The organism is Solitalea agri, from assembly GCF_023914155.1.
In the GTDB taxonomy this organism is placed as follows: domain Bacteria; phylum Bacteroidota; class Bacteroidia; order Sphingobacteriales; family Sphingobacteriaceae; genus Solitalea; species Solitalea agri.
In genome coordinates, this window is the sequence record NZ_JAMWYS010000053.1 from 115,344 (window position 1) to 173,014 (window position 57,671).

The window sequence follows — 57,671 nt, forward strand, 5'->3', positions numbered from 1 at the left end:
ATGGTTTACTGTGCGCTCACCCAATTTAAGGAATTCATAAATTTTAGCCCAGTCGGTTGATTCTAAGGCTATGAACTCTTTAAGTGCTTCGGCTTTTTCATTGATCTCACCATTTCCTAAACCACGGTTTTCATTTAGCCAGATAGCTTTTGCTCCCAAGTTTTTGGCAAGTAATACATCTGTGATTCGGTCGCCTAAAACAAATGAATTGGCTAGATCATATTTTTCAGCATCGAAAAACTCGGTTAATAAACCAGTATTGGGTTTGCGAGTAGGGGCGTTGTCTCGGGCAAAGGTTTTATCAATGTAAACTCCATTGAACTTTACACCTTCATTTTCAAATGCTTTTATTATGAAATTTTGAATCGGCCAGAATATTTCTTCGGGTAAGGAAGTAGTACCCAAACCATCCTGATTAGTTACAATTACTAACTCGAAATCGAGTTCACGGGCAATTTTACCCATGTATTCAAATACTTTTGGATAAAACTCGAGTTTCTCAAAACTATCAACCTGTTCATCGGCTGGCTCAGTAACTAAAGTTCCGTCTCTGTCAATAAATAATACTTTTACCCCCCTGCCCCCTGAAGGGGGAGCAGGAATTGCATTGTCTTTTATTTTGTTTTCAGAAGTCATATTCTAAATTTTAAAGGAAAGTCCCCTTTAGGGGATTTAGGGGATTATATAACAAATTCTTTTATGGTATTAATTAGGGCCTCGTTTTCAGAAGGAGTTCCTACAGTAATACGTAAACAATCTTCACATAAAACCACTTTCGAGCGGTTACGAACAATGATTCCACGTTCAACCAAAAAGTCGTATAAGTAATCTGCGTATTTGATTTTAGCCAGAACAAAATTGGCATCGGATGGATAAACTTTTTCAACAATTGAAATCCCCTCTAATGCCTTCGAAAGCTTATTGCGTTCGGTCACTGTTTCTTTAATCCAGACGTTTACCTGTTCAATGTTATTTAGTGCCTCCAGTGCAAGCTCTTGTGTGGCCTGGCTCATATTGTAAGGAGGTTTCACCTTATTGTAAACATCAATGATATCCTGGCAGGCGAAAGCCATTCCAACTCTTAAAGCCGCTAAACCCCATGCTTTTGAAAGAGTTTGCAGCACGACAAGATTAGCGTATTCGGTAAGTTCCTGAATAAAGGTTTTTTGACGAGAGAAGTTGATATACGCCTCGTCAATTACCACTATTCCTTCGAAATTGCTAAGCACTGTTTCAATATCCTGACGATCAATTGAGTTTCCTGTAGGATTATTAGGAGAACAAATGAAGATCATCTTTGTGTTCTTGTCGATTGCTTCGGCAATTCCTTCTAAATCCAATTGAAAGTTCTCCAGCAATTTAACTTTTCGAAGCTCGATGTCGTTTATGTTTGCCGATACTTCATACATGCCGTAGGTTGGAGGAACGATGATCACATTGTCAACTCCAGGGTTACAAAATGCCCGGAACAGCAAATCAATAGCTTCGTCAGAACCGTTTCCGACAAAGATGTTTTGAGGAGGAACACCTTTAATCGTGCTAATTTTCTCTTTCAACTTCCACTGAAGCGGATCTGGGTAACGGTTGTAGGCTGTGGGTAATGGAGAGCCAAAACTGTTTTCGTTGGCATCCAGGTAAACACTTGCCTCGCCGCTAAACTCATCACGAGCCGAAGAATAAGGAACCAGTTTTTTTATGTTTTCTCGCAATAACGAGTTGATGTCTATTGTTGTCATGCTATTTTTTTATGTCCATGGTCCATAGTCGATAGTCCATGGAAACTATGTTTGTTGTACATCACCATGGTCTATTGACCATAGACCATGGTCTTTTTATAATTCTTTCATTCTTACTGTTACAGCGTTCGCATGTGCCTTCAAACCTTCCAGTTCTGCCAATATTTCAACAGTTGGGCCGAGGTTTTTAATGCCAGCTTTGGAAATATGTTGAAAAGTGATCTTCTTTACAAAGCTATCAACAGATACTCCTGAGTAACTGCGTGCATAACCAGAGGTAGGCAAGGTGTGATTGGTGCCCGAGGCATAATCGCCTGCCGATTCGGGGGTTAAATGCCCAAGAAATACTGAGCCTGCATTTATAATTTCCGGTATCAATTGTTCGTAATTATCGGTTTCAATAATTAAATGTTCTGGAGCATACAAATTGCTGAATTGCATGGCTTCGGTTAAATTACCGGTTACAACCGCATAAGAATTCTCAATTGCTTTGGCGGCAATCTCTTTTCGAGGTAACTCATCTAACTGAAGACATAATTGTTTATTCACCTCGTCAATGAGTTGTTGAGAGTCACTTACCAGTACCGCCTGACTATCGGCTCCATGCTCGGCCTGTGCCAATAAATCGGCCGCAACAAAAGTCGGATTAGCAGAAGAATCTGCAATTACCAACACTTCCGAAGGGCCGGCCGGCATATCAATAGCGGTGTTAGTTGTACTTTGAATGATTGTTTTAGCCTTGGTAACGTATTGGTTTCCAGGGCCAAATATCTTATCAACTTTTGGAATGCTTTCGGTACCATAGGCCATTGCAGCTACGGCTTGAGCTCCTCCAATCAGATAAACTTTTTTAATGCCTAAAAGCAATGCACAATAAGCTATATAACTATTAATGGAGCCGTTTTTCTGCGGAGGAGAGCAAACTACAATCTCTTTACATCCGGCAATTTTTGCCGGAATACCCAGCATTAAGAAGGTGCTTGGTAACACTGCTGAACCACCGGGAACATATAAACCTACTCGTTCAATAGGTCGTAATTCCCTCCAACAAGTAACACCTGAAGTAGTTTCAACCTTCGCCTCATCTTTTAACTGCTCCAAATGGAACTTGTGAATATTGTAAAAGGCCTTTTCTAATGCTTTTTGCTCATGTTCTTCAACCTGTGACGCTAGTTCCTGAATCTCTTCAAAACCAATAAATAAGGATGAAAGATTTACCTTATCGAACTTTTGAGCATAATTCAACAGTGCTTTATCCCCATTTGTTCTTACTTCAGCAATAATTTCCTCAACTGCAGTTCCAATTTCGTTGGAAGAGTCAGCGTTACGAGTTATTAACTTTTGAAGCTCCTGACTACCTAATGCTGAGTAGTTATATGATTTTAGCATTTGTGGTTAGATTTTAGATTTGCGATTTGAGACAAGAGATGCACTTAGTTTTAAGGTGAAATTTGAACAGTTAAAATTCTCATATCTCCTATCTCAAATCTCATGTCTCTCCTTACAAAATAATTTTCTCAATTGGTAAAACCACAATTCCTTCAGCGCCTGCAGTTTTAAGTCGGTTAATTTTATCCCAAAAATCCTTCTCCGGTATTACAGTGTGAACAGCCACCCAATCTTCAGTAGCCAGTGGTACTATCGTTGGGCTTTTAATTCCAGGTAACAATTCTAAAATTGCTGGTAAATTTGCTTTAGATGCATTCATTACTACATACTTGGTTTGCTCGGCTCTCAGTACACTTTGTATACGCTGCAATAATTCAAAAACAACAGGATCTTTTGCTATGCCATTTTTGCCAATTAAAACAGCTTCCGATCTCATCACATCAGCAAAAGGTTTTAATCCGTTGCTTTTTAACGTTCCTCCGGTAGAAACGATATCGAAAATAGCATCGCTTAAGCCCAAATTGGTTGAAATCTCAACAGAACCGCTGATCTCACGGATTTCTGCATCAATATTATTTTCTTTTAAAAATTTATCAAGAATAACAGGGTAGGAGGTCGCTATTGATTTGCCATTCAGGCCTGAGAGGTCTTTTATGTCACTATGATTTGCTATTGCCAATTTAAGGCTGCATTTGCCGAAGCCAAGTTTTTGAAGGTAAGTAACATCTACTTGTTTTTCAGCAATTACATTTTCTCCAACAATTCCTAAATCGGCAATACCGTCTTGCACATATTCAGGAATATCATCATCTCTTAAAAAGAGAATTTCCAAAGGGAAATTGTTAACAGGGGAGATTAACGAACTCTTGTAGTTTTCAAAGCTTAAACCGCTTTTTTTAAGCAGATCAACCGATTTTTCGTTTAAACGGCCCGACTTCTGGATAGCAATTTTTATAGTTTTCATATAAATTGTCTAGTGGTTGGAGTATACAAAAAGCCTATTGCTTGTTTGTATTAAGCCAACCGCAGTTTTATGTTAAAATGTGTGATTTATTATTTTGGATTGATACTAAAACTCGCTGCGATTAGGCACAATGGTGATGATGCCCATGATGAAGATGGGTATGATGGTGCAGCGCGATATGTTGTTTAGTTATCATTAACACTTTTGGAAGTGGAAGTACAAAGAAAAGCTATACTTTACAAAAAAGCAACAGTAATTTTGAAAAAATGAAAAATTAATCGTTTTTTTAAAATTGGCATAAGGTTTACAGCTAGAGGAATTATGAACATGTTTAGACGAAATACCCAGCTTTCAAGCGTAAAAGAATTACTTTTGCCGTTACATTTATTTTTAAATCATCTACTTGATAGTTTCTTTCTCTTGAAAATAAATGGGTTTCGTGCTTCTTTGATGCGAAATATTAAGCTTTCCCTCCTTTTAATTTTGGTGTTTGGTTTAGCCGGTTGTGGTAAAAAGCCTTCGGCAACAGGTATTTATCTTTCTGAATTGTTTAAAGATAAAACGTATAAAAAGTTTGATACTGCCGTTTTTAATGCAGCTGTTCAATTTGAATTAAAGCAACAGCGAGGCAAATTGTTTAATCAGAAAGTTCTTAAACGTTTTTTTGAAGAAAAGAGTAAAAGTGACACCGCCTGGTTTATCACTTTAATAAAAGATCATCAAATTGACTCACTGGAATCCTTTTTTAATCAATCCTATAAGCATGGGATAGCTCCCGAATTGTTTAATGCAAAAAAGATTGATTCGTTAAAGCAACGCTTTAACCAGGGTAAATTTGATTCATTGCGGCAGTTGTATACTTTAATGGCCCGTTTTCAGGTGCTTACAGCCAATGCTTATATTTCTTATGCATCTAAAATGCAATATGGGTGTATCGATCCTTCAAAAATATATGCTCGCTACTACATTCCAGTTGAACGGCCAACTGACTCCTCGTTATTCAAGATGTTAAGTAAGCAGAATTGGGTCGATCAGCTTAATGCAATTCAACCTAAACGGGCAGAGTATATCTTTTTGCAAAAAGCCCTTGATACTTGCTCTGATATTGCTTTAAGGGCAAAAATACTGTTGAACATGGAACGATATCGCTGGAAAATTCCTGCGGATTCAGGAAGGTTTGTACGGGTGAATATTCCTTCTTTTAACCTTGTTGTGGTTGATACTGGCAAAGTTCAATTAACGATGAAGGTATGTGTTGGTGAGAAAAGGGAAGATGACTATGCTGCAAAAAAAGAGATCTACCTGAAGTCAAAGCTTGTTGAAGATAAGCCTTTGAATCATGAAACACCAATTATGTTTGGCAAGCTTAATAACATACAGCTTAATCCTAAGTGGAATATTCCTCATTCGATAGCCCAAACCGAAATATTAGCTAAATCTCGTGCAAATCCTTATTATTTAGTAAGCAGTGGAATCAGGGTTTATAACAAAAAAGGTGAAACTGTTGACCCAACAGAAATTGATTGGGACAGTGTTAATCCTAATAACATTCCATATAATTTTAAACAAGATCCGGGCGATGGCAACGCTTTAGGGAAATTTAAGTTCAACTTCCCTAACAAATCAAGCATTTATTTGCATGATACGCCTAATAAATCAGCTTTTAAAAAAGATAACCGGGCTGTTAGTCACGGCTGCATTCGGGTGGCTGACCCATTGACATTTGCCAAAGTATTAATTCAAAGCCCTCGTTTGTTTGATGAAATTAGGATTGAAACAGGACTTCCGCCTTTGGATACTTTAAAAATGGGCAGATATGAACGGAAGTTGGAGCATCAGCAAGCGGTTGGTCGACAAACACGATGGATCACCATTCAAAACTCATGGCCGCTTTTTATCGATTACTATACTTGTGTTCCTGATTCAAACGGTGTAAAGGTTTATAACGACGTGTATGATTACGATAATATGCTGTTAGATTCATTGAAAAGATATTTAGTGAAATCAAATCAAAACTCAGTAAAACAGTAGTTGAGATTTCAGGTAAATTATTAATTTTGTTTTTTGATGAACTTCCTTTATCCATCTTTCCTGTTCGCTCTTTCGGCTATTGCCATTCCCATTGTTATTCACCTGTTTAATTTTCGAAAGTTTAAGCGTGTTCCATTTACAAATGTTCGTTTTCTGAAAGAAATCAAACAGCAAACCGATTCACGATCGAGGTTAAAGCATCTGCTGATTTTGGCTTGTAGGATATTGGCCATCACTTTTCTGGTATTCGCCTTTGCCCAGCCATTTGTGCCTCAGGGTAAATCAGTAAAGGTCGGACAAACTCATAGTTACAGCATTTATATTGATAATTCGTACAGTATGGATGCCCGTAACAACGAAGGAAGTTTGTTGGATGAAGCCAAACGTAAAGCTCGAAGCCTGGCCTCTTCTGCAGGTTTAAATGATCGGTTTCAGTTATTAACGAACGATTTTGAAGGAAAGCATCAACGTTTGGTAGATAAAGAGGAGTTTTTGAAATTGCTTGATGACATTAAAATAAGCCCGAATAAAAGAAGGGTTGATGAAGTAATCGCCAGACAAAAAGACTTGTTATTTTCTTCAGGTGCAGGATTAAAGCAATCGTATTTGATTTCAGATTTTCAACGAAATAATATTGATGAAAGTAAACTTTCGTTAGACACGACGTTAAAAGTAACAGCAATACCGGTTGAAGAAACGAAAACCGTTAATATCTCTGTAGATAGTGTTTGGTTTATATCACCGATTCATAAAGCCGGTGAGTCTGAACAGATGGTAGTAAAAGTTAAGAACTTCACCGATGAAGATGCTTCGAATGTTCCGGTTAAGTTGTTTGTGAACAAGATGCAAAAAGCTATTGGTAGTTTATCTGTTAAGGCAAAATCATCGGCAACAGATACATTAACTTATAAACCCGATGGTGCCGGTTGGCAGCAAGGAGAAGTTTCTATTACAGACTTCCCGGTTACGTTTGATGATCGTTTGTTTTTCTCTTATCTGATCGACCAGAAAGTAAATGTGTTGGTAATTAGTGGCGCTAAGGCTAATAATTACGTACAAACCGTTTATCAAACCGATGATTATTTTCAAACTGTTAAAAATAATGAAAATCAGATTGACTATGAGTTGATTCCTCGCCAACGATTGGTTGTTTTAGACCGAATTAGTACAATTTCAGGAGGCTTAGCTCAACAGCTAACCAAATTTGTTCAGGCGGGAGGTTCAGTTTTAGTTTTCCCTGATTTTTCATCCGATATAAGCAGTTATAACAGTTTTTTAACCGCTGTTAATACCGAACGTTTGGGAGCAACAGATCCGCAGGCCAATAAAACTGAAAAGATCAACCTTCAATCAGATGTCTTTTCAGGCTTGTTTGAAATGGTGCCACAAAGCAATATTGATTTACCGTTTGTTAAACGGTCATTTAATACACAAGACCTAAGTACAAGTCGCCGCGAAGTTTTGTTGACCATGCAGGGTGGAAAATCATTATTAAGTAAAACGCAAACAGGGCTGGGACGGGTTTATTTGTCTTCGGTACCTTTAGATGATAGCGTTACTAACTTACCGCGTCATGCCATATTTGTTCCAATGATGTATAAAATGGCTTTGTTGGGTAACCAGCGTTATCCATTGTATTATACAATCGGTAAAAACACATTACTCGAAACGTCAAAATTGCCTCCTGCAGAGCGTAATGATTATAAACTGAAAAATAAAGACACTGAATTTATACCTGATATCAGAAATGATGAGTCAAAAACAAATCTCTACATCGATGATCAGGTAAAAAAAGATGGAATTTATAATTTTGCAAACGGAAATGAGCTGCTTGCCTGTTTTGCTTTCAATTACGACCGTTCCGAATCTGATCTTAGCTATTTTTCAGTAAGTGAATTAGAAAAGGTATTAGGTACAAAAAATATTTCTGTGCTTAACGCTCCTGCCGATGCGGTGGGAAAGGCGGTTGAGGTTGAAAATTCGGGCCGAAAACTTTGGAAATACTGCATATGGCTTACTTTATTATTCTTAGGGGCCGAAGTTTTATTGATCAGGTATTTCGAAAAGTTGCAAATGAAAGCTGTTTAGTAATTGGTTATGCTGTTACAGATTATTTAAACCAAGATCAGAGATTATCTAGCATTTAATAAAAATAAATAAATGAAGTTTCTTATAAAGTCAGCCACCATTGTCGATCCTAATTCGAGTTTTAACGGACAAGTGAAAGATATTTTGATTGACAAGGGGCAAATCACTCAAATTGATTCAGTAATTGAAGCAAAAGGAGCCGAAGTGTATGATGCAACAGGTCAGTTTGTTTCACCGGGATGGATGGATATGCATGTTAACTTTGGAGACCCAGGATTTGAGACCAAGGAAGACTTAATAAGTGGTTGTGCGGCTGCGGCTGCTGGAGGTTTTACCGCGGTTGCTATTATGCCGAACACTAATCCTCCCATGCATTCAAAGGCTGAAATTGAATATATAAAGAACCGGGCAAAAGGTAATTCTGTAGATGTTTATCCGATCGGAAGCTTAAGTGTTAAACGGGAAGGTGTTGATATTGCCGAGTTGTATGATATGACCCAGTCGGGTGCAGTAGCTTTTTCTGATGGAAACAAACCTGTGCAAAATGCAGGGTTTATGATGCGCTCCCTGCAGTATGCCTTGGCTTTTAATGGGTTAGTAATTTCATATCCTGAAGATGCTTCAATTGCTGAAAAAGCTAAGGTGAATGAAGGTATTACTGCTACTTATTTGGGTATGAAAGGTATCCCGAATATTGCAGAAGAACTGATGATTGCACGCGATATTTTTCTGGCTGAATATACTGGAGGGAAAGTTCATTTTACAACCGTTTCTACTGCAGGTGGTGTTGAGTTGATTCGTGCAGCGCGTAAAAAAGGCTTGCCAATAACTGCCGATGTAGCCGTTCATCATTTATTGCTGGATGATTCAGTGTTAATGGGATTTGATAGCAACTATAAAGTGAAACCACCTTTACGTTCTCAAAACGATATTAAGGCATTAAAAGACGGTCTGAGAGATGGTACTATTGATGCAGTTGTTTCTCAACATACCCCTCATGAAATTGAGTTTAAAGACCAGGAGTTTGAAACATCAGCTTACGGGATTTCAGGTTTAGAAACAGCCTATGCTGTATTTAATATGGCTTGTGAAAAAGTATTAGCCATTGAAGAAATGGTAGATGCCCTGGCAATTAGCCCGAGAGAGATTTTAGGGTTGGAAGTTCCAGTAATTGAATTAAATAAACCGGCTAATATCACCGTTTTCGATCCAGATCATCAATGGATGTTAAGCGCTGAAAACATTCGTTCCAAATCAAAAAACACTCCTTTTATTGGTAAAGACTTAAAAGGCAAGGCAATGGCGATTGTTAATAATGGCCAAATGATAATTAACTAAATTTTGCTTGAATGGATTAGGTTGTAAAGTTTAATGGAAGCTTTATTTCTTAATCTATTTTAAACCGTCATATTTATTAGACATTCATAATTCCTATATAATCATGGATAAAAAAGTTCAACAATCCCTTAAGGCAGCTTTGTCGGGGTATAAAATTGGTCAATCAGGCTCAATTCCTTCATCTTATTCATTAGATGATAAAGACACTGCCTTTTATAATAAGTTGGTAACTATATTTTCTCAAGGGGAAGACTTTAAGCAGAAAATGCAGTTGATGGACGAGGCTTTTGATGATGAGCCGGCTTTTGAAAATCTGCGCGAATTTTTCTTTGATCTTCTGCTGATTAACTTTTTTCAGGCCGATGCAGTTCGATTGGAGGATGATTATCTCGAATCTCCAGAATGGTTGAAAATTGAAGATGATACGATTGACAGGGGAACGGAATTGTTGAATTTGTTCCTTTATCTGCATGAGTGTGATATGGAAAAAATAGAACCTGAACTTTCTGATTACTTAAAAGAGTTTTTATTAATTGAGGAAGAAGAGTTTCAGGAAGAATTGGAAATTTATGAGGATGTAGTGGCCAATCAGATGCTGGTGGAAAGTACTTATGCCGAAATTGCCAAAACAGCCGACAGATTGGAAGAAAGTGCTCCATTGAAAGATCTTTTTTATGTTTTGATGAGCTTTTTCAATGAAACGGATCCTGGAATGACCGATTTAAATGATTATTTAAAGCAGGCTGCCAATAAGCCATTTGATACTGCCGCTCTTTTTGCTATACTTGTTTACAACTATAATCTATCGGAATTACCGGTAAAGATCAACTAAACTTTAAAAACCTTAAAATCTATGAATTCACAGTTTGAAAATGATGCTCAATTAATTAATGGTCCATCTGTTTCTCCTTTAAAAACGGCACTTAAATACGGGCTCTATATGGGCTTGGGAATTATTATTTTCTCATTGATTATGTATACAATGAGCGTTCCTCTGGATTCTAAACTGTATTATATTCAATATGGAGTTTACATTGCTGCAATTTGGTTCGGAATCAAGTATCATCGGGATATTGATCTAGGCGGATACATGAGCTACGGTAGAGGCTTAGGTTGTGGAACTCTAATAGCCCTTGTTGGGGGTATCATTGGTGCAGTTTATTCATTTATTTTATTCAAATACATAGATCCAGATCTTGTTAATCAAATTTTTGCAGTACAAGAAAAATCAATGCTTGAGAGTGGACAATCTCAAGAGCAAGTCGATCAAGCTATTAATATGTCAAAGAAATTCATGACACCAGCTATGATGGGGACAATAGGCGTTGTGGTTTCACTCTTTTCAGGCTTTATAGTATCTCTGGTATTGGCTTTTATTCTTAAAAAAGAGAAGGCCATGTTTGGTGTTCAATAATCAGTTTTTGTTAAGAACTTTTATATTTTTGTCCCGCTCAAAAAGCGGGACATTATTTTTTAAGAAGGTTAGTCATTTATAGATGAAAGATATTTCAATCGTAGTTCCATCGTATAACGAGGATGAATCGTTGCCAGAGTTAGAAGCTTGGATTGCTCGTGTAATGCAGGAAAATAACTTTACCTATGAGGTGATTTTTATCGATGACGGAAGTACCGATAAAACCTGGCAGGTAATTGAAGCGCTGGAAAATAAAAATGATAATGTTCGTGGAATCAAGTTCCGTAGAAATTATGGTAAATCAGCGGCTTTAAATGTGGGTTTTGAAGCATCTAATGGTCGTGTTGTAATTACTATGGATGCCGATTTACAGGATAGTCCGGATGAAATTCCTGCTTTGTACAATAAAATAGTTAATGAAGGGTATGATTTGGTTTCGGGTTGGAAGAAGAAACGCTATGATCCGATCACCAAAACAATTCCTACCAAGTTTTTCAATGCGGCTACACGTAAAATGTCGGGTATTGAACTTAACGACTTCAACTGCGGATTAAAGGCTTACAGTCATGATGTGGTTAAAAGCATAGAAGTTTATGGAGAAATGCATCGCTATGTGCCTGTAATTGCAAAATGGGCAGGCTTTAAGAAAATAGGGGAGCAAGTAGTTGAACACCGCGCACGTAAATATGGCACTACCAAATTTGGCATGAGCCGTTTTATTAATGGTTTTCTTGATTTGCTGTCGATTTTCTTTGTCGGTAAGTTCTCAAAACGTCCAATGCACTTTTTCGGGTCAATGGGAGTGTTGAGTTTCTTTATTGGCTTCTTTGTTACCATTTGGTTAATTGCTGAGAAACTGGTTTCCATTGCTCGTCATGTTCCTTATCGCGATGTAACCAGCAACCCTTTATTCTATATAGCACTAATTGCTATTGTTATAGGTTTTCAATTGTTCCTTACCGGGTTTTTAGCTGAACTGGTTTCAAGAAATGCTCCGGAACGTAACGCATACCATATAGAAAAAGAAGTGTAGTTTCAATTTGAAAATGTGATGATTTGAAAATTTGAAAATGGAATAAGTGCGTTAAATCTGCTTACACATTTTCAAATTTTTATTTTTATAGAAAACAAGAAGTTCTAATTCGAAAGTTTTCAAATTTTCAAATTCCCAAATTTTCAAATTAATGAAAATCATACTTGTTGGTCCTGCTTATCCTTACCGTGGAGGAATCGCCCAAAGTCAGTCTATTTTATTTCAGGAGCTGTTAAAAGACAATGAAGTAAGTATCGTTAACTTCAAGCGACAATATCCGGGTTTTCTGTTTCCAGGGAAAAGTCAATTTGAAGATGGGGGGGATGCCTTTGGTATTCCAGTGGAAAAGAATCAACGATTGATTGATATACTAAATCCAATTTCGTGGATCAGCTCGGGAATAAAAATAGCACGTCGAAAGCCCGACGTAGTGATCTTTTCATATTGGATGCCTTTTTTTGCTCCTTGTTATGCTAAAATAGCCTTCTTTATTAATAGGTTTTGTAAAACAAAGATCTTGCTGATTTGTCACAATATCCTTCCTCATGAAAAGCAGCCCGGTCAAAACCTACTGACCAAAATTTTATTCGCACAAGTCGATGGTTTTATGGTGTTGAGTGAGAGTGTGGAGAATGATCTTAAAAAGTTCAATAAAACCAAGCCTTATCGCAATTCACCTCATCCTATCTACAATACATTTGGGGAAGCAATAACAAAGCAAGAGGCTAAACTTCAACTTAAAAAGTTATATGATGTTCAGGTTGAAGGTGAAAATACAATCCTGTTTTTTGGGTTTATCCGAAAGTATAAAGGACTTCATTATTTATTAGATTCACTTCCAAAAGTATTGAAGCAGCAAAGGGTGAAGCTATTGGTAGTTGGCGAATATTATGAGGACGAGCAACCCTACAAAGATCAAATCGAACAATTAGGCATAGAGGCTGAGGTTATCCAGGTATCTAAATATGTGCCCAATGAGCATATCCGTTATTTCTTTTGTGCCGCCGATTTAGTAGTCCAGCCCTATGTTTCAGCTACCCAAAGCGGTATTTCGCAGATTGCTTATTTCTACAATCGTCCAATGATAAGTACCAGGGTAGGTGCTTTAAGCGAAGTGGTTGTAGATGGTAAAACAGGCTTCATTGTTACCCCTGAAAATAGCCTGGAGCTCGCAGAGGCCATCAATCAGTTTTATTCACAGAATCTAGAGGCAGAGTTTGCTGCTAATATCGATAAGGAGAAAGAAAAATATTCCTGGGAGTATTTTGTGAGCAAACTAAAGGAGCTCTTTTAAAACTGCTTATATTCTACCTAATTTCTTCCTGCTTTTAACAACTACTTTTTATTTTTTCATGGGGTAAAAAGTCGAGGCTGATGGTAATAGTATTGATTGAATACACAATCTATTTAACCATTATGAAGCGACTATTAATCTTTTTATTAATTACTCTGCCTTTTTTAGGCTTTTCACAGCAAACTAATTTTATACCTGGTACTTGGGAAGCCATTGTTGCTAAGGCCAAGGCAGAAAACAAACCCATCTTTGTTGACTGTTATTTTGAGGGTTGCATGCCTTGCAAACAAATGGATTTAACTGTTTATACTAATAAATCTGTAGCAGAGTTCCTGAATGAAAAGTTTATCAGCTATAAGATCGATGTTTTTAAAGAGGCAGACGGTAAAATGTTTTGCAAAAAATACGGATTACGAGGCTTTCCTTCTTTTTTATTTATTGCCCCAAATGGAAAACTGATTGATCAAAGCAGTGGCTTTATAGGAGCCAATCGATTTGCAAACTATTTAAATGAAGTAAACACCTCTTTTAAGGCTGAGAAATTTTTAGCGTATTCGATCAGGATGGATGAAAGTTACCCGATGTTTTACTCTGAAACAATTGAAAAGAGGACCCGGAAAACTACTCCTGAAGAAATAAATGCATTTTTTGATGCTCAAAAGAACCTATTCACAGAACAGGTTTTTAATGTTCTTACTTACTTTGGCACCCCTCAAAACTATATCGACTGGCACTTGACAAATGCAGTGAAATTAAGCAAGCTATTTGGACGTATGCCTGTTAGAAATCAATTATTATCGATCGTGTCAAAAAAAGCAAAAGTGTTTGCTGCTGAAAAGAACACTGATGGATATGAAAAACTGTTGTTGCAAATCAAACCATTATTTATCGATGGAGAATGGTTGAGATTTGAAAAGATCTTTAATGAAGAATATTTCAAAGATTCTAAAGATGTTGTTTGGTATATGAATACCGTTGAGCAGTCATCGAGTTATGATTGGGCTGACAAAACTAAAGTGATCGCTGATGTTCTTCCATTAATAAAAGAAAACTCAGGTCAGCTAAACCAATTGAAAGCCTGGTTTAATGGTAAACTATCTACTAACGTTCCACAATGCGATTTTTACAATGCTGCTGTTATTGAGCTGTATCTGCAGAATTATGACGCAGCGACTGTTTTAGTAAATAAAATGAAAGAAGGAGAGAAGTCTTACTTGCTGAAAACGGATGATATGCTTGCCTTACAGCAGGCAATTGATCAGAAAACCCCTGAGACATTTAAGCCAACTAAAGCATATAATGTAAAACCATTATTAATGGATTAACTGCGCCCCTTGTTTAAATAGAACCAACCGAAAGCCACATGATGGCTGATTAAGGCAGTCGATTGACTGCCTTATTTTTTGCTGCATTTCTGTTCATCTTCCTCATTAACTTATATATTTGCCGCCTATGGGTCTTAAATCACTATTAAGTAAGCCTCTGGCCTGGTATACAGCAACTAAAATCCGTAAATGGAACACGCAAGCTGTTGAATTACAGGAAAAATGGTTGTATAAATTGGTAAATGATGCTAAGGGGACGCTCTATGGTTTGGAACATCAGTTTGGAACTATCAAATCCTATGATGATTTCAAACAGCAAGTTCCGGTAGGTGATTATGAGCAATTAAAGCCATATATAGAAAAGGTTGTTCATGGTGATAGTAACATACTGTGGCCTGGAAAACCCTTATATTTTGCAAAAACTTCCGGAACAACTTCCGGAGTAAAATATATTCCCATTTCTAAGGAATCAATGCCGGAGCATGTGAATGCCGCTCGTAATGCATTATTGCTTTATATAGCCGAAACTGGCAAGGCGGCCTTTGTTGATGGTAAAATGATCTTTTTACAAGGTAGTCCTGAAATGGAAGAAAAGAATGGTATTCAGGTTGGACGTTTATCGGGGATTTCTGCGCACTACGTTCCGGGTTATCTTCAGAAAAACCGTCTTCCTTCATGGGAAACCAATTGTATTGACGATTGGGAACATAAGGTGGATGCAATCGTAGAAGAAACGGTAAATGAGAACATGACGCTGATTTCTGGGATTCCACCCTGGGTTCAAATGTATTTTGATAGACTTACTGCTAAAACAGGGAAGGCAATAAAAGATATTTTTCCAAATTTTGGGCTATTTGTTTACGGAGGGGTAAATTTTGAACCTTACCGTTCTAAACTGGAAAAAAGCATTGGTAAGCGTATCGATTCCATTGAAACTTATCCGGCTTCAGAAGGATTTATTGCTTTTCAGGATTCACAGAAAGAAAAGGGATTGTTACTGAATGTTGATGCAGGTATTTTCTTTGAATTTATTCCTGTTGATGAGTACTTCAATACAAACCCTAAACGTGTTTGGTTGAAAGATGTGGAGTTAGATAAGAATTACGCCATTATTCTGAATACCAATGCAGGATTATGGGGATATAGCATCGGTGATACCGTTAAATTTGTATCAAAAGATCCTTATCGCATCATTGTTACAGGCCGAATTAAGCATTTTATATCGGCATTTGGCGAACACGTAATCGGCGAGGAAGTGGAGTATTCATTAATGAAGGTGGCCAAAGAAGAGGGGGTTGATGTGGTAGAGTTCACCGTAGCGCCTCAGGTAAATGACCCTGAAGGAGGAATGCCGTTTCATGAGTGGTTTGTTGAATTTGGAGAACATAAACCTAAAGATCTGAATGCTTTTCGTTTAAAGGTAGATCAGTTGATGCAGCAAAAAAATGTTTATTACTTTGATTTGATTGAAGGTAATGTGCTGCAGAATTTAAAAATCAGAAATATGAGTAAAGACGCATTTATTAACTATATGCGTTCAAAAGGTAAATTGGGTGGGCAGAATAAAGTGCCTCGCTTAGCTAACGACCGCGCAATTGCAGATGAGTTGAGTGAGTATGTAATGAAATAAATTAAACCACAGGGTTGCACAGAGTGACACGGAATAGTATATTACCTCCACATCTCCAACATAAAACTGTGAATTTAAATACTATTTCAGGTCAGATTTTAAAATCTGCCTTCTCGGTCCATTCTGAATTGGGGCCAGGATTATTGGAATCTTCTTATGAAGCGTGCCTTGCATATGAACTTATTTCAAATGGCTTAAAAGTAGAGGTGCAAAAACCTTTGCCACTCATTTATAAAAATGTTAAGCTTGATTGTGGCTATAGAATTGATATTTTAGTCGAAAATTCTGTAATTGTTGAGCTAAAGACCGTTGATAGCTTTAATGATGTACATTTGGCGCAAATTTTAACATACATGAAATTATCAGGCAAATCATTGGGTTTATTATTGAACTTTAATGTTAATAGCCTGAAAAATGGAATAAAACGAGTTGTTCTTTAAAACTGTGTAACTCAGTGTACACTGTGGTAAGTCAATTCAACAATTTAACAATGAATCAAATAAAGAATATTAAGCGTATCGCTATTTTAGGATCGAGTGGGTCGATTGGTACGCAAGCCTTAGAGGTGATACAGGCAAATCCTGATAAGTTTAAGGCTGAAGTTTTAACCGTTAATGGCAATGCCGAATTGTTGATTCAGCAGGCACTGCAGTTTAATCCCCGTGCAGTAGTTATTGCCGATGAAAGTAAGTACCAACTGGTTAAAGAAGCACTTTCTTCAACATCAATTTTAGTATTTGCTGGAGAAGCCGCATTGTCAGAAGTGGTAACTTTTGATACGGTTGATATGGTGCTGACTGCTTTAGTGGGCTATGCGGGTCTAAAACCTACCATTTCAGCGATTAAATCAAAAAAAGATATTGCTTTAGCCAATAAGGAAACCCTTGTGGTGGCAGGTGATCTGGTAACTGAACTGGCTCGTGCAAACAATGTAAATATTCTTCCGGTTGATTCTGAGCATTCGGCAATTTTTCAATGTTTAGTTGGCGAAGAGCATAACCCTATTGAAAAGATTATTCTTACAGCTTCCGGCGGGCCATTCAGAGGAAAGGGTCTTAACGAACTTCAGCATGTTACCAAACAGCAAGCACTTAAACACCCCAATTGGAGCATGGGTGCCAAGATTACCATCGATTCTGCCAGTTTAATGAATAAGGGTTTAGAGGTAATTGAGGCTAAATGGTTGTTTGATTTGACAATCGATCAGATTGAAGTGGTGGTACATCCACAATCAATTGTTCATTCGTTGGTGCAATTCACAGATGGTTCTATAAAAGCCCAACTAGGTTTGCCCGATATGAAATTGCCTATTCAATACGCAATGGCATATCCGCAGAGAATAAAAAATGTTTTTCCACGTTTTAGCTTTGCTGATTTTGCTAACCTTACATTTGAAGCTCCGGATACAAAAACGTTTCGCAATTTAGCCTTGGCTTTTGATGCCCTGGCAATAGGGGGGAACTGCCCTTGTGTCATAAATGCTGCCAACGAAGTGGTAGTGGAGGCATTTTTGAAGGAGAAGATCGGCTTCTTGCAAATGTCAGATATAATTGAAGAATGCATGCAGACAGTAGCCAAAGTGGCTAAACCTAGTTATGAGGATTACGTTTTTACTGATAAAGAAGCCCGTATAAAAGCTTTTGAACTAATAAGTTAAGTTCATAAGATTATTGTTTAATTTTGACCTGTAATTTTTAACGCTATAATGAGTGGATTAATCATGGCGGCCCAGTTGTTGGCCGGTCTTTCAATTTTGGTAGTATTGCATGAGTTGGGGCATTATTTAGCGGCCCGCGCTTTTGGGATTAAAGTGGAGAAGTTTTACCTTTTTTTTGATGCCTGGGGAGTAAAGCTTTTCAGTTTTAAAAAGGGTGATACAGAGTATGGTATCGGTTGGTTGCCATTGGGTGGTTATGTGAAAATTGCCGGAATGATCGATGAGTCAATGGATGTAGAAGCCATGAAGCAGCCTGCTCAGCCTTGGGAGTTTCGTTCTAAACCAGCCTGGCAGCGTTTGGTAGTAATGTTGGGTGGTGTATTTGTGAATGTGTTGGTTGGTATTTTTATCTTCTGGATGCTGACATTTAAATACGGCGAAACTTATTTACCTAATTCTGAAGCTAAAAATGGGATTGAAGCCTACCCTTTAGCTCAGGAAATCGGCTTAAAAACTGGTGATAAAATAAAAGCTATTGATGGTAAACCATTTAAACGCTTTAATGATTTGATAAGTCCTAAAGTGTTATTTGGAAATGTTGATCTGCAAGTTGATCGTAATGGTAAGGACACTACCGTACATATTCCTGCTAATTTCATTGAAAAAGTATCAGATGTAGAAGGTGGCAAAAATGCATTTATTGTTCCACGTTCGGCCTTTGTTGTTGAACAGGTTGAGTTAGGAAGTAATGCAGATAAAGCCGGACTGAAAAGTGGTGACAAGATCTTGTACATAGACTCAACCAAGATCACCTATTTTGATGAAGTTAAAACTGCCCTGGCAGCACGAAAAGATAAAAATGCCAAACTAGTTGTTGAGCGGGGAGGAAAAGATGTACAGTTGGATGTTAAGGTTACTAATGAAGGCAAAATTGGGTTCGGTCCAAGACTTACAGGCTTGAACTTTAAAGTGGATAAATTTAGTTTGGTAGCAGCATTGCCTGTTGGCGCAGAGAAAGCTAAACAAACATTGGTTGATCAGACTAAAGGCTTTGGTAAGATTATTCGTGGCGAAGTAAAAGCAACCAAAGCAGTACAAGGACCGATTGGTATGGCACAGTTATATGGAAGCACCTTCGATTGGATTAACTTCTGGACATTAACCGGCTTGATCTCGCTTGTCCTAGCCTTTATGAACTTATTGCCAATTCCTGCTTTAGATGGTGGTCATGCAGTTTTCCTGATTGTTGAAATGATCAAAGGAAAGCCTTTAAGTGACAAATTCATGGAACGCGCTCAAGTTGTGGGTTTTGTGATTTTAATTGGCTTGATGATCTTTGCTTTTGGTAACGATATTTTTAAATCGTTTATAAAATAAAATGATTTGTTGATTTGAGATATGCGATAGGAGATTTTCGCATATCTCAAATTTTTTAGTCTCAGGCTGTTTGTAAACTTTAACCTATAAAGTATCCAGTCTTAAATCTCGATTACTAATCCTCACCGCTAACATGAACTATTTTCAGTTTTACGATATACCGGTTTCTTTTAATCCCGACGAAAGTTTATTAAAAAAGAAGTTTTATGCTCTAAGCAAGCAATATCACCCTGATTTTTATGTAAACGAATCAGAAGAAAAGCAAACTGAAGTACTAGAGCTTTCAACATTGAATAATAATGCTTTTAAGGTGTTGAGCAACCCGGTAAAAAGGCTTGAGTATGTTCTTGAACTAAATGGTCTTATAATAGAAGGGGAGAAAAATCAACTGCCGCAAGCATTTTTAATGGAGATGATGGACATCAATGAACAGTTGATGGAACTGGAATTTGATGAGGATGAACAACGTTTGACTGAAATTAATGAACAAGTGTCGGGTCTGGAAAATAACCTAACTACTGAATTGGATAAGCTAACAGAGGGTTTTGATGCCCACTCTGAAGAGCAACAAAAAAATATTCTCCTGAAAATCAAGGATAACTATTATAAGAGTAAATATTTGTTGCGAATTAAGGAAAAACTGCATACATTTGCAACCCGCAATTAAGGAAAGGGTTTTAGTAATAAAACCTGAAAAAATGCCCGGATGGCGGAATTGGTAGACGCGCTGGTCTCAAACACCTGTGGGAAACCGTGCCGGTTCGACTCCGGCTCCGGGTACTGGAAAAATGTAAAACCCTTGTAAGTTAATCTTGCAAGGGTTTTGTGTTTTATGGGTGCAAAATGGGTGTAAGTTTTATAATTAGACTGGGCCTTTAGTTTTTTCCTTACTCCATATCAAACTACCCCATTCCACACAATTACATTTTCTTTTACAATTAAAATACCCACCCATTTGTATATAACCCTATGGCTTTACCAATACGAGACGAGGTTTATTGATTTAAGACAAGTTGTAACAACTAGCGGCTTTCTAATATTGCTACTCAAAATTAACGATATGAAAAGAATAGTATTTCTCTAATTATTGGTTCTTCTATTCGAGTTGGGTGCCTAACTTTCGTTTATGGTCTAAATTATCAATCGATTAACAAGCTATTTCAAACCATTATTGTGCAGTACTAAAACGTTCAAAAAACTGCCAATATTTGTCTTTAAAAATATCGTATTCTATTTCAAAATAATTATTGTAGGTTTTTTGAATGTCATGGAAAACTTTTGAGGGTAAGCGAAAATCTTTACATGCGAAGTAAATATCACGTTCAGAATTTGCTGTTTCCCGACCAATATTTAAATACCCATCGAAATCTTTAAGTTCTTGCATAATTGCTTCTTCTATAGTATTCAATAATTCGTAGTCATCGCTTTCCGGCAAACCACCATTATTATTTCCATCAAACTTAAGAGTAATAGCGGCAATCCAAGGATGAGAAGCTTTATTGTCCCAATTTAATAAGTCAGTATTAATTACAGCTAACAATCTATTCCCGCTTTCTAATTCAGCATCAAGTATTGAATAATTATCTTCTGCAGTGTTACGTCTAACTCCTTCATTCTTTTCAACAAACTCTTTCTGTCTCCATTTTAAGAAATCTTTAAGTTTTGCAATAGGAATGAGCTCCAATTTAGCTTCCTTTTTTCCAACTATTGAGAGGTTATCAATGCATGTTGCAAAATTTAGTTCACCTAAATAATTTTCCAAAAAGATGCAGGCGCCATTAGTAATATTTGATTTATTTTCATCTGTCAAGTCATCATGAACAATTGTTATGTCTATTTCATCTGGATATTTTGAAAATACATTAGAGTAAAAATGAATGTTAGTTTCATTAAACTCATATCCGGCCATTTTAATGGCAACATCTTTAATATTTAATTCAGGTTTAAGAGCGGTAAATTTCCAACCGCTAATTTGAGGTGCAGCATTTATAAGTTCTTCTATAAAGGCTATGTTATTTACATTGCCATCGGCCGTTAAAATTAGTTCTACTGTATTTGTATCATACATGCCAGTAAGATAGAAATAGCCGTCTTTTAGTTCATTTAGCTTTGGTGAAAGCTTATCAAAGAAATCTTTTTCGATTTCTTTATGCTCTTTAACAACCTGGAAAAATTGCCTTTCATACTTCTGAAACCAAGTCCAAAAATCTGAGTAGGATGTAATACTTTGCTTTTTCTTTTCAAAAATGCTTTTTATGAAATTCATTTATATAGTGATTTATCGTATCTGAATACTGGTCACAATATATAAAAGCTGTTGCAAACTAGCGTTAAGGATAGAAAATAAGTAAAACAGCCTTGAGCGTGTATTGGCCAAGAGGGGAAGATGGGAGCAAAAGTAGTCCCTTCCGATTGTCCATCAAATGTTTACTGACTTTTGGATATCTAATTACCGTGAAATCCACTTGAAAAAGGCTTTTAACCGACCGCATATCTTCCCAGTTCAAAAAAATTTTCGTTATAATTTTCTTAATAACAATTAGTTATATTAAATTCATATAATCTATTTAGTCTATAGAGTATAAAGTTTAAATAGAATTTTATACATTTGGTTAATGATTATTAACTATAAGACAAACAACGTGTTGGGTAAGTCATTTTTGAAGAAAATCCATTAGGTACTTAGCAATAAAATAAGGAATGATTAAAAAAGGAGGGTGAATTAGATCAAAGGTATTTAACATAAATCGAAGGGGATGCTTAGAGCACCCCCTAAAGGTTCAAATCAATGAAAAAGGTCTTCAATTGGCGTTGGCACCTCTTTCAATCTGTAAAATTTCAACCAACATAAAAGTATGCAAAAAATAACAAAAGCCATATGGGCTTTTAACTCGCGTATTTCACCGCCTGGTATTTTGTGGTCACGCAGTATATCAGTGAGGCAAATTCAGTTTCTCCAGCAACTAAAGAAGAAACTTCAATTAACAGCATTTATTCTTTTAGCGCTCTTGCAAACTATAAATGCTCAGGCGCAGCAACAGCCTGTTATTAATTCAACTCTTACCGGCAAAGTAACCGATGTAAAAACAAAGGAATCGCTTGCCGGTGTAACTCTTCAGATCAAAGGTACTACTCATGCTACTGCTACCGATGCTCACGGTAATTTCAAATTTTTAACGGGACAAAAGCTTCCTTTCGCACTGATCGTTTCTTTTGTTGGTTACGAAACCCAAGAGGTTGCAGTTACCGAAGGGCCAGTTACCATTGAACTAAAAGAAGCATCTTATCAACTGGCAAGTGTTGTTGTGGTTGGTTATGGTACACAAAAGAAAAGCGATTTAACAGGGTCGGTTTCTTCCTTACCTGCAAATTTTAAATCTCAACCGGCTGCTTCTCCAGACAGACTCTTGCAAGGAGCAGTAGCAGGAGCGCAGGTAACCCAATCGAGTGGTGCACCTGGAGGAAGCGTTTCCATCCGTATTCGCGGAGGAACTTCTATCAATGCAGGTAACGAGCCTTTGTATGTGATCGATGGATTTCCTATATATAATGCTGATGCAACTACCGATGCCGGTGTAACTGCCGGTCCGCCAATTAATCCTTTATCAGGCATAAATCCTTCAGATATCGCATCAATTGATGTGCTAAAAGATGCTTCGGCAACTGCCATTTACGGATCAAGAGGAGCAAACGGGGTAATCATTATTACCACTAAGCGAGGTAATAAAGGTGGTTTTTCTGTCAATTACGACGGTTACTATGGAATTCAGCAAAGTGCCCAAAAAATAGGTGTTTTAAATGCACAACAATGGGGAGCATTAAAGAACGATGCATTAAAAGATGCCGGAAAGTCACCTTTTTACACACAAGAACAGCTGGATAATCTGGGAGAGGGAACCGACTGGCAGGCAGCAGCTTTTCGCGAAGCACCCATGCAAAGTCATAGCCTTTCCATCTCATCAGGCAATGAAAAAACAAAGATCCTGTTTTCAGGGAGCCTCTTTAAACAGGACGGTATTATTCTGAATACTGGTTTCAATCGATATTCTGGAAAGTTAAACCTTGATAATGATGTTACTAGCAACTTTAAGCTGGGTGTTAGCTTAAATGGAAGTTTGTCGGAATCAGTTGTAGCTCCAAGTGGCATTGTTCCTAATATTTTGTCAATGGTGCCTGTAGTTCCGGTTCGTGATGAAACAGGAAACTTTACAGCTAATAGCAGCTTTGGTTCAACAGTAGCCAACCCGATTGCTACGTTAAGTCTGCAAAGTAATGAAACCAAAACAACCCGCTTTTTAGCAAACAGTTTTGCTGAGTATAGACTGCTTGAAGGCCTTACTGCAAAAGTATCCCTGGGAACTGATATTGTAAACAACAAGCAAAACAGGTATTTGCCTTCTACACTTTTCGAAAGTTCTCCGGGAGGTAACGCTTCTATTGGTTCGTTGGGGACGCTTAACTGGTTAAATGAAAATACGCTTAACTACAGAAAAACATTCAACAGCAAACATTCGATCGACCTGCTAATTGGTAACACTCAGCAGAAATCAAGAACTGAAACTTACATTGCTGGAGCTTCCAACTTTGTTAGCGATGAGTTTACCTATAATAACATTGGTGGAGGAACCGTGTTGGTTGCTCCTTCCAGCTCGAGTATTGAATGGGCGCTTCAATCGTTTTTGGCTCGTGTAAACTACGGGTATGATAACCGTTATTTATTAACGCTTACAGCTCGTGCTGATGGTTCATCACGTTTTAGCAAGAATAATAAATGGGGAACCTTTCCTTCGGCAGCGTTTGCCTGGAATGTATCGAATGAAGAATTCCTGAAAAACAGCAGGCAGATCAACTCATTGAAACTTCGCTTAAGCGCAGGTCTTACCGGTAACCAGGAGATCGATCCTTACCGTTCACTTGCCCGATTGGGAAGTTTCCAATATAGCTTTGGTAACACCCTTGTAAACGGGTTGGCTACAAGCAGTTTTGAGAATCCGAATTTAACTTGGGAAAAAACGGCGCAGTATGATTTCGGTTTCGACCTTGAATTGTTTAACAGCCGTATTCAACTAACCTCGGATATTTATTATAAACGGACTTCGGATCTATTATTGGAAGTTCCTGTTCCTTATTCTTCGAGCGTTACCAGTGCTTTTCAAAATCTTGGTGTAGTTGCAAATAGAGGAGTGGAGTTGGGACTTAAAACTGCCAATCTTCGCGGTGAATTTGATTGGAATACAAATGTTCTTCTTTCGGTAAACCGTAATAAAATTGAAAGCTTGGGAGGAGCCAACTATTTCTTTGTAACCGACCCGGCTAGCCCAACCACACTGCCAACACAAATTATAAAAGTAGGCGAATCGGTGGGTGCATTTTATACCCTGGTGGCTGATGGCGTCGATCCTGCTACTGGTTTACAAAAATATAAGGATCTTAATCATGATGGAGCGATCACCCAGGATGCCGACCGTACCATTGTAGGAAGCGCACAACCTAAGTTTCTGGCAAGTATCAGCAATACATTCAAGTATAAAAACTTCGATCTGTTCGTCTTCTTCAATTCGTCATACGGCAATAAGATCTTTAACTGGACACGTGCCAACTTAGAATTAGGTACGGGGTATACCGGAGCTGTTTCTTCGCTTTTAAATCGTTGGACACCTACCAATACCATTACCGATGTTCATAAAGCTATTGAAAATCCGGCGGTAACCATTTCGGATCGTTTTGTTGAAGATGGTTCATTCATCCGCTTAAAGACACTTTCGTTAGGATATAATCTGCCGCAAAAATTGGTTGCCAAAGGCAAGTTTAAAGCTGCCAGAATCTATGTAACAGCTTCGAATCTGTACACCTGGACCAATTATTCGGGGTATGACCCAGAAGTGAGCACAAACGGACAAAATTCACTTAGCTCGGGCCTGGACCGCGGTGCATATCCAAATGCGAAGTCGTTTATAGCGGGAATTAGTTTGACACTGTAAGCATCTACCAGTTACCTAAAAATTAATTAGTATGAAAAAGACATTAATTCTACTGTCGGCATTAAGTATAGGGTTCACGAGTTGTGTTGATCTTAATGAAAGTCCTGAATCCTTTATTTCACCGGAACAATTCTATAAAACAGCCAAGGATGCAGTGACGGCGGTAAACGCCATTTATTATCCGCTGGTTGATAACAAGGTGGGAGCGCAACCCATTTATAACCGTTTGTTTTATACCGGTCTGGATTTTATGACCGACGATATGGATGCGGGGCCAGGTTCTCCAAACGGAGAAGTTAGGGCTTTCGCCAAACTTACCCACGCCTCCACCAATTTGCGGATCCAGCAAATTTGGACCGAGCATTACGAGGGTATTAACAAAGCAAATATTGCACTTGAACGCATTCCAGCAATAGAAATGGATGCGAAACTGAAAAGCCGCTTATTGGGCGAAGCCAGCTTTCTGCGAGCCCTCTATTATTTTAACCTGGTACGTCTGTATGGCGATGTGCCTTTGCTCTTGGCTGATCAAACCCGTTTAACAACTGCCGAACTTCAGGTTCCACGAACCCCGACCGCAGAAGTTTACGCCCAGATCATAAAAGACCTTGAAGATGCGGCGAACTATTTTAAAAATGGAGCACCCGGTGAAGCCGGCCGTGCTACAGAAGGCGCATCAAAAGCGTTATTGTCGAAAGTGTATCTAACCCGCAGAGATTGGGCTAATGCAGTTAAGCTTGCCGAGGAAGTGATCAATGGTCCTTATGGTTATGGGTTGTTCGATGATTATTCGCAGGTATTTCTGCCGGCCTACAAAAACGGACGGGAACATATTTTTTCTGCTCAAATAAAAGGCAGCACCATCAGCACCGGACATTTGGTAACCTCCAGCGACATACGTTCTGGGGTGCCTGGCATAAAAGGTTCATATGGTAACCAGGTGGCTTTTTATACCGTTGGAAGTGATAAGTACTTCAGTGTTTATAAGCTGTTTTCCAATAAGGATAAAAGAAAACGGGTTTCGTTTGTTACTTCCTATACGAGCCCTACCGATGGTAAGAAATATTTTACCCTAAATGCCCCCGGCGATTCAGTTCCTTACATTAATAAAAACTGGGATCCTAACTATCCAACTTCTGGTCAGTCGGATGCCAATGCCAATGTATTGCGCTTTGCTGAAGTATTGCTGATCCATGCCGAAGCAGAGAACGAACTGAATGGTCCTACAGAAAAAGCCTATACTTCATTGAATAAGATCAGAAAAAGAGCAGGCTTGGACAATCTGACTGCAGGGTTAACGAAAGATCAGTTCCGTGATTCAGTTTACCTCGATCGTCGTCTGGAACTGGTGGCTGAGTATCAGCGTTTCTTTGATCTGATACGAGAAACAGGAACCGAAGCGACAGGAGTAGGGCCAGAAGGAAGAGGTATTTTGCTGAAGTGTCTCAAACTTGTTGGTAAAAACAATGTGGCCCCGAAGCATTACCTATATGCAATTCCTCAAGGTGAAATTGACCGTAATCCGAAGCTTACTCAAAATCCGGGTTGGTAATTAATGGTGAAAATTAATAACGATAGAAAAATCCTCTCATGAATAAAAACTATAAAAAAGCCGGATTTACGGCACTTCTGGCATCATCAGTAATGCTGAATGCATACGGCCAGAGTGAACAGAAATTAACTTCTGATCCAAATTTTAAGGGAAAAGTAGGTCGGACTACAGCCGAATCGGTAGAGTATCACCCGGAAAGAAAACAGGCGCCTGCCGGAGCTCCTAATGTGGTTGTTTTCTTAATTGACGATGCCGGATATGGAACAGCAAGTGCTTTCGGTGGTTTAATGCAAACACCAGTGCTGGATAGTTTGGCTAATAATGGTTTACGTTACACAAACTTCCATTCTACGGGCGTATGCTCGCCTACAAGGGCGGCATTGCTAACCGGCCGTAACCATCACTCGGTTCATATGGGTACATTAAATTACAGCTCCAGCGGATACCCTGGCTATGATGCGATAATGCCGGGCGATAAAGCTACCATTGCCGAAGTGCTTCACGAGAACAACTATAACACTTTTGCGGTGGGCAAATATCACGTAGCTCCGCTAAATGAGATCACTTCCAATGGTCCTTTCGACCGTTGGGCAGTTGGTCGTGGTTTTGATCATTTTTATGGTTTTCAGTTAGGGCATACCGATCAGTATCACCCGAATTTGTACGAGGATACCAAAGTGGTGGATGTTGAGCCTAACAAAACGCACCTTACCACCTTGCTGGCCAATAAAGCGATCAGCTATATTGCCAATCAAAAGTCTATCTCACCTGAAAAACCGTTCTTCCTGTATTTTGCCACAGGAGCCATACACTCACCACATCAGGTTGATAAAAAATGGAGCGACTTGTATAAAGGAAAATTTGATAAAGGTTGGGATTGGTACCGTGAAGAAGTTTTCGCGCGCCAGAAAAGGTTAGGTGTTATTCCGAAGGATGCCGTTTTACCGGAACGTGATCCTACAGTAAAAGCCTGGGATAGCCTAACTCCTGAACAAAAGAAAGTGTATGCACGCTTTATGGAAGTTTATGCCGGTTTCTTAACACATGCTGATTATGAATTCGGGCGTATTGTTAACTATATTAAAGAAATTGGTCAGGCTGATAATACCATAATTTTAGTGAGTATTGGTGATAACGGTTCGAGTCATAGTCCGCGTAATGGAAGCTTTAATGGTTACATCTCTAGCCTTGATGAAGAAAAACAGATAGCCGAGCTTTATAAAAATATTGACAAAATAGGCACCGAACATTCTTTCCAGGATGCACCAGCCGGTTGGACCCAGGCAACGAATACTCCTTTCCGTTTATGGAAAGCAGATCCAAACAGCGAAGGAGGAACGCATCAACCACTTATTGTTTATTATCCGAATGGTGGATTGGAAAAAGGTGGAATTCGCAACCAGTACGGCCATGTTATTGATATTGCTCCAACCATTTATGAGCTTACCGGAGCGAAAGTTCCGGAGGTTATTAAAGGATATCAGCAAAAACCAATTGAAGGTACCAGTTTAGCTTATTCACTAAAAGACAAGAACGCGGCCAATCGCCATACGATTCAATACTATGAGCTTTTTGGAAAAAGGGCCATTGTGAAAGACGGCTGGAAGGCATCCGTTTTCCACCAGTCGGGTGCTGATTTTAATAAAGATGTATGGGAATTATACAATTTGAATGAAGATTTCAACGAGCGTATTGACCTTGCTGCCAAACAACCTGAAAAGTTAAAAGAGCTGCAGAAACTGTTTGATGAAGAAGCCATTAAGTACAATGTGTTTCCATTGAATGATAATGCACTGGGCCATAGTGCGGGAGGAAGGGAACGCAGTCCATATGGATTGAGCAAAAAGGTAGTTTTATATCCGGGAATCGACCAGATTTTAACCTATAGTGGTCCACAGTTTCAGAATGATCCGTTTACGATTACTGCTGATGTTGAGATCAAATCGAATAGCGATCAGGGAGTTCTTTTTGCCACCGGATCAGAGTTTGATGGTTTAAGCTTGTTTATAAAAGACGGTAAATTTTACTCGGCTCATAACACAGGTACTATTATCAGACATCTCGAATCTTCTATTCCGGTGCCAACAGGTAAGGTAAAACTTAAGTTCGAGCTTAATTACGTTGAACCGAGCAATAAAAAAGATAGAAATGCCAGTGCAGGTACCGAAGCGATCTACATCAACGGTCAGAAAGTTGCGGAGCGAACTATAGTGGCAGCCGAAGGTAAGATCGCGATCTATAAAGATGGTATTGACGTTGGCGCCGACCGTAATTCTCCGGTTTCAGATAAATACAGTGTTCCGTTTAAGTTTACCGGTAAGCTGAATAATATTACTATTGAGTATGAAAACGGTGAGGCTTTAGGGCATAATTAAATTGTTGGTAGTATGAAGAAGAAGAAAGGTGACCAGAACTTTTAAGGCTGGTCACCTTTTTTATTTTGTTAGAGGAATGATTTTTCGTCTCTGTGATTAATCATTATTATTTGACAAAGCCTTCCATACTATGATTTCACAATGATTATTAATATTATCACCTTCTCCCTTGTTCACATTGTTTTTATTTCATCCTTTTCGTTTGACCACTATTCCCAATACCTCCATAATAAACACTGAACGCGTCTGTCTTACCATCCTTCACTAAAAAATATAAACTTTTGAAAGGTTTGTTTCTATCTGGAATAAATTCACTCTTACCCTGGTAGAGCAATCGTGTGCTGTCTGCTTTACCATTTTCGATCCATCGCTCCCACAGTTGGTGCCCTCGCTTATAAATTTCACTTTCTCCATTGTCCCCCCATTTACCTGGATAACGGTCGATTTCACTTTCCGGAATCGGTAAATCCTTTACGATTACGGTCGGTGCAGTGGTTAACGGCAACGTTAAAAACCACTTTCCGAAAGCTGGGTCTATAACGGGAATTTTTGTGATAACAGCCATGCTGCTGACAAAAATGATGTGCATACCGAGATAAAGAGGAAATACCCACCTGCCCACTTTTTGTTTTCTTTCAATAATCATGAGCGCAATCAGTAGAAGATAAATCATTACCCAACTCACATAGAAAACAGTAGGTGCCTGCATGTTGAAAATGTTGAACATAATACGATCAGAAGCAGGTTGTATCATCGTAATTCCGGTACAGACCATTGCCCTGGCGTGGATATTAATGCTAGACTTATTCCATATGGCAATAAGGTAAAAGGTTGACATTGTGATTACACCATTCATCGTCCCAATAAAAGTCAGTTCGTTTTCAGGAAATAAATTTCCCTCGTAGTGCATGATCTGCAATATGGAAAGGAGAAGTAACGGCATAACAACGAAAGAAACTTTACCGATAATTCTGTGGGCTGCGAATTGCTTTTTTCTAATGAGTAGCGGCTGCACAAGCAACATGGCTATCCAGAGTGACATCATCATGCCATGAAAATGAAAAATCGAAGCATGTCTACTCGTGCCTGCTATTAATTCAGAAAAATAACTCTTCCAAAACCCCAATAAAACAATTGGTATGAGTCCGAGAATATAATAGCCAAATTTATCGAAATTGATTTTTGATGAAGTAGAGGTCATGATTTTAGTATTTGACAGATAGATATGAAATCAATTAGATAGAACTTTTTGTGAGTTTTTTCGACCTGTACGCTACCGTCTTATCGCTTGCTCACAACAATTAAAACGCTTCAAGTTGCTAATAAAATTATTTAGCTTGCCAGTAGCAACGTTTTGGAGAAACAATTGCTTCTTCTTGTTTTAACTGTTTCATTGCCTTATCAACAACTTTGCGGTCCAAACCTGTTATTTCTACAATTTTTCCAGCATTTAAAGGAGAACCATCCTTTTTCATAGCTTCTAAAACTTGTTCTTTTGCCTCCATAACTGTCGATGATTATTGTATTCGTTTTGTTGAATTTGAAATTTGTTTTCTCATTGAAAAAATCACACATATTGAGACCATGAATCTGGGTATTAATTCAGACGGAAAACCAGCTAAGTTCATAGCGGATTAAATGCCTTTTTACTTTTTAGGTAACTGCAACCGGAGAGGTCTGTTGTAGAGCCGATGAGAGAGCGCAATTAAAAAAACAGTAATGAGGTTTGTAGGAGTTAAGTTCCTTATTCTCGTTGAACGAATGGTATCTTTCTTACCATAGTTTATGATAGTTTATTTAGTAGAATTTAATCGAACTATTTCCATTGTCAGCATTATTAAATTAATTAATAATCAGGCAACTACAAAAAGAACAAGCTGCTTTTTCTTTCCAAAAAGTAAAAACCAAATGTCTTCTAACAATGGTTAATTAAAGTTCATTACAGTCATTTCTCGAAGCTAAAAGCAAAGAATGGGAACTATTGATTAATGGGGTTAAGCAAATTAAGTTATACTACGAACCGGAGTCAAAAAAAACTTACCTTCAAAAGATGGTTTGGGTAGAATGGCTAATTATCCCTGTAGAATAAAAACACCTCTATCGATGATTAATTTGTAATTGTAAGCATATGGAAATCAATAAATTCTTGTTTTTTTATAAATTTAAGTATAGCCTCAATACTACAGCTAAAGACTTTGATGGGAGTACACAGGTATCTGCCGATTCTTTAAAAGCTGAAGATTCATGAATAAGAATAACCTCTTTAAACTTACTAACAAATAAATATATGAAGCTCTCTCTAACCGCAACAATCAAGAAATGCATTCTGCTTTTGGTCTTATACCTGTGTTTTGGTATATCACAAAAAGCATTTGCTCAAGTAGATCCTTCACAAAAGAATTGGCCCGACAGAACGGTTTTACCTATTGAACCTTATCAAAAAGTAGGTAAAGTTGCACCTACAATTAAGGGTTCTGATCCTATTGACTGGCCCAAAGAAATTAGTGCACCCGAGGGAGCTCCAAACGTATTATTAATCATGATTGATGACGTTGGATTTGGGGCAACTTCTACTTTTGGCGGTCCGATCCCCACACCAAATTTTGATGCACTTGCGGCAAATGGATTAAAGTATAACCGTTTTCATACCACGGCCGTTTGCTCTCCTTCAAGAGCAGCGCTTATCACAGGTAGAAACCATCATACTGCAGCCACCGGGATCATTATGGAATTCTCAACACCTTTTCCAGGATACAACAGTTTAGTGCCGCGTAGTGTGGCGACTATCGGTAAAATCTTAACCGATAATGGTTACGGTACTGCTTGGTTTGGTAAAAATCATAATGTTCCCGACTGGCAGTCAACACCAGCAGGGCCTTTTAACTTATGGCCTACCGGTTTAGGTTTCGAATATTTTTATGGCTTCCTTGGGGCTGACGCACATCAGTTCAGACCTGCTTTATTTGAAGGAACAAAGCCTGTTGACCCCTATTTTAAAGATGGTAAAGTAGATCCGGATTATATTTTAGATAAGGATTTGGCTGATCATGCTATACATTGGATACAAACGCAAAAAAACGTTTCGCCTAATAAACCTTTCTTCGCTTATTATACACCAGGAACGGCACATGCTCCACATCAGGCACCTAAAGAGTGGATTGCAAAATTTAAAGGAAAATTTGACCAGGGGTTCGACAAACAACGGATAGCAACCTACGAGAATCAAAAGAAATTAGGAATTATTCCTGCGGATGCAAAATTAGCACCAACACCTGCCGATTATCAAAAATGGGATAAACTCAGCCCTGGTATGAAAAAGGTAGCGGCAAGAGAAATGGAAGTTTATGCAGGAATGCTGGCTTATTGTGATTATCAAATTGGAAGAATTATCCAGTCAATTAAAGACTTAGGACAGTATGACAATACACTGGTCATTTTTATAATGGGTGATAACGGTTCCAGTGCGGAAGATCCAACTGGTCAGGGATTGACAAGTGAAATAGGTATTATGGTAAATGGAGAAGTGGATACGGAAGAGTTTATGCTGAAAAACTTAGACGAATTTGGCGGACCCTGGATGGCTGAACATTATTCACATAGCTGGGCACATGCTATGAATACGCCTTACCAATGGGACAAAAAAATTGCTTCGCATTTAGGTGGCAGTCGCACCGGAATGGTTATTTCATGGCCAGCAAGAATTAAACAAGTGGATCAGATTCGTAGTCAATTCACACACATTACTGATATTGTTCCAACCATTCTTGAAGCGGCAAGTATCCCGCAACCCACAAAAGTAGACGGTTTTGATCAGACACCTATGGCAGGAAAAAGCCTTGTGTATTCTTTTGACAATGCAAATGCTCCTGAAACACATAAAACTCAGTATTTTGAAGTGATCGCCAACAGGGCTTTCTACAAAGACGGCTGGATGGCAAGTACAACACCTAGAAATTTACCTTGGCAAGGTCATCCTGTACCATCAGAAGACCCTGTAAAGGACTATAAATGGGAGTTATATGACCTTACAAAAGATTTTACACAATCAAATGATATTGCGGCAAAAAATCCTGAAAAGCTGAAAGAAATGCAGGCAGCTTTTATGGAAGAAGCTGAAAAATATAAAGTATTCCCTTTTGATGATCGTTATATTGATAGGGTAAACCCGGAAAATCGCCCTAATCTAAATAAAGGCAGAACCCAATTTGTATTCCATGAAGGTACTTCACGTATTACTGAAGGAATGGCTCCAAATATGAAAAATACCTCTTTCAGTATTACGGCCGAAGTGGATGTTAAAGCTGGACAAGAAGGTATGATTATTACACAAGGAGGATATTTTGCAGGGTTAGCATTGATGTTGCAAAAAGGGAAACCAACTTTCTCATATGCATTTTCTCATTATCCGAATCACAAATGGACCATCCAGTCTCCAACTGCATTAACTGCCGGCAAACATACTATTGTTTTAAATTTTGATTATTCAGGTGGGGGAGTTGGAAAACCAGCAAAAGCTACAATATTGGTTGATGGTCAGAAAGTGGCGGAAGGAAATATAGAAAAAACAGTTCCAAGTAGATTCTCAGCGGACGAAACTTTAGATGTAGGAGAAGATTTTGGAACACCAGTAACCAGAGACTATGAAGTACCTTTTACATTTCAGGGTGAAATAATTAAAGTAACTGTCGATTTAAAAAGTAACTAATAACATTAATAACAACGCCCTTTAAAAGTAAAGGGCGTTGTTTATTATACGATTGGATTTGCTTTTTGGCTTCGGTGATCAATTGAGCTTCCTCGAATCCTTTGGTTTACAAAGCTTTGGTTTGGTGAGAAAAATATCTCACTCTTAGGTAAGTTTATAGTGAAATGCCGAATTCACCTCAAAAATATCCCGACAATAATTTTAATCTCTTGAGCGATTTAGACACTTGGCCATTTATTATCAATTCCTTAACATTGCGATTGCATATTGCTTTCCTCCTGATTGGGTACTATGAATACTTGGAACGAGTTTAAAAACGGAAACAAAGACGCGTTTGTGCTTTTGTACAAGGCTCATTACAGGTATTTATGTACGTATGGTCATCAGATCTCTAACGATATGGAGCTGGTAGAAGAATGCGTGCAACAGCTTTTTTATGAATTGTGGGATAATCGCGAGCGACTGAAAGAGGTGCAATTTGTAAAAACCTATCTTCAAACCTATTTAAGAAGAAAAATAAATAGGGAGCTAACTAAGCAAAATAGGAGTGAATCGCTGGAAACAAGTCATTATTTGGAACTTGAACAGGAGCATTCATTTGAAGAAATGCTGATCAAAAGAGTGGAGTCTGAAAATTTAAAGATTAAGCTTGAAAAGGCATTTAGTAAATTATCGGCTTCTCAACTCGAACTTATCCGCTTACGGTTTTATGAAAATTTAAGCTATGACGAAATTTCACAGCTAACAGGCTTCAGTCATAGCATAATATACAATCAAATATCCCGTGCTTTAAAGATTATCCGCAAGCATCTTACCGTTACTGTAATTACCACCCTGGGTATATTGGTTCTGATCCTATTTGCGATCAGGCTTTTTATTAAGTAAAAGTATTTTCAGTCTTATTAATTAAAAACATAAGAGGCCATAAACCGGTCTCGATAGTCTTTTATTGGACTGCTTTTAGCCAATTTTCATTCCGGAAAAAATCGCTGAAATTTTATTTCAAAAAATGTGATAGAAATCGCGAGGCAATTGCACTAATAGTAAAACATAAATCAAATAATCAAAACAGGATGAATTATAATAACTATGAACCGGAAGATTTTGCAGCTGACGAGTCTTTTATAAACTTTTATAAAAAGTCAGATCAAAAGCATGTGTCTTTTTGGGAGTCATGGATTGAGAGTCATCCCGAGAAACAAAAAGATATTCAACAAGCATGTAGTTTAATTGAACTATTAACATGGCAGGGCACTGATGTTAATTTTCAACGAAATCTGCAAAAGCTTAAAACTTATATTAATCTTGACAATAGCTCTTTAGAACAAATGCCGGTAATACAACCAGATAGCAGTCCGCAAAGTGGTGGCTTTAACTGGTTGTATTTTACTAAAATAGCAGCGGCTATAATTGTTTTGATTAGTGTTGGATTAGGTGTTTACCGCTATTCTACCAAAGGGGAACTAGTTAAAGAAAATAATGCAGTAGCAGATATTGCTCCGGGAGGAAATAAAGCAATACTCACCCTGACTGATGGTCGGAAAATTAACCTAAACGAAGCCCATAACGGAGTACTTGCAGAACAATCGGGGATTAAAATAGCTAAAACTGCCGATGGAATGCTGGTTTACACCATTAGTGAAAGAAATCAAAAAAATACAACATCTACCCTTGAATACAATACTATTGAAACTCCTAAAGGAGGCCAATACCAAATAAACCTGCCCGACGGTACCAAGGTGTGGTTAAACGCAGCTTCCTCTATTCATTATCCAACAAAATTCATGGGTAAAGAACGAAGAGTGGAAATAAACGGTGAGGCTTATTTTGAAGTGGCGAAGAATGCGAAAATGCCATTCAAAGTGTCAATTAATAACAGTTCGGAAGTTGAAGTGCTGGGAACTCATTTCAATATTAACAGCTACGCCGACGAGGAAATGATTAAGACCACTTTATTAGAAGGTTCTGTACGGTTTTCAAGCTTAAAGCAACAAACGGCTGTGGTTTTAAAACCTGGCGAGCAATCAGCGTTCAATAAGGATGAAGGGCAAATTAATGTAAAGCAAGCTGATGTTGAAGAAGCAGTTGCCTGGAAAAACGGTGATTTTATTTTCAGAAAGCAACCGTTAGCTGAAATACTGAAAACATTAAGCCGCTGGTATTCAATTGATGTTGAATATGAAACAACCAGCTTATCGCAGCAAACCTATAGTGGCGTTATTTCAAGGACCAAAAATTTATCCGCGGTTATTTCCATGCTGGAGTCTACCGGACAAATTAACCTGAAAGTAGAAGGCAATAAAATTATAGTCAGAAAATAAATCCACATTCAATCTAAATGACCTAAACAATTTAATATGGAGAAACTATACAAAAACGACCCCTAAACAGCTAGCCATTATTCATGGCAACCACCAATAGGTTAATTCAAAAAAGAACCGGAAATGCGCTAACATCCCCGGTCAATTTGCTTAGCCTATTCATCAATCCCTTATCAGGTATTGTATAAACAATTTATTAATGAACTATTGTGTTGTGTTGGAACGTGCATGTAACCGGACACTCCACAAACTAAAGCTGTCAAATTTATGAATTTTTACAACAAGTGCTTATGCAGGCCACCGGCTTGTGTCAGAAAGTTTTTGCATGTTATGAAGCTAACTGTGTTATTATTAACCACTACAATTCTTCAGTTAAGTGCAAGTAGTTACGGTCAAAATGTAACTCTTCATGAGCAAAATGTGTCGTTGGTAGATGTATTTAAAGAAATTAGAAAGCAAACCGGCTATGATTTCTTTTATAATGATCGGGTACTTGAAAATACCAAAAACATTAATATCAACCTGAAAGAAGCCCCTCTGACAGAAGCGTTGGATGCTTGTTTTACAGGTCAGCCAATAACATATTCAATTAACAACAAGATTGTTATTGTGAAAGCTTTGGAACGGCCGAGTGTGGTTGAAATCAAAAGTAATCCAGCTGAAATTAACGCCAAAGGGAAGGTTGTTGACGCCAACGGATTGCCATTGCCCGGAGTATCAATAACAGTTAAAGGCGCCAGTAAAGGGACTCAAACCGATGTAAATGGAGCATTTACACTTAGTGTCAGCAAAGGCAGTGTGTTGGTTTTTTCATTTATCGGTTATAAGAAAAAAGAAATAACGGTTGAGCGGGAAATGGTGTTTAATGTTATCCTGGAAGAAGATCTGGCAAAACTCGAACAGGTAGTGGTAGTGGGTTATGGCGAAACCCGCAAGAAAGATCTAACCGGTTCGATAGCTTCCATTAAAGCGGAGGCAGTTCAAAGTATGAATTCGCCCAATTTTGATGTGGCTTTAGTTGGACAGGCGCCAGGTGTGTACGTTGTAAAAACCAATGGAGCCCCAGGAGCTGATGCTTCTATCCGGATTAGAGGTGGAACTTCTGTACTGGGAGTTAACGAACCTTTGTATGTTATAGATGGAATACCGGTTCAAATAGGCGGAGGCGGAGGGAGCGACTCCTATTCCAATAGTCGTTCAGTTCAAATCTCTCCTTTGGCCTCTATTAATCCTGAAGATCTTGAAAGTATAGATATCTTAAAAGATGCTTCGGCAACAGCTATTTATGGATCAAGAGCTGCCAACGGGGTTGTTATAATTACCACCAAAAGAGGGAAAAAAGGCCAGGAGCCTTCATTAAAGTTCTCTTATTCAAGTGTATTTGAGGATTTTACCAATCGGTATAAAATGCTTAATACGGCGCAATATATCGATGTTGTAAACAAAGCTTATGCAAATGCGAATCTTGCAGTTCCGGCTGATTTTAAACCAAATGATAAAGTTTACAGTAACTGGCAAAATGAGGTAACGCAGGTGAGCCAGTCGAATAGCTGGAACTTGAGCCTGACCGGAGGTACTCCTAACAGTAAAACCATTTATGCCTTTTCAGCAGGGACGAACGACCAGAAAGGTGTTATTATGGGTTCTGGATTTAAACGGTATAATTTGGCAACTAACCTTGAAACCAATGTTTTTGATAAGTTAAAGGTTGGAACTAATCTTAAATACAGTCAATCAACCACCAAAGGAAACGGAAATAGCTTTTACTATAACATTGTTAAGTACAGACCTGATGTTCCGATTTATGATGAAAAAGGAAATTATGCTACTACGATAGATAGTACTTCAAGCAATCCATACGCACAACTGAAGCAAATCTCTGAGTCAGCTAACAAAAACCTGATGGCTTCTTTTTATGGAGAGTTTGAGATTGTAAACGGACTTAAGTTAAAATCTTCTCTTTCTTACAATACTGTTGACGGGACAAACTTGCGATATATTCCAAGCTGGGACGCGTTTGAAGCACGAAATCGCAGAACCGGTTCACGTACCGATAATTTAAGCTCATTTGACTCCAGAATATTCGACAATACGTTAACGTATAATAACTTTTTCGGCAAGCATTATGTAAATGCACTTGCCGGAGCTTCCTTTACTCAGGATAAAAGTAATTACACAAGAGTCAGTTCTTCAAATTTCCCTAATGATGATGCCTTAAATAATCTAGGGTCGGCGGCTACTATAAGTCAGTATGGAAGCGGGGGAAGTATAAGTGGTTTGGAATCGTATTTCATCCGTGGAAATTATAATTATGCAGGGAAATATTACTTAACATTTACCGGCAGAGCTGATAAATCAACCAAATTTGGCCCGAATAATCAATGGGGAGTTTTCCCTTCTGCAGCTTTAGCATGGAGGATTTCTGAAGAAAATTTCTTGAAGAAATATGATTTCATTAATGATGCAAAGCTGAGAATATCGGCAGGTCGTACCGGCTCCGCCAACTTCGGTGATTTTCTTTATTCAACATTTTTCACCACCGGCAGTTTCTACAACGGTGTAAATGGTGTAATTCCGAACACAGTTCCAAATCCAAGTATCAGATGGGAAACCACTAATCAGTTAGATGCTGGTTTAGACTTTAGTTTGTTTCAGAATAAACTGCGCGGATCGGTTACCTATTATTATAAACTTACCAAAGATCTAATTCTAGGTGTTGATGTTCCATATGAAACCGGAGCGGCCAACCAATTGACCAATATTGGTGACGTGTTGAACAAAGGTTTAGAGATTCAATTAGGTACCGATATTATCAGCACGAACAACTTTACCTGGAGCACTGATTTCAACATCAGTTTTAATAACAATGTGCTTAAAAAACTTAATGGGGGCAGCTTGCCTAATGGAGTGCGTTTGACTGAAGGTGAGCCTTTGTCTTATTTCTATGGATATAAAACCGATGGTTTGTTCCAAACCCAAAGTGAAATTGATGCGCTGAATGCTGCAGCTCCAAATAATATTTATCAAGCCGTTAAAACCGCCCCTGGTGACTATAAGTTTGTAGACACGAATAAGGATGGATATATAACTGCGGATGATATGGTTAAACTTGGAAATGCAGAACCTGATTTCTTTGGAGGATGGAACCATACACTTCGATATAAAAAATTCAGTCTCTCAGCATTATTCAACTACAGTGTAGGGAATGTATTGTATAATTCAAGCCAGGCCAGTTTATCTATTTTTAACAGTTATCTGAGTAATTACAATACAGGAATATTAAATGCCTGGACACCGGAGCATCCAAATACTAATTCGCCAAGAGTTGTTGCTGGTAATCCGAATCAGAATGGCCGTATTTCAGACCAATATGTTTCAACCGCTTCATTCATCAGGCTGAAAAATCTTTATTTAAGTTACCTGTTAAATGATACGCGGTTAAATAAGTTTTATCTGAACAATGTCCGCTTATTTGTTGCAGCCACCAACGTATTTACTGTTACCGGTTACAATGGACTGGATCCTGAAGTAAATACAAATCCAAGCAGCCCAATAGGACAAGGATATGACGGTGGAGGATACCCTCAAACCCGTAGTTTTTCAATGGGTGTTAATGTTACCTTCTAATTATTTAAACTTTAATTGACTCCATACAGGATGATCATCCGTACTTAAGTAGTGGATGAATTTCCTGGGTATCAAAAACTAGAACTATGAATAATACTTTTAAACTATATACAATTGCTGCTTTGTTGGGCTTTTGCACTTTAACGGCGTGCAACCTAGTTGATGTTACAGATATAGAGCCTGTAAATCAACTTTCGGAAGATCAGGCGATCACCAATATTTCTTCAGCCGAAAAAGTGTTGGCCGGCGCTTACGGACAAGTAAGGGGAGGCTTGGAGCTGATTGTGTATTCGCCAGGTAGCGCAGCACAATTAGGTTTGACCTTTGGCGCAGTAGGTGAAAATAGCTTTGTTAACAATTCGGTAGCGTCTGATGATTTTTACGTTTCTGCCATCTATATCCGTTGGTATAAAATCATCAATATAGCAAATCATATTATTGAGAAAACCGAAAAGCTGGATGTTGACAATCCAAGAAAAGCAGAAATTATCGGTGAAGCGAAGTTTCTGCGGGCCCTATCTCATTTTTATTTGCTAAGATTTTGGGGGCAATTTTATAAAATGGATTCTGAGTACGGAATCGTAATGCGTGATAAACCTGTTGCTGATGCCAGTGCATTGCCCCGCAACACGGTAAAAGAATGTTATGATTTAATATTTAGTGATCTAGATGAAGCCATAGCAAAAGCTCCGGAATATAAAAAATCGGTATATGCGTCAAAAGTTGCTGCCAAGGCATTAAAAGCGAAGGTGCTGATGTACGCCAAACGTTACTCGGAAGTAAGCAGTTTAACACAAGCGGTAATTTCTTCAGGACAGGTGAAACTGGAGACAACCTTTGCTGACGTGTTTAAAAACAAGCATAACTCTTTAGAAGCTTTGTTTGCCACCCCGTTTGATGAAAAAAATGAGCGTAATAATAAGGCGTTCATGTACCGTTCTTCCTATATAATGTCTGACTATTACAAAAGCATAATGGCTACAGACGCCCGTAAATCGGTAGCTATTACAGCTACCGGTCGTAATGGAAAGTTTTTGGGTGCAACGGTAAATAGTCAGCCTTTAACAGCCGACACGGAATATTTCATGCGATTAGCCGAAGTTTATCTGATCCAGGCAGAAGCATTAGCTCGTAGTGGAGGTAGCCTTGCGGAGGTTCGAAGTTCACTGAATGCGGTTCGAAAAAGAGCCGGTATGCCTGATATTACTTTTGATACCAAAGCAGAATTATTGGAAGCAATTCGAATGGAGAAAATCTATGAATTAGGTGCCGAAAGTGGTGAAGAATGGTTTGACCTGGTTCGATATACAAAGGAAGGTGATCTCCATATTGAAAATATTAAGTCGGGTATCAGAAGTGAAACGCAATTCATTTTGCCTATTCCGCTTAATACTATTCGTTCTTCTCAAAATGTCGTTAAACAAAACCCTGGCTATTAATTGGTGTAAACATGAAAAAAGCGATCATTATATCAATTTTGTCATGCTTCTTACTGTTAGAAGTACATGCTCAATCTGAGCCTTCCGGAATCAAGTTTTTTCAGGGAACGGTAAAAGAAACACTGGCCAAAGCCCAGCAAGAGAATAAACTGGTTTTTGTCGATTGTTATACATCCTGGTGCGGACCCTGTAAGTGGATGGAGAAAAATGTCTTTACAAACGATACAGCAGCCCGTTTCTACAATGAAACCTTTGTGAATTATAAACTCGATATGGAGAAAGGTGAAGGGATTGATTTTCGGAAGAAATATGAAGTTAGTTCTTTCCCTACCTATTTGTTTATTGATGCCAGCGGGAAATTGGTGCACAAAGCCACCAGCAGAATGTCGACTATGGAATTTGTTTCTGTGGCTAAAAAGGCCTTAAATCCGAAGGAAACCTCCACTGCAATTGAACAAAAGTATCTTGAAGGAGACAGAAGTCCCGAGCTGCTATTCAAATACATTGCTATCCTGAAGAACAGCAACAGAGATAAGGCTCAGACCGTTTATGAGGAATTCATCGGGCTGACTACTGATAAGGACCTGTTAACAGATAAAGGTTGGCAACTTATTAAACTGTATCCGTTGGATGAACAAAGTCGATTATTTAAATTTTTAAAGGCTAATGAAGCTCATTTTGTTGCAAAATATGGCAGTGCAGAAGTGAAGGAAATTCAAACTATTGCTTTTGTCAGAGCTTTAAATGGAGCAATATATGGCAATAATAAAGAAGAGTTCTTTAGGAGATTAGCCATTTATCGTCAGGATAAAAGTGCGAAAACTCAAGCCGATGCGGCAGAAATGGAACTTAGGTATTATATCCGAAATAAGGATTATGACTCATTTCTAAAAATGGCCAGGCAATACAGCCAAACGGTTTTGAAAACGGATGAGTTTAAGCTCAGCTTCATTGCCCGCCACTGTTCCAGTTCTACTGAAAATAAAGAGGTGTTGCAGCAGGCATGTATAATGGCCAAGCAAGCAGTAGATTTAAATGGCAAAGAATTTAGTAATTATTCTACCTATGCCGAACTATGTTTTAAGTTGGGTAATAAAGAGGAGGCCTTAAAAGCTGCTCAGATTTCCCTGGAGGTTTTAGGCGATGAAAACCCTAAAGCCCAAAAACGAGTAGAGGAGCTTATTGGAAAAATTAAAGTGATGTAATTCTCTTTAAGGCCAATATCTTATTGTACAGGGCTTAAAAAGTGAAAGCTTTTTAAGCCTTGTTTTTAACCTATTTATCGATCATTAAATGAAAAAGATATTATATGTGCTATTAGCCTTTATGTGCTGTAGTGTTTCTATCATGGCTCAAACTAAAAAAGGCTTCAAGCTTTCAGGAGAGCTTAAAAATCTTAAAGACGGAGAAAAGGTTTGCTTACTATTCAGGGGTGCTAACTACAATTCTCCAGATACGCTTGCTTCAGGTATTGCAAAAAATAACCGATTTGAAATGAAGGGCACCCTGAAGTCTACTGATCTTTATTATTTGGCTGCCGGAAACCGCAGGGTTCAAGGGCTTTTATTTCTTGATAATTCAACGGTAGAAATTAAAGGTTCAGCAGATTCAATGCGTCAGGTAACTGTTAAGGGTTCAGCAGTTAATGATGAATATGTAGCTTTTAATAAGGTATTGCTACCATTTCAATCGCAGGAACGAGAGTTAAACCGACAGCTTTCTAATGCCAAACCAAATAATGACAAACAAGTAATGGCTGGTATTGAAGATCAATTGAATGAAATAGAATTGAGTAAAAGCAAAGCCATCAATGACTTTATCACTGCTCATGTAACTTCATTGACTACTCCGTATTTGATTTTGCATTATGTAAGTGAACCTGACCCAAGAGTTTATGTGCCATTATACAATCAGTTTTCACCCGAAGTAAAGCAAAGTAAATATGGGAAAGAACTGAAGAAGAGATTAGATATCCTGGCCACGGTAGCTGTAGGGCAGCATGCACCTAATTTTCGCGCTCAAACTCCTACAGGCGAAATGCTCTCCTTAAAAGACGTTGTGGTTAAAAGTAAGGTTACTGTAATTGACTTTTGGGCATCATGGTGCGGCCCTTGCCGGGCGGAAAATCCAAACCTGGTGAAAGTTTATGAGAAATACCATTCGCAAGGATTGAATATTATCAGCGTTTCGCTTGACAAAACAACTGGTGCTGATGCCTGGAAAAAGGCAATAGCTGATGATAAGCTGTCTTGGAATCATATTTCAGACTTGAAATTCTGGGATTCGGATATCGCTAAACTTTATGGTATAACCGCCATTCCTCAACTAGTTTTGGTTGACGCCGAAGGAAAAATTGTGGCAAAGAACTTAAGGGGTGAAGCCTTACATAAAAAAATAGAAGAGCTAATGGTAAATTAACCAGATGTGGTAAATTAACTAGCAGCAGGGTGTTGCTGCTAGTTAATCACCTGCCATTTATTTTAATATCATTTAATGCTGCCCATTGCTGGATATCCTGTTTACTTAATGCAGCGGCCATCAGGTCTGGAAAGAGATCTGGGGTACAGGCAAATACCGGAACACCGATAGAGGCAAAGAAATCTGCATTGCTATGGTCGTGGAAGGATGAACCATCATCGTTAAGGGCTAAAAGGGTAATTAACTGAACGCCGTTATCTACAAGCTGTGCCGCTTTCTTTCGCATCTCCTGTTGGTTGCCTCCTTCATAAAGATCCGTTATCAGGATCATAACGGTATCAAGAGGGCGGGTGATAGTCTGAGAACAATATTGCAGTGCTTTATGAATGTCGGTTCCTCCACCCAATTGTACACCAAATAGTAGTTCTACCGGGTCTTGCAGTTCTTCCGTAAGATCAGCGACTTCCGTATCAAATACCACCATTTTTGTGTTAACCGCCGGAATGGAAGCCATTACTGCTCCAAATATCCCTGAATAAACCACCGAAGATCCCATTGAACCGCTTTGATCAATGCATAACACTATATCCTTCAGCGATTTTCTTCTTCTCCCAAAACCAATTCTTGTTTCTGGAATGATGGTTTTGTAATCAGCCTGGTAATGTTTTAGATTGCGACGGATGGTTTCGGACCAGTTGATTTCATTATGCCTTGGACGTCGGTTACGCACCGAACGGTTGAGGCTTCCGCTTATAGCCTGCTGTGTTGGAGCAAACAGTTTTAGCATTAGTTCATCCACCACTTTTTTAACCACCATTCGTGCGGTTGATTTAGTTTTTTCGGGAATAGCCCTGCCCAATGTCATTAAATTGGCCACAAGGTGAACGTCGGGAATAACCGTTTCCAGCATTTCCGGTTCAGTGAGCATTGATTTAAGATTGAGGCGTTTTAGCGCATCCTGCTGCATTACTTTCACCACTGTATTTGGAAAGTACTCGCGGATATCCCCAAGCCAGCGGGAAACGTTAGGAGAGGATGGCCCGAGCCCTCCCTTACGGTCAGCGTTGTAAAGTGCTTGCAAGGTATTATCAATGCCGATTTCCAATTTGCTCAAATCTACGGGAAGCTCATTTTGTGTTTCAGCGCCAAGGATAAGCCGCCAGCGTTTATCTAATTCGTTTTGCATGTTATATTCCCAATATTTTTTCAAGTAAAGGCAACACTCTTTTTGCCCGCTCTTTATTAATTGCGTAATTCTGTTTCGCTGCGCTTGTTCCTGAACTATTATGTTTCACCTTTTGAGCTAACCTGCTTTTTTCAGCTGAATTATACGCCGAAAAAGTGCGACGTAGGAGTGGTACAACCTGCACAAAGGTTTCCGGCGTTAATCCTTCAATCCATTGATTGGTAATGTTCCAGATATCATCTTCGAGGATAAGTATTGTCGCCGCGTCCTTCAGGAAGCCTTCTAGCCATGCAGCAGAATGGGAGGGATCGTTTCCTGTAGAAAGCGCTTTGCTGAACTCGATGCCAGTCTGACTAGCATCCATATGTTTTGCGTCGTAAAGAATCTTACAACAAGCTCCATGTACAAGCGGGGCTACCTGCTTAATAGCAATCGTTTTTAATAAGGCTTCAATCCATGATGACTTCAATTCATCTTCATCCAGGAAAATAATTGAATTATTAACTGATTTAATCTTTTCTGCAATTTCGGCCGCAGCTTCTTCATCGATACCTGAAGTACTGATCGGTAAACCAGCAATCATTCTATAAAAAATGGAACGGAGGATCACAGATACAGTTTCCTGGTCTGTTTGCCTTACGTTACCGTACCTGCTTACCTGCACAAGCGGTTTAAATGCATCCATCAGCATAGAGGTGTCAGTGGTTCCGGCTGCCAGTTCATCCATACGTTTCATTACCGCTTCAATACCTTCATGCAGATCGGCTGGAAGTGATTTCTTTGCCAGTTCGGTTATTTCAGAAAGTAAATTGCAGGAAGAGGCTTTATGCTGAAGATAGTGTGTGCAGGCAGCTTCTACAGTATTTCCCCACGGTGCCTTTTCCAGAAGATTGATAGTTAGTTCCGGAGACCATTTTAATCGCCACTCTTCTTTAAAAGTGCCTTTCCCGCTCGTAAATTGCTGCTTTGCCCATTCTACATCTAATACCTGCAAACGGTGAAATAAAATACTTTTTTGCAGACCTGCTGGTTCTCTTAAATCCAGACTTACAATTTTTTCATCGTTGCTTAGCTTTAAACGCATCGTTTTTACCTGCTGCTCCAGATCACGCTGAATAGGCACCTGTGGTGCTCCTTCAGGAACTTCACCCTGTTCATTGCCAACGATTAATTCTTTTCGAACCAAATGCATGGGTACCGTATCGCCCATACACATTACGGTCTGGGTGGCTTCATTTAGTTCTTTTAAGCCAGCTCTTGATAATCCGCGAATAGCAGTTAACGCATTTGCCAGTCGAACTGCCTCAATAATATGGGCCGAAGAAATATCAACTTTATGATTTCTGAATACATTGGCAGCATGGGCCAACCAGCGGGTTCCGTCGTCTTCGGGGTTTTCCCAAACGTGTTTGTAGTATCCAGGAGAATCAACACCAGCTCCATAGCCACTTTCAAAACTTAAGCGGTCACTGGTCCATGGAATCCAGGTAGTTTCTACTTTGGTTTTAGGAAGGTTTTTCAATAGCAGATCGTCTTCCTTTTGTTTTGGCATGGAACGCAGTGCTGGAACGTGCCAGGCTCCGCAAATAACCACGATTTCGGTATACATCTCTCTTTCGGCGGTCCGTATTCCCCGTCGCATAAAGGCTTCCCTGATTTGTTCGGTAAGGTCGTTTTTCTGCGGAAGACTTTCGCGCAAGGAAGTCATGGCTTCTTCTACTGCAGTAAAAACTTCTACCGGATGTTGACTAAGTTCAAATTGATGTTCCCACCATTCTTCTTCATCTTCAAAACCAGCAATATCAGCAAGGTATGAAAGTGGGTTTTTAAATATTTTTTGAAGTTGATGATGCTCTTCTATAAGTTCAGCCGAATTAAGGTTCGGCGGCAATTCTCCCTCAATAGCTGCCGGTTTTTCAGCCAGTTTATGAATAAGCGGCATATCTATAAAGCGCAACGGCTTCTTATTCTCAAGTCCGTAACGGATCGCCTGCCATTCAGGTGAAAAAATGCTGAACGGATAAAAGACTGCATGTTGCGGATCATCAGGAACATAGGCAAGTAGGGCAACGGGAGGTTTCATGTCCTCATGTATGGCCCATTGCAGCATTTGCTCTCCTTCGGGTGGGCCTTCAATTAATATAATATCCGGTTTGATCGCATTTAATGCTTCAAGCACATGACGGGCTGAGCCGGGGCCATGATGTCGGATACCTAAAATATGCATAGACATAGAGGAGAATTAAATAATATCCCTGCAGGCTCTGTAAATATCTTTCCAACCATCGCGTTGCTTAAGAACCGTTTCCATATACTCCTGCATTACGATCTTATCCTGAACAGGGTCTTTTACAATTGCTCCGATGACCCCGCTTGCAATGTCATCGGCTTTTATTGACCCATCGCCGAAATGATAGGCCAACGCCAATCCGTTGTTCATTACCGAGATGGCTTCTGCTGTGCTTAATGTCCCGGTTGGTGATTTTAATTTTGTTTTACCATCGCTTGAAACGCCATTCCTTAGTTCCCTGAAAATGGTTACTATCCTACCGATTTCCTCTGTGATTGATTTTTGTATTGGTAGTTCTATCACCTTGCTAAAGCTGGTAACACGCTGCTGTACAATCTCTACTTCTTCATCCACACTTGTTGGAACAGGTAAAATAACGGTGTTGAAGCGACGTTTTAAGGCACTTGACAGATCATTTACACCTTTATCCCGATTATTGGCGGTTGCTATCACATTAAATCCGCCTATTGCCTGAACCTGTTGATTAAGCTCAGGTATTGGAAGCATTTTTTCTGATAAAATGGTGATAAGTGAATCCTGAACATCGGAACCTATTCGTGTTAATTCCTCAATACGAACAATCTTTCCTTCTTTCATTGCCCTCATAACCGGTGTTTCAACAACAGCCTCAGCAACCGGACCTGCTGATAACAGCATTGCATAGTTCCAGCCGTAGCGTACAGATTCTTCACTGATTCCAGCGGTGCCCTGTATCACTAAGTTCGAGTCGCCGGTAATAGCAGCAGCCAGATGTTCTGAAACCCATGATTTTGCGGTGCCCGGTAATCCGTAAAGAAGCAATGCCCGGTCTGTTGCAAGGGTAGCCACTGCTATTTCCATCAAGCGGCGGTTTCCAATGTATTTTGCACTGATCTCGAATCCATTATTGAGCTTACCCCCCATGAGGTAATTGACTACGGCATTGGGAGATAATTGCCAGTTAGCTGGCTTTGTATGTTTGTCCTGTTTTTTTAGTTCCTCAATTTCCAGGGCAAACTGTTGCTCTGCAGATTGTCTTAAAATTTTTTGTGTCAAGGTATTGATAGTTAAATGTGTAAACGGTCTCTTAATTCTATATAACGCAACATTGTTGCTGCCTGATTGCTGAAATAACGTTTCTGATAATCATTTGCATCGTCGTTGGCATGAGCTTCCAGCAACTTGATAAGGGAGGCTGGAAGAGCAAGTGCCAGACGCTGGTAAACTGGTTGAGCCACCTGGTAAGGGTTGATGGCTAACCTTTTTATAATTCTCTCAGCCATGTTATGCTGCAATAATTGATATCGATTGTCAAGGAGTATATCAAGAACTGCAATGAGGTGTTGCTCAATGTAATTATCTAGAAATGCGTTTTTTTGTTCTTCTGAAATAAGTTCCAGTAGCTTGGAATTAAAGCTATTATCCATTGAAAGGATCTTTTCTGCCAGCAAGTTATCCTTGAAACGAAGCGCAGCTTCAGTTAAAAATGGTTGCAATAGCACAGCCTGTGGGTGTTCGGTCAGTAAGCGGAAGAATTCTTCTTTCTCTGTATTTAATGCCTGAACTAAAACAGCAGGCTCAACATAAGCAAACAGTTGAGCGAGTTGGAAAAAATTGTCATCTACACCTTTTTGCGAACTCACTTTTTCAATTCCGTATTGAAGTATTTCGTCGGGAAGGACAGCGGAGGTATCGATGTGTAATACCTTTTTCTTTAAAATCAGTAACTGTCTTTCTTCCTTTATTAAAATTACTTTTAAGAGATGATTTACGAAGCTCTTGTTTATTAGGGAATCTTTTAAAATTCGAAGCAGTTGCAAAGCTGATTCTTTCACTTTCTTACTTTTATCAGCCAGACATTTCATCAGGAATTCTTCGTCTTGTAAAGAAAGCCCCGTTTCCAAAAGGTCGATGAAATCTGTTCTGTTTGCTGCATTTTCTTGGTCAAAGTCTGCTATTAAAAGTTCCCGAGCTTCGGACGGGTTCTGTAGCCTTAATGCTTTCAAAAAGCGCTGACGTTCTTCATGATTGCCAGTTTCCCAGTTAGCTGTTTCTGACTCTTTTTCGCTTATCTTTTTCCATTCCGGATTCATGCTGCAAAGCCATTTACCCAGTTCCCCACAAACCGGAAGTATTTTGTCGGCTTTCCCTTTTTGCTCTATTGCCTTGTTCAAAAGCTTGGGAACAATTGCTGCGGGAGCTACCTTACGGGCTTGAACAGCGCGGAAAATCAAGTAATCAAAAAGTATCTCATCCTTGGCTTGCAATGCGTCCAGCAGATACTGATTTATATTGCTATTTAATTCTTTTAAAGTTTCCGCAGCACATTCTTCAATAGATGAAGTGCCTTCTGCTGGTTCTAAACCGCTTTCCTGATAAATAAATGCGAGTCCTGCATACTTCAGAAAAGCATCTTCCTTGTCTTCCTGTCGGGCAATAATCCTGGAAGCAAAATCTTCGAGGTCGCTGGAAGCTTTTAATGGCATTTTTCCGGTGCCAAGAAGGGCTGTCTTAATGATATCTTCCTGCATTTGTTAGCTTATAGAATTGTATTGATTATCCTGCCAAAGTGAAAGAAGTTTAAATGCTTCATTCTCATATATACCAAAGCCGTTCAAATGCTTTCCTCTGGTAATGGCTAAAATGGTCCAACATTCGGCGGTATTATTATTCAGAGGGAGGATTTTACCTTCATTGTCAACTATAAGCCATTGTTCCTTCTCAAAATAAACTTTAACGGGGTTTAAGATGTAAGGTACCTGATCTGCGAATGGATTTTGGGAAAGCTGTATGCTTACTTCATTCAATAACTCTTGAATATTCTGATTTATTGATGGTATTTGGAAAGAGCTTTTTATTTCTACAGGATCTTTAAACAGTGCCCGCAACGGCATTTGAGATGGGTAGTAAACAAGTTCTCCTTTAATTGTTCCTCCTACTATATAGGCATGTGCTTGTGTCTGTGCCCCTACATAAAAATTCAGGATCAGGGCGTATTTCTTGGTCTCTATCCCATATAGCCATATTCTTTCTGTTTTTAAATTATTCTCTTCCTCCAGGGTAATTGCTAAAACCAACCATTCATCTTTTACTCCAGCCGTAGCTAATACTTCTTGTTTAGCCGTGTTCCAGCCAATTAGTGTACGAATATCCGATTGCAGTTCAACCGGCAGTGATTGAATATTGTTATAGGATTCTGTAAGCAGGTAAATCCTGCTCAATTGTTTGGTTAGCGCCTTTTGCCAACCTTCCTTATAAAAATTGATCTGATTGATCCTCCGAAGCTGATTTGCTAATCCTCCAGCCTGAGAATCTACCATTCTGGCAATTATATTCTGGTTAAACTGATAAGGGTTTTGAGGCACATTTATGATCCCTGTACGAATCACATCTTTAAGCCACATACGCATTTCTGCAATTCCGTCGGTTACTTTCTTTTCCCTCGATTCTACTCTTTTTTGTTGTGTCTGCTCATTTGGAATTTTTTCTGTCGCTGGCTTGCTTTCGGCTTTTGTTACACGCTTATCGATCCATTCTGCTACATGAGGGGCCAATTCCGTTTCTGCTGAAAAAACAGACGGATTGTCGGTATAGAGAAAAAGCAATCCTAAGCCATGTTTGCAAGGGAATTTCCGACTGGGACATGAGCATTTAAAAGCAAGATTTGTTAGGTCAACAATGGTTCGGTATGGCGTTTTTCCGCTTCCCTGGCAATCGCCCCAAAGTGCTTTATCGTGCACGCATCTTAATTGCCATTTAGAGTTTATCGCCAGGCCCCGGCCTGCCTTTGCAGAAGCATCATCAGGAGCCAGTTTGTTAATTTGTTCAATAGTAAACTGCATGATCAAAAAGCAGGATAGAAAAAGTTTTTGAGAATGATGATTGAAAAAAGTAGGGTCCGAGGTTTAATATAGGGCATAACTGTAGGTACTTGCTTATTCCTCAAACATAATTATTTCGGGTAATTTTGAGAATAGATGTAGAAAAATTACTTTTTCTGATAGCTTATTTAATGTTAACTTCTTGATCTTAGATAAGTTAGAGTAAATAAGAGCTAAGTATTTTTGCCTGTTACAATTTAACTCCTAAATCATTAGACATGGAGTGTAAATAGTTAAAAAGGTTTTATTTCAATCCGAATGAAAAATATTGATAGCCAAACGAATTCCCAGGAGGAAATTGTAATAACAGAAACTACAACAAAACCAGTACTAGATGTACATGAAAGACCTAATCTGGGAATGTGGCTTACCTTTAGCATTCAGCATGTATTCGCTATGTTCGGTGCAACCATTCTGGTGCCGATGCTCATTGGTTTAAATCCTAGCGTTGCATTACTAACCAGTGGTTTGGGTACATTGGCTTACCTGGCGATAACTAAGGGGAAAATACCTATTTACTTAGGGTCATCGTTTGCATTCATTACGCCTTTTATCGCTTTGGCCGAAAAGGGCGTAGGTGCTCAAATGCTGGGATGTTTAGTGATTGGAATTGCCTACGTTGTTATGGCGCTCATTGTTCGGGGCGTAGGGATTGAGAAGATCGTTAAATTACTTCCGCCGGTGGTTACTGGTCCTATTGTTATTGTAATTGGGCTGAGCCTGGCGCCTACGGCGGTTAATATGGCAACGTTGAATGGCGGGCATTTCGATTGGGGATATACCTTAGTCGCGATCTTTACTTTAGCGGTGACGATCATTTTTACGAATTATGTAAAAGGTTTCTTCGGATTAATTCCAGTGTTAATGGGAATTATTTTCGGTTACCTGGCAGCGGCTTTTGCAGGCTTGGTTGATTTTTCTGCAGTTAGTGCAGCCAATTGGTTCGCGGTTCCCAATATTGTAGTGCCTTTTAAAGATTATGTTCCTGAGTTTTCATGGGCAGCAGTAATGGCAGTTATTTTCGTAGTTATCGCCCCAATTTCTGAGCATGTTGGGAATGTAACTCTGTTGGGAAAAATTACCGGAAAGAATTTTATAAAGGATCCCGGGCTTGATAAATCGTTATTAGGTGATGCTACCGCAATTGGCATTTCATCAATGCTTGGAGGTGTGCCCAATACCACTTATGGAGAGAATATAGGAGTGATGGCATTAACGAGGGTGTACAGCGTGTTTGTAATTGCCGGGGCGGCAGTGCTGGCGATTGCCTTCAGTTTTTGCGGTAAAATTTCAGCGGTTATCATGTCAATTCCGAATGCTGCAATGGGCGGTGTTTCGCTGTTATTATTCGGCGTGATTGCGTCGGGTGGCTTGCGAATGCTGATCGATAATAAAATAAACCTTTCTGTAAACAGAAACTTGGTTATTGTAGCAACCATACTGACCATTGGAATTGGTGGTTTCGGAATTCCGATCGGGATTTATGGTTCAATCCACGGGGTCGGACTTGCCGCCATTGTAGGAGTTATATTGCAGCAAATATTACCAAAGAAAGAAGCGGGTTTTGGTGAAGTGAGGTAAATATAAAATAGGCTAGGGTTGTAAGTATAATGGCTATTTATGGATTGTATAATTGGAACAAACAATTGAAACATGGTTAAGGCTTTTGTTTTTGGGAAATTTTTACCTTTTCATACCGGTCATGAAGCGCTTATTCGGTTTGCCCTTAGCAAGTGCGATTTTTTAACGGTGCTGGTCTGCTGCAGTGATAAGGAAGCTATTGATGGTAGTTTACGAAAGAGCTGGATTGAAGAGAGTTTTGCTGATCATAAGATTCTGGATATCAGAATCATGAATTACAATGAAGATGAATTGCCCAATACATCCGTTTCGTCGAGGGAGGTTTCCAAAGTTTGGTCCGATCAATTTAAAGTTCTTCTTCCTGACTATAATTTACTTATCACTTCTGAACCCTATGGCGATTACGTTGCCGAATTTATGGGTATAAAACATATTTGTTTTGATCGGGAAAGAAAAATGGTACCTGTTTCAGCTACTGCAATACGCAATAATACAGTGGCTAATTGGAACTTCCTTTCAAAAGGGGCAAAGCCTTTTTTTTGTGTAAAGGTGGTTTTGTTAGGAACTGAGTCAACCGGAAAATCAACGATTGCTAATAAACTTGCCCAGCATTATGCCTGTTCAATTGTTGCTGAAACAGGCAGAGATCTGATCCCAGACTCCAAAACTTTAGTGTATGATGATTTGGTTTTGGTTGCCGATGAACATGCTAAAAGGATCACAGATGCAGTAGCAGGAGATAATTTACTTGTCATTATTGATACCGATGTTCATATTACAAAATCGTATTCCCGGTTTATATTTAATAAAGAGCTTAAGGTGGATGCGGATATAATGCAGGCAAACCAGGCCCATCTCTATTTATACCTGAATAATGATGCAACTTATTTTCAGGACGGAACAAGGTTGGAAGCGGAAGCACGTGATCGGTTAGATCTAAGTCACCGGAAAATTTTGGGAGAAAACAATATCCGCTATGTTGAAATAAAAGGAAACTGGACGGAACGATTTGAAAAAGCATGTGAGTGCATAGATGAACTTTTGAGTAGAGAAAGTAAACGAATAAAGCTTTAAGAGTTTAGGAATTTAAACACAGCACCAATCTCGATCTGACCTTGATAGAATAGGACTAACTGTACTTACTGGGTATAATTTGCTATTCAATTATAATACAAGGTCCATTTGCCAAAGCTTTTTGATTGCCAGCCTTGCATGGTGGCTTCCATTTCTTTTAATAGTTTTTTCTTGCTGACTACCACCACTTTTGATGAAAGCAGTTGCTGCAGTTTGTCCTTATCCGATTGTTGGTTTAAATCAATATAGCTATTTCGCCATTTCTCATCTTTTTCAAATTGAACTTCCCTTATTAATGATTTATCTCCGGCATAAATGGAAATAATGTCTTTGTCGAGCTCAAAAGCCAGTGAAGGCAACAGTTTGTCATAAACTAAAACAGGTCTGTTTATGAGTTTTTTTCCCTTTATAAATTCAGTAATAGGAGATATGCCATTAGCTAGCAATATGTTTTGTTGCAAAAAAAAGGCGGAATAGATGATCAACGTGCCGGTAAACACTAGTGATAATTTAATGAATACCTGTTTGTAGTTAATTTCTTTGAGCACAAAATACGAGCTAATTATAAGCGCTGAAACAGGTAATAATGCCAACCATTTTTGCAGGTAAATACCATGGCCATAAAACGGAGCTCCAGCTAAACCAAGGTATAGTAAGCTCATCAAAACAAATGCGTTAAGCACCATTCGTTTTCCCAAATTTAGGTTAAGGTAATAGGCAGTTATCAGGCTGAAGCCAGTAAAAAGTGGTAGTATATAAAGTATGAGTTTTGAGCTTGAAATTGAATAAACGATAAGAGGTACAAGCAACCACCAAATAACAATTCGCTTAACCATTAGTTCGATAGAGGATTCACCCGCGTTTAGTTTGACAAATAGGTATCTGAAAAAAATGATGATCCAAGGAAATGATACTAAAGGAAATAATGGCAAGTAATAATACCACGGCGAACGACGTGCAAACACTTCAGCATGAGCCACCCTGTCAACTAAATGATGATATATAAAATAATCAGCTAAATTTTGGTCATTATGAATTAGATAAGCAAACCAAGATAAGCCTACTACAATAAAGACTCCAGCAGCGAGCAGGTAGTGAATAAGACTAAAACGGGGTTTAGGAAGAACTCCTATAAAGCTAATGATACTGAAAAAAGGAATTACAAAAACAGCAGGTCCTTTAGTTAAAAAACCTATTCCTAGAAACAAAGCAAAGCCATACAAATTGAGGTATTTACCTATTTTTAAAAACTCTATCCAACAATAAATGGCAGCCAACATGCTGGTCACCATAAACAAGTCGGTTGTTAATCCCTTAACGGCCATGAGCACAATTGGCAGGGTAGCATAAATGACTGAAGCGTACCAGGCCTTTTGTTCATCTGCCAAGAGCTCTTTAGCGATCTTAAAAATTAGATAGATCTGCAAGCAATAAGCAATCACTAAAAAGAAGCGAGCGGCAAAAGGATTTACCCCAAAAGTCAGGTAGCTGATGGCGGTTAGCCAATATGTTATTGGAGGTTTATGATAATGATGGATGTTTAATAAACTCGGATGCACCCAATCTCCTGATCGCATCATTTCTCTGCTTATTTCGGCGTATCGAGCTTCGCTGGTTTCTGTTACGCCCCAAAGATTGGCGGTAGCCAGCAATAAACTACCGATCACGAGTATCGTCAAGAACGTTATTCTGAAGTATTTGCTCTTCATTGGAGACTAGGTTATGTTTTTTGATCTGATATTGAATAACGTTGCGTTGCATCCAGCGTAAAGCCAAGGCGTCAACTACTGGGCCTAAAAAACGGTTAAGAAAATTGTATTTAGATTTTCCTCCGTAACGAGGAAAGTGCTGAATGGGTATCTGCTTTATTTTTCCACCCAATATGGCTACCATATTGGGCATAAACCGATGCATGCCTTTGTAAAAGGGTAAACGTTTAGCAATATCAGTCTTGATAATTTTTAAAGGGCAACCGGTATCGATGATAGTATCTTTCAAAAGCAATCTTCTAAGAGAATTCGCCAAGGTTGATGTGATCCTTTTTGTAAGTGTGTCTTTACGGTTTTGACGATAACCCATTACCAAATCATATTGGTCGGCGTATTCCAATAGCTTCAGAAAATCAATAGGTAAGGTTTGAAGATCAGCGTCAATATATCCGATTAAAGTGGTGTTACAATGGTCGATGCCAGCTTTTAGCGCCACACTTAAGCCACCTCTCTGTTGCAGTGAAATGAAAAAGAAGCCACGGTTTTTTAAACAAGCTTCTTCTATTAGCTCAAGGCTGTTATCGGTCGACCCATCATTTATAAAGAGGATTGAGGTGTAAATTGGTGCCTTTTCAATAAATTTTTTTAGCTCATCCACCAAGGCATTTAAGCACTGTTCCTCATTATAAACCGGAACGAGAATAGTAAATGTTCTGGTCATAAGTGATAAGGTTAAGAAGAAGAGGTAGTTATAATTTACGAAAAATTAAGTGTTTTAAGGTAAAGTAATTGATTGTTAGTTTGTTAAGTTTTTGTGATGATTTGAAAAAGTAACGTTGGTTCATCCGGCTGAAACAGGCATTAGGCATCTGGAATTTCAGGTTCAACCAACTTGGCTAACTTTTCCAAAGATTCCTGCCAACCCAAATAACACATTTCTGCAGGTATTACTGCAGGTATATTTTCCTGGATTATTTTTATTTCGGTTCCTACCATGACTTTCTTTAGCCATACGGAGGTGATCATTTCATCTGGAAGGTTAGGGTCATCAAATTTGTCAGTGTATTTTAAAAACTCGCCGGGTTTAACTTCTAGATATTTCCCACCAAAGGAGTGGCTATTACCAGTTGAGAAATTATGAAACGACATCCTGAACGTTCCATCTACCTGTACATTCATTTCATGAACAGTGCATAGAAATCCATAGGGAGGTAACCAGGATGAAATAGCGTTAGCTTCGGTAAAAGCACGAAAAACCTTTTCGGGGGTAGCTTTAAGAACCCTGTGTAGAGAAACACTGTTGCTTGACATATAAATTGATTGATAGAGTTTTAATTATTAATTGAAGTTGATTTTTGTTGGTTGTTATAAATTTAAAAATAATTTTCCTCTGAGCTTACATTAAAAACTTTGGAAACTTTTCAATCTGATATATGTACTGATTTTCATCATTTATTGATTTGACGATCGTTTCGCGTTTAATTACAAGGTTTAGAATATCAGTTATTTTTTTGTTATTTCGTTTCCTTCAATTTCAGCGAAATGACTCCGTATAAAGATCGAACAGATAATGAGCTTGTTGCAATGCTAAAGGGGCGCGATCAGGAGGCATTCACCGAAATCTACAATCGCTATTGGGCAACTATGTATGCCCATGTTTACAAAATGCTGAGGAGTCAGGAGGAATCAAAAGACTTGCTTCAGGATCTGTTCAGTTCTCTTTGGCTTAAAGCTGAAGATATTAATATAGAAACCAAACTTTCCGGATACTTATACCTTGCTGCCCGAAACAGGGTGTTTAATCTCATTCAGCAGAATAAGGTTAAAAATGACTATATAGCTTCGGTGATGAAATTTGTTTCCGAAACCGATACCTCTATTCTTCAACGATTAGACGAGAAAGAATTGATCAGAGCTATTGATTCGGAGATCCAAAATTTACCGGCAAAAATGCGTGAGATCTTTGAACTGAGCCGGAAGGAGAATCTTTCGCACAAAGAAATTGCCGCAAAACTCAATATCTCCGATCAAACTGTGCGTAAGCAAATTCAAAATGCGCTGCGGATTCTTCGTCCTAAAATTAACGGAATTCAGGCTGCTACGGCTATTCTTCTTTTTCTCCGCTAGGCGCTAAATGGCTGCTTGTTAAAAAAATATTAAATTTCTTTAAACTCATCTACCCCATAGGTCCTGCTCAACTGTTTTATACTTAAAACACAGAAAGAGTATGACTCGTCAGGAAGCACAACAACTTTTTGAAAAATATAACAAGGGCCT

The 57,671-nt window shown here is 38.7% G+C and carries 42 protein-coding genes and 1 tRNA gene (2 of these 43 cut by a window edge); 28 read left to right on the top strand and 15 right to left on the bottom strand.

The window, feature by feature from the left end; translation table 11 throughout:
* The 4 genes from hisB to hisG all read right to left on the bottom strand — a co-directional run.
* Positions 1–636: the 5' portion of a bifunctional histidinol-phosphatase/imidazoleglycerol-phosphate dehydratase HisB gene (hisB, locus tag NF867_RS15110; RefSeq protein WP_252589202.1), read on the bottom strand. It extends 561 nt beyond the left edge of the window; the window shows 636 of its 1,197 coding nt (coding positions 1–636); it begins with the start codon at positions 634–636; its stop codon lies off the left edge, out of view.
* A gap of 44 nt (positions 637–680) precedes the next feature.
* Positions 681–1,736, bottom strand: coding sequence for a histidinol-phosphate transaminase (gene hisC, locus NF867_RS15115; RefSeq protein ID WP_252589203.1), 1,056 nt, complete (start codon positions 1,734–1,736; stop codon positions 681–683).
* Positions 1,737–1,832: 96 nt separating this feature from the next.
* Positions 1,833–3,125: a histidinol dehydrogenase gene (hisD, locus tag NF867_RS15120; RefSeq protein WP_252589205.1), complete on the bottom strand. Its 1,293-nt coding sequence runs from the start codon at positions 3,123–3,125 to the stop codon at positions 1,833–1,835.
* Between the two features lie 112 nt (positions 3,126–3,237).
* On the bottom strand, positions 3,238–4,089 hold the full coding sequence (gene hisG, locus NF867_RS15125; RefSeq protein WP_252589207.1) for an ATP phosphoribosyltransferase: 852 nt from the start codon (positions 4,087–4,089) through the stop codon (positions 3,238–3,240).
* A gap of 321 nt (positions 4,090–4,410) precedes the next feature.
* On the opposite strand from hisG, the gene NF867_RS15130 reads away from it, so the two are divergent.
* From NF867_RS15130 to NF867_RS15195, 14 genes are all read left to right on the top strand, one after another.
* Positions 4,411–6,120 (top strand): L,D-transpeptidase family protein, encoded by a 1,710-nt coding sequence (locus NF867_RS15130; RefSeq protein WP_252589209.1) that lies wholly within the window; start codon positions 4,411–4,413, stop codon positions 6,118–6,120.
* Between the two features lie 36 nt (positions 6,121–6,156).
* Positions 6,157–8,208, top strand: coding sequence for a BatA domain-containing protein (locus NF867_RS15135; protein WP_252589211.1), 2,052 nt, complete (start codon positions 6,157–6,159; stop codon positions 8,206–8,208).
* 72 nt (positions 8,209–8,280) lie between these two features.
* A complete protein-coding gene (locus NF867_RS15140; RefSeq protein ID WP_252589213.1) occupies positions 8,281–9,546 on the top strand; it encodes a dihydroorotase in 1,266 nt (421 codons plus the stop codon).
* A gap of 103 nt (positions 9,547–9,649) precedes the next feature.
* Positions 9,650–10,378, top strand: a complete 729-nt coding sequence (locus tag NF867_RS15145; RefSeq protein WP_252589215.1) for a hypothetical protein — start codon at positions 9,650–9,652, stop codon at positions 10,376–10,378.
* Between the two features lie 21 nt (positions 10,379–10,399).
* Positions 10,400–10,960 carry a DUF4199 domain-containing protein gene (locus tag NF867_RS15150; RefSeq protein ID WP_252589217.1) on the top strand — a complete coding sequence of 187 codons (561 nt, stop codon included), beginning with the start codon at positions 10,400–10,402 and terminating at the stop codon, positions 10,958–10,960.
* A gap of 82 nt (positions 10,961–11,042) precedes the next feature.
* Positions 11,043–11,993 (top strand): glycosyltransferase family 2 protein, encoded by a 951-nt coding sequence (locus tag NF867_RS15155; protein ID WP_252589219.1) that lies wholly within the window; start codon positions 11,043–11,045, stop codon positions 11,991–11,993.
* Positions 11,994–12,144: 151 nt separating this feature from the next.
* Positions 12,145–13,287 (top strand): glycosyltransferase, encoded by a 1,143-nt coding sequence (locus tag NF867_RS15160; RefSeq protein ID WP_252589220.1) that lies wholly within the window; start codon positions 12,145–12,147, stop codon positions 13,285–13,287.
* 122 nt (positions 13,288–13,409) lie between these two features.
* Positions 13,410–14,612: a thioredoxin family protein gene (locus tag NF867_RS15165; RefSeq protein WP_252589223.1), complete on the top strand. Its 1,203-nt coding sequence runs from the start codon at positions 13,410–13,412 to the stop codon at positions 14,610–14,612.
* A gap of 127 nt (positions 14,613–14,739) precedes the next feature.
* Positions 14,740–16,242, top strand: coding sequence for a GH3 auxin-responsive promoter family protein (locus NF867_RS15170; RefSeq protein ID WP_252589224.1), 1,503 nt, complete (start codon positions 14,740–14,742; stop codon positions 16,240–16,242).
* Between the two features lie 68 nt (positions 16,243–16,310).
* Positions 16,311–16,682 carry a GxxExxY protein gene (locus NF867_RS15175; RefSeq protein ID WP_252589226.1) on the top strand — a complete coding sequence of 124 codons (372 nt, stop codon included), beginning with the start codon at positions 16,311–16,313 and terminating at the stop codon, positions 16,680–16,682.
* Positions 16,683–16,732: 50 nt separating this feature from the next.
* Positions 16,733–17,899: a 1-deoxy-D-xylulose-5-phosphate reductoisomerase gene (locus tag NF867_RS15180; RefSeq protein ID WP_252589228.1), complete on the top strand. Its 1,167-nt coding sequence runs from the start codon at positions 16,733–16,735 to the stop codon at positions 17,897–17,899.
* A gap of 48 nt (positions 17,900–17,947) precedes the next feature.
* The gene (gene rseP, locus NF867_RS15185) at positions 17,948–19,276 is read left to right on the top strand and encodes an RIP metalloprotease RseP (RefSeq protein WP_252589229.1); all 1,329 of its coding nucleotides are present in this window, start codon (positions 17,948–17,950) and stop codon (positions 19,274–19,276) included.
* Positions 19,277–19,409: 133 nt separating this feature from the next.
* Positions 19,410–19,943, top strand: a complete 534-nt coding sequence (gene hscB, locus NF867_RS15190) for a Fe-S protein assembly co-chaperone HscB (RefSeq protein WP_252589231.1) — start codon at positions 19,410–19,412, stop codon at positions 19,941–19,943.
* Positions 19,944–19,976: 33 nt separating this feature from the next.
* Positions 19,977–20,056, top strand: a tRNA-Leu gene (locus NF867_RS15195).
* A 388-nt stretch (positions 20,057–20,444) separates the two neighbouring features.
* Here NF867_RS15195 and NF867_RS15200 read toward each other — a convergent pair.
* The gene (locus NF867_RS15200) at positions 20,445–21,542 is read right to left on the bottom strand and encodes a DUF695 domain-containing protein (protein WP_252589233.1); all 1,098 of its coding nucleotides are present in this window, start codon (positions 21,540–21,542) and stop codon (positions 20,445–20,447) included.
* Between the two features lie 589 nt (positions 21,543–22,131).
* Here NF867_RS15200 and NF867_RS15205 point away from each other — a divergent pair.
* The 3 genes from NF867_RS15205 to NF867_RS15215 are packed head-to-tail and all read left to right on the top strand — an operon-like array spanning position 22,132 to position 29,184.
* On the top strand, positions 22,132–25,257 hold the full coding sequence (locus NF867_RS15205) for a SusC/RagA family TonB-linked outer membrane protein (protein ID WP_252589234.1): 3,126 nt from the start codon (positions 22,132–22,134) through the stop codon (positions 25,255–25,257).
* A gap of 31 nt (positions 25,258–25,288) precedes the next feature.
* Positions 25,289–26,809: a RagB/SusD family nutrient uptake outer membrane protein gene (locus tag NF867_RS15210; protein ID WP_252589236.1), complete on the top strand. Its 1,521-nt coding sequence runs from the start codon at positions 25,289–25,291 to the stop codon at positions 26,807–26,809.
* Between the two features lie 38 nt (positions 26,810–26,847).
* Complete coding sequence (locus NF867_RS15215; RefSeq protein ID WP_252589238.1) at positions 26,848–29,184, top strand: arylsulfatase; 2,337 nt, start codon at positions 26,848–26,850, stop codon at positions 29,182–29,184.
* Between the two features lie 184 nt (positions 29,185–29,368).
* Here the strand turns inward: NF867_RS15215 and NF867_RS15220 are convergent, their stop codons facing one another.
* Together NF867_RS15220 and NF867_RS15225 are read right to left on the bottom strand one after the other, a co-directional pair.
* Positions 29,369–30,385: a hypothetical protein gene (locus tag NF867_RS15220; RefSeq protein ID WP_252589239.1), complete on the bottom strand. Its 1,017-nt coding sequence runs from the start codon at positions 30,383–30,385 to the stop codon at positions 29,369–29,371.
* Positions 30,386–30,512: 127 nt separating this feature from the next.
* The gene (locus NF867_RS15225; RefSeq protein WP_252589240.1) at positions 30,513–30,689 is read right to left on the bottom strand and encodes a hypothetical protein; all 177 of its coding nucleotides are present in this window, start codon (positions 30,687–30,689) and stop codon (positions 30,513–30,515) included.
* A 782-nt stretch (positions 30,690–31,471) separates the two neighbouring features.
* Between NF867_RS15225 and NF867_RS15230 the strand changes: the two genes are divergently transcribed.
* From NF867_RS15230 to NF867_RS15260, 7 genes are all read left to right on the top strand, one after another.
* Positions 31,472–33,889, top strand: a complete 2,418-nt coding sequence (locus NF867_RS15230) for an arylsulfatase (RefSeq protein ID WP_252589241.1) — start codon at positions 31,472–31,474, stop codon at positions 33,887–33,889.
* A gap of 291 nt (positions 33,890–34,180) precedes the next feature.
* Positions 34,181–34,774: an RNA polymerase sigma factor gene (locus NF867_RS15235; RefSeq protein WP_252589242.1), complete on the top strand. Its 594-nt coding sequence runs from the start codon at positions 34,181–34,183 to the stop codon at positions 34,772–34,774.
* A gap of 188 nt (positions 34,775–34,962) precedes the next feature.
* Positions 34,963–36,210, top strand: a complete 1,248-nt coding sequence (locus NF867_RS15240; protein ID WP_252589243.1) for a FecR family protein — start codon at positions 34,963–34,965, stop codon at positions 36,208–36,210.
* Between the two features lie 330 nt (positions 36,211–36,540).
* Entirely contained in the window at positions 36,541–39,837 is a 3,297-nt protein-coding gene (locus NF867_RS15245; RefSeq protein WP_252589244.1) for a TonB-dependent receptor, read from the top strand.
* Positions 39,838–39,923: 86 nt separating this feature from the next.
* Positions 39,924–41,276: a RagB/SusD family nutrient uptake outer membrane protein gene (locus tag NF867_RS15250; RefSeq protein WP_252589245.1), complete on the top strand. Its 1,353-nt coding sequence runs from the start codon at positions 39,924–39,926 to the stop codon at positions 41,274–41,276.
* An 11-nt stretch (positions 41,277–41,287) separates the two neighbouring features.
* Positions 41,288–42,481, top strand: a complete 1,194-nt coding sequence (locus NF867_RS15255) for a thioredoxin family protein (protein ID WP_252589246.1) — start codon at positions 41,288–41,290, stop codon at positions 42,479–42,481.
* An 88-nt stretch (positions 42,482–42,569) separates the two neighbouring features.
* A complete protein-coding gene (locus tag NF867_RS15260; protein ID WP_252589247.1) occupies positions 42,570–43,694 on the top strand; it encodes a TlpA disulfide reductase family protein in 1,125 nt (374 codons plus the stop codon).
* A gap of 46 nt (positions 43,695–43,740) precedes the next feature.
* Here the strand turns inward: NF867_RS15260 and NF867_RS15265 are convergent, their stop codons facing one another.
* From NF867_RS15265 to NF867_RS15285, 5 genes are read right to left on the bottom strand one after another with little or no spacing between them, the layout of a single operon-like run.
* Entirely contained in the window at positions 43,741–44,880 is a 1,140-nt protein-coding gene (locus NF867_RS15265; protein ID WP_252589248.1) for a VWA domain-containing protein, read from the bottom strand.
* A gap of 1 nt (position 44,881) precedes the next feature.
* Positions 44,882–47,113 (bottom strand): DUF5682 family protein, encoded by a 2,232-nt coding sequence (locus tag NF867_RS15270; protein WP_252589249.1) that lies wholly within the window; start codon positions 47,111–47,113, stop codon positions 44,882–44,884.
* A 9-nt stretch (positions 47,114–47,122) separates the two neighbouring features.
* Entirely contained in the window at positions 47,123–48,205 is a 1,083-nt protein-coding gene (locus NF867_RS15275) for an ATP-binding protein (RefSeq protein WP_252589250.1), read from the bottom strand.
* A gap of 11 nt (positions 48,206–48,216) precedes the next feature.
* On the bottom strand, positions 48,217–49,680 hold the full coding sequence (locus NF867_RS15280) for a DUF5691 domain-containing protein (protein ID WP_252589251.1): 1,464 nt from the start codon (positions 49,678–49,680) through the stop codon (positions 48,217–48,219).
* A gap of 3 nt (positions 49,681–49,683) precedes the next feature.
* Positions 49,684–50,991, bottom strand: coding sequence for an SWIM zinc finger family protein (locus NF867_RS15285; RefSeq protein ID WP_252589252.1), 1,308 nt, complete (start codon positions 50,989–50,991; stop codon positions 49,684–49,686).
* 297 nt (positions 50,992–51,288) lie between these two features.
* On the opposite strand from NF867_RS15285, the gene NF867_RS15290 reads away from it, so the two are divergent.
* Entirely contained in the window at positions 51,289–52,611 is a 1,323-nt protein-coding gene (locus tag NF867_RS15290; protein WP_279640078.1) for a solute carrier family 23 protein, read from the top strand.
* A gap of 72 nt (positions 52,612–52,683) precedes the next feature.
* Entirely contained in the window at positions 52,684–53,685 is a 1,002-nt protein-coding gene (locus NF867_RS15295; RefSeq protein ID WP_252589253.1) for an AAA family ATPase, read from the top strand.
* A gap of 86 nt (positions 53,686–53,771) precedes the next feature.
* On the opposite strand, the gene NF867_RS15300 is transcribed toward NF867_RS15295, so the two are convergent.
* The 3 genes from NF867_RS15300 to NF867_RS15310 form a co-directional block, all read right to left on the bottom strand.
* Positions 53,772–55,394: a glycosyltransferase family 39 protein gene (locus tag NF867_RS15300; protein ID WP_252589254.1), complete on the bottom strand. Its 1,623-nt coding sequence runs from the start codon at positions 55,392–55,394 to the stop codon at positions 53,772–53,774.
* Positions 55,342–56,115 (bottom strand): glycosyltransferase, encoded by a 774-nt coding sequence (locus NF867_RS15305; protein WP_252589255.1) that lies wholly within the window; start codon positions 56,113–56,115, stop codon positions 55,342–55,344. Before NF867_RS15305 ends, NF867_RS15300 begins: the two co-directional genes overlap by 53 nt.
* Before the next feature lie 140 nt (positions 56,116–56,255).
* Positions 56,256–56,705 carry an SRPBCC family protein gene (locus NF867_RS15310; RefSeq protein ID WP_252589256.1) on the bottom strand — a complete coding sequence of 150 codons (450 nt, stop codon included), beginning with the start codon at positions 56,703–56,705 and terminating at the stop codon, positions 56,256–56,258.
* Between the two features lie 231 nt (positions 56,706–56,936).
* Here NF867_RS15310 and NF867_RS15315 point away from each other — a divergent pair, with 231 nt between their 5' ends.
* Together NF867_RS15315 and NF867_RS15320 are read left to right on the top strand one after the other, a co-directional pair.
* Entirely contained in the window at positions 56,937–57,521 is a 585-nt protein-coding gene (locus NF867_RS15315) for an RNA polymerase sigma factor (protein ID WP_252589257.1), read from the top strand.
* A gap of 100 nt (positions 57,522–57,621) precedes the next feature.
* Positions 57,622–57,671 carry the 5' end (the start) of a FecR family protein gene (locus tag NF867_RS15320; protein ID WP_252589258.1) on the top strand. Its footprint extends 1,102 nt past the window's final position, so only the first 50 of its 1,152 coding nucleotides appear in the window; the start codon lies at positions 57,622–57,624; the stop codon falls past the right edge of the window.

Bases quoted from the DNA above. Each gene is read 5' to 3' on its own strand.
- NF867_RS15155 (WP_252589219.1), top strand. From the start codon at position 11,043: ATGAAAGATATTTCAATCGTAGTTCCATCGTATAACGAGGATGAATCG.
- NF867_RS15310 (WP_252589256.1), bottom strand. From the start codon at position 56,705: ATGTCAAGCAACAGTGTTTCTCTACACAGGGTTCTTAAAGCTACCCCC.
- NF867_RS15225 (WP_252589240.1), bottom strand. From the start codon at position 30,689: ATGGAGGCAAAAGAACAAGTTTTAGAAGCTATGAAAAAGGATGGTTCT.
- NF867_RS15220 (WP_252589239.1), bottom strand. From the start codon at position 30,385: ATGACCTCTACTTCATCAAAAATCAATTTCGATAAATTTGGCTATTAT.
- NF867_RS15230 (WP_252589241.1), top strand. From the start codon at position 31,472: ATGAAGCTCTCTCTAACCGCAACAATCAAGAAATGCATTCTGCTTTTG.
- NF867_RS15270 (WP_252589249.1), bottom strand. From the start codon at position 47,113: ATGTCTATGCATATTTTAGGTATCCGACATCATGGCCCCGGCTCAGCC.
- NF867_RS15180 (WP_252589228.1), top strand. From the start codon at position 16,733: ATGAATCAAATAAAGAATATTAAGCGTATCGCTATTTTAGGATCGAGT.
- hscB (WP_252589231.1), top strand. From the start codon at position 19,410: ATGAACTATTTTCAGTTTTACGATATACCGGTTTCTTTTAATCCCGAC.
- NF867_RS15255 (WP_252589246.1), top strand. From the start codon at position 41,288: ATGAAAAAAGCGATCATTATATCAATTTTGTCATGCTTCTTACTGTTA.
- NF867_RS15280 (WP_252589251.1), bottom strand. From the start codon at position 49,680: ATGCAGGAAGATATCATTAAGACAGCCCTTCTTGGCACCGGAAAAATG.
- NF867_RS15160 (WP_252589220.1), top strand. From the start codon at position 12,145: ATGAAAATCATACTTGTTGGTCCTGCTTATCCTTACCGTGGAGGAATC.
- NF867_RS15235 (WP_252589242.1), top strand. From the start codon at position 34,181: ATGAATACTTGGAACGAGTTTAAAAACGGAAACAAAGACGCGTTTGTG.
- NF867_RS15300 (WP_252589254.1), bottom strand. From the start codon at position 55,394: ATGAAGAGCAAATACTTCAGAATAACGTTCTTGACGATACTCGTGATC.
- NF867_RS15165 (WP_252589223.1), top strand. From the start codon at position 13,410: ATGAAGCGACTATTAATCTTTTTATTAATTACTCTGCCTTTTTTAGGC.
- NF867_RS15260 (WP_252589247.1), top strand. From the start codon at position 42,570: ATGAAAAAGATATTATATGTGCTATTAGCCTTTATGTGCTGTAGTGTT.
- NF867_RS15140 (WP_252589213.1), top strand. From the start codon at position 8,281: ATGAAGTTTCTTATAAAGTCAGCCACCATTGTCGATCCTAATTCGAGT.
- NF867_RS15210 (WP_252589236.1), top strand. From the start codon at position 25,289: ATGAAAAAGACATTAATTCTACTGTCGGCATTAAGTATAGGGTTCACG.
- NF867_RS15150 (WP_252589217.1), top strand. From the start codon at position 10,400: ATGAATTCACAGTTTGAAAATGATGCTCAATTAATTAATGGTCCATCT.
- NF867_RS15200 (WP_252589233.1), bottom strand. From the start codon at position 21,542: ATGAATTTCATAAAAAGCATTTTTGAAAAGAAAAAGCAAAGTATTACA.
- NF867_RS15305 (WP_252589255.1), bottom strand. From the start codon at position 56,115: ATGACCAGAACATTTACTATTCTCGTTCCGGTTTATAATGAGGAACAG.
- NF867_RS15215 (WP_252589238.1), top strand. From the start codon at position 26,848: ATGAATAAAAACTATAAAAAAGCCGGATTTACGGCACTTCTGGCATCA.
- NF867_RS15170 (WP_252589224.1), top strand. From the start codon at position 14,740: ATGGGTCTTAAATCACTATTAAGTAAGCCTCTGGCCTGGTATACAGCA.
- NF867_RS15130 (WP_252589209.1), top strand. From the start codon at position 4,411: ATGAACATGTTTAGACGAAATACCCAGCTTTCAAGCGTAAAAGAATTA.
- NF867_RS15205 (WP_252589234.1), top strand. From the start codon at position 22,132: ATGCAAAAAATAACAAAAGCCATATGGGCTTTTAACTCGCGTATTTCA.
- NF867_RS15285 (WP_252589252.1), bottom strand. From the start codon at position 50,991: ATGCAGTTTACTATTGAACAAATTAACAAACTGGCTCCTGATGATGCT.
- NF867_RS15295 (WP_252589253.1), top strand. From the start codon at position 52,684: ATGGTTAAGGCTTTTGTTTTTGGGAAATTTTTACCTTTTCATACCGGT.
- NF867_RS15135 (WP_252589211.1), top strand. From the start codon at position 6,157: ATGAACTTCCTTTATCCATCTTTCCTGTTCGCTCTTTCGGCTATTGCC.
- NF867_RS15290 (WP_279640078.1), top strand. From the start codon at position 51,289: ATGAAAAATATTGATAGCCAAACGAATTCCCAGGAGGAAATTGTAATA.
- NF867_RS15245 (WP_252589244.1), top strand. From the start codon at position 36,541: ATGAAGCTAACTGTGTTATTATTAACCACTACAATTCTTCAGTTAAGT.
- rseP (WP_252589229.1), top strand. From the start codon at position 17,948: ATGAGTGGATTAATCATGGCGGCCCAGTTGTTGGCCGGTCTTTCAATT.
- NF867_RS15240 (WP_252589243.1), top strand. From the start codon at position 34,963: ATGAATTATAATAACTATGAACCGGAAGATTTTGCAGCTGACGAGTCT.
- hisC (WP_252589203.1), bottom strand. From the start codon at position 1,736: ATGACAACAATAGACATCAACTCGTTATTGCGAGAAAACATAAAAAAA.
- hisD (WP_252589205.1), bottom strand. From the start codon at position 3,125: ATGCTAAAATCATATAACTACTCAGCATTAGGTAGTCAGGAGCTTCAA.
- hisG (WP_252589207.1), bottom strand. From the start codon at position 4,089: ATGAAAACTATAAAAATTGCTATCCAGAAGTCGGGCCGTTTAAACGAA.
- NF867_RS15250 (WP_252589245.1), top strand. From the start codon at position 39,924: ATGAATAATACTTTTAAACTATATACAATTGCTGCTTTGTTGGGCTTT.
- NF867_RS15145 (WP_252589215.1), top strand. From the start codon at position 9,650: ATGGATAAAAAAGTTCAACAATCCCTTAAGGCAGCTTTGTCGGGGTAT.
- NF867_RS15315 (WP_252589257.1), top strand. From the start codon at position 56,937: ATGACTCCGTATAAAGATCGAACAGATAATGAGCTTGTTGCAATGCTA.
- NF867_RS15265 (WP_252589248.1), bottom strand. From the start codon at position 44,880: ATGCAAAACGAATTAGATAAACGCTGGCGGCTTATCCTTGGCGCTGAA.